Annotated in this window: 49 protein-coding genes (2 of these 49 running past the window's edge); 23 read left to right on the top strand and 26 right to left on the bottom strand. The window is 68.7% G+C overall.

The window, feature by feature from the left end; translation table 11 throughout:
• The 3 genes from KEG57_RS08520 to KEG57_RS08510 all read left to right on the top strand — a co-directional run.
• On the top strand, nt 1-244 hold the 3' portion of the coding sequence (locus KEG57_RS08520) for a sigma factor-like helix-turn-helix DNA-binding protein (protein WP_272417564.1). 617 nt of this gene lie to the left of the window's left edge; the window shows 244 of its 861 coding nt (coding positions 618-861); its start codon lies off the left edge, out of view; it ends in the stop codon at nt 242-244.
• Nucleotides 241-2,133, top strand: a complete 1,893-nt coding sequence (locus tag KEG57_RS08515; RefSeq protein ID WP_272417563.1) for a protein kinase domain-containing protein — start codon at nt 241-243, stop codon at nt 2,131-2,133. The genes KEG57_RS08520 and KEG57_RS08515 overlap by 4 nt, the downstream gene beginning before the upstream one ends.
• Before the next feature lie 572 nt (nt 2,134-2,705).
• On the top strand, nt 2,706-3,857 hold the full coding sequence (locus KEG57_RS08510) for a pectinesterase (protein ID WP_272417562.1): 1,152 nt from the start codon (nt 2,706-2,708) through the stop codon (nt 3,855-3,857).
• An 86-nt stretch (nt 3,858-3,943) separates the two neighbouring features.
• Here KEG57_RS08510 and KEG57_RS08505 read toward each other — a convergent pair whose 3' ends face one another.
• From KEG57_RS08505 to KEG57_RS08495, 3 genes are all read right to left on the bottom strand, one after another.
• Complete coding sequence (locus KEG57_RS08505) at nt 3,944-4,966, bottom strand: DUF6585 family protein (protein ID WP_272417561.1); 1,023 nt, start codon at nt 4,964-4,966, stop codon at nt 3,944-3,946.
• A 78-nt stretch (nt 4,967-5,044) separates the two neighbouring features.
• Complete coding sequence (locus KEG57_RS08500) at nt 5,045-5,599, bottom strand: hypothetical protein (RefSeq protein WP_272417560.1); 555 nt, start codon at nt 5,597-5,599, stop codon at nt 5,045-5,047.
• 305 nt (nt 5,600-5,904) lie between these two features.
• On the bottom strand, nt 5,905-6,465 hold the full coding sequence (locus KEG57_RS08495) for a hypothetical protein (protein ID WP_272417559.1): 561 nt from the start codon (nt 6,463-6,465) through the stop codon (nt 5,905-5,907).
• 22 nt (nt 6,466-6,487) lie between these two features.
• Between KEG57_RS08495 and KEG57_RS08490 the strand changes: the two genes are divergently transcribed.
• On the top strand, nt 6,488-7,096 hold the full coding sequence (locus KEG57_RS08490) for a hypothetical protein (protein WP_272417558.1): 609 nt from the start codon (nt 6,488-6,490) through the stop codon (nt 7,094-7,096).
• A 185-nt stretch (nt 7,097-7,281) separates the two neighbouring features.
• Here the strand turns inward: KEG57_RS08490 and KEG57_RS08485 are convergent, their stop codons facing one another.
• Nucleotides 7,282-7,725, bottom strand: a complete 444-nt coding sequence (locus tag KEG57_RS08485; RefSeq protein WP_272417557.1) for a hypothetical protein — start codon at nt 7,723-7,725, stop codon at nt 7,282-7,284.
• A 124-nt stretch (nt 7,726-7,849) separates the two neighbouring features.
• Between KEG57_RS08485 and KEG57_RS08480 the strand changes: the two genes are divergently transcribed.
• Both KEG57_RS08480 and KEG57_RS08475 read left to right on the top strand, forming a co-directional pair.
• Nucleotides 7,850-8,662, top strand: a complete 813-nt coding sequence (locus KEG57_RS08480) for a hypothetical protein (protein WP_272417556.1) — start codon at nt 7,850-7,852, stop codon at nt 8,660-8,662.
• 54 nt (nt 8,663-8,716) lie between these two features.
• Complete coding sequence (locus KEG57_RS08475; protein ID WP_272417555.1) at nt 8,717-8,902, top strand: hypothetical protein; 186 nt, start codon at nt 8,717-8,719, stop codon at nt 8,900-8,902.
• On the opposite strand, the gene KEG57_RS08470 is transcribed toward KEG57_RS08475, so the two are convergent.
• Nucleotides 8,899-9,924, bottom strand: coding sequence for a formylglycine-generating enzyme family protein (locus KEG57_RS08470; RefSeq protein WP_272417554.1), 1,026 nt, complete (start codon nt 9,922-9,924; stop codon nt 8,899-8,901). The genes KEG57_RS08475 and KEG57_RS08470 overlap by 4 nt on opposite strands.
• A gap of 46 nt (nt 9,925-9,970) precedes the next feature.
• Nucleotides 9,971-11,644 carry a VWA domain-containing protein gene (locus tag KEG57_RS08465; RefSeq protein ID WP_272417553.1) on the bottom strand — a complete coding sequence of 558 codons (1,674 nt, stop codon included), beginning with the start codon at nt 11,642-11,644 and terminating at the stop codon, nt 9,971-9,973.
• A 328-nt stretch (nt 11,645-11,972) separates the two neighbouring features.
• Here KEG57_RS08465 and KEG57_RS08460 point away from each other — a divergent pair, with 328 nt between their 5' ends.
• Nucleotides 11,973-12,932, top strand: coding sequence for an NYN domain-containing protein (locus KEG57_RS08460; RefSeq protein ID WP_272417552.1), 960 nt, complete (start codon nt 11,973-11,975; stop codon nt 12,930-12,932).
• A gap of 61 nt (nt 12,933-12,993) precedes the next feature.
• On the opposite strand, the gene KEG57_RS08455 is transcribed toward KEG57_RS08460, so the two are convergent.
• Nucleotides 12,994-13,875 (bottom strand): MBL fold metallo-hydrolase, encoded by an 882-nt coding sequence (locus tag KEG57_RS08455; RefSeq protein ID WP_272417551.1) that lies wholly within the window; start codon nt 13,873-13,875, stop codon nt 12,994-12,996.
• A gap of 45 nt (nt 13,876-13,920) precedes the next feature.
• On the bottom strand, nt 13,921-14,079 hold the full coding sequence (locus KEG57_RS08450; RefSeq protein ID WP_272417550.1) for a hypothetical protein: 159 nt from the start codon (nt 14,077-14,079) through the stop codon (nt 13,921-13,923).
• Between the two features lie 143 nt (nt 14,080-14,222).
• On the opposite strand from KEG57_RS08450, the gene KEG57_RS08445 reads away from it, so the two are divergent.
• From KEG57_RS08445 to KEG57_RS08425, 5 genes are all read left to right on the top strand, one after another.
• Nucleotides 14,223-15,380 carry an acyl-CoA dehydrogenase family protein gene (locus KEG57_RS08445; RefSeq protein ID WP_272417549.1) on the top strand — a complete coding sequence of 386 codons (1,158 nt, stop codon included), beginning with the start codon at nt 14,223-14,225 and terminating at the stop codon, nt 15,378-15,380.
• 317 nt (nt 15,381-15,697) lie between these two features.
• Nucleotides 15,698-17,404: a circadian clock protein KaiC gene (kaiC, locus tag KEG57_RS08440; RefSeq protein WP_272417548.1), complete on the top strand. Its 1,707-nt coding sequence runs from the start codon at nt 15,698-15,700 to the stop codon at nt 17,402-17,404.
• Nucleotides 17,401-17,715, top strand: coding sequence for a circadian clock KaiB family protein (locus tag KEG57_RS08435; RefSeq protein WP_272417547.1), 315 nt, complete (start codon nt 17,401-17,403; stop codon nt 17,713-17,715). The genes kaiC and KEG57_RS08435 overlap by 4 nt, the downstream gene beginning before the upstream one ends.
• 10 nt (nt 17,716-17,725) lie before the next feature.
• Nucleotides 17,726-18,118: a circadian clock KaiB family protein gene (locus tag KEG57_RS08430; protein ID WP_272417546.1), complete on the top strand. Its 393-nt coding sequence runs from the start codon at nt 17,726-17,728 to the stop codon at nt 18,116-18,118.
• Nucleotides 18,115-19,845: a hybrid sensor histidine kinase/response regulator gene (locus tag KEG57_RS08425; RefSeq protein ID WP_272417545.1), complete on the top strand. Its 1,731-nt coding sequence runs from the start codon at nt 18,115-18,117 to the stop codon at nt 19,843-19,845. The genes KEG57_RS08430 and KEG57_RS08425 overlap by 4 nt, the downstream gene beginning before the upstream one ends.
• A 4-nt stretch (nt 19,846-19,849) precedes the next feature.
• Here KEG57_RS08425 and KEG57_RS08420 read toward each other — a convergent pair whose 3' ends face one another.
• Nucleotides 19,850-20,581 (bottom strand): YqjF family protein, encoded by a 732-nt coding sequence (locus tag KEG57_RS08420; RefSeq protein ID WP_272417544.1) that lies wholly within the window; start codon nt 20,579-20,581, stop codon nt 19,850-19,852.
• Between the two features lie 66 nt (nt 20,582-20,647).
• Between KEG57_RS08420 and holA the strand changes: the two genes are divergently transcribed.
• The gene (gene holA, locus KEG57_RS08415) at nt 20,648-21,706 is read left to right on the top strand and encodes a DNA polymerase III subunit delta (RefSeq protein ID WP_272417543.1); all 1,059 of its coding nucleotides are present in this window, start codon (nt 20,648-20,650) and stop codon (nt 21,704-21,706) included.
• A 3-nt stretch (nt 21,707-21,709) separates the two neighbouring features.
• Here holA and KEG57_RS08410 read toward each other — a convergent pair whose 3' ends face one another.
• Together KEG57_RS08410 and KEG57_RS08405 are read right to left on the bottom strand one after the other, a co-directional pair.
• Nucleotides 21,710-22,537: a lysophospholipid acyltransferase family protein gene (locus KEG57_RS08410; protein ID WP_272417541.1), complete on the bottom strand. Its 828-nt coding sequence runs from the start codon at nt 22,535-22,537 to the stop codon at nt 21,710-21,712.
• Nucleotides 22,538-22,705: 168 nt separating this feature from the next.
• Nucleotides 22,706-24,031, bottom strand: coding sequence for a hypothetical protein (locus KEG57_RS08405; protein ID WP_272458356.1), 1,326 nt, complete (start codon nt 24,029-24,031; stop codon nt 22,706-22,708).
• A 322-nt stretch (nt 24,032-24,353) separates the two neighbouring features.
• On the opposite strand from KEG57_RS08405, the gene glmU reads away from it, so the two are divergent.
• On the top strand, nt 24,354-25,775 hold the full coding sequence (gene glmU / locus KEG57_RS08400; RefSeq protein WP_272458355.1) for a bifunctional UDP-N-acetylglucosamine diphosphorylase/glucosamine-1-phosphate N-acetyltransferase GlmU: 1,422 nt from the start codon (nt 24,354-24,356) through the stop codon (nt 25,773-25,775).
• 3 nt (nt 25,776-25,778) lie between these two features.
• Here glmU and ribA read toward each other — a convergent pair whose 3' ends face one another.
• Nucleotides 25,779-26,459, bottom strand: coding sequence for a GTP cyclohydrolase II (ribA, locus tag KEG57_RS08395; protein WP_272417538.1), 681 nt, complete (start codon nt 26,457-26,459; stop codon nt 25,779-25,781).
• 296 nt (nt 26,460-26,755) lie between these two features.
• Between ribA and KEG57_RS08390 the strand changes: the two genes are divergently transcribed.
• Nucleotides 26,756-28,009, top strand: coding sequence for an ArsB/NhaD family transporter (locus tag KEG57_RS08390; protein ID WP_272417537.1), 1,254 nt, complete (start codon nt 26,756-26,758; stop codon nt 28,007-28,009).
• Here the strand turns inward: KEG57_RS08390 and KEG57_RS08385 are convergent.
• From KEG57_RS08385 to KEG57_RS08360, 6 genes are all read right to left on the bottom strand, one after another.
• Nucleotides 28,006-30,432 (bottom strand): metallophosphoesterase family protein, encoded by a 2,427-nt coding sequence (locus KEG57_RS08385; RefSeq protein ID WP_272417536.1) that lies wholly within the window; start codon nt 30,430-30,432, stop codon nt 28,006-28,008. The genes KEG57_RS08390 and KEG57_RS08385 overlap by 4 nt on opposite strands.
• A gap of 43 nt (nt 30,433-30,475) precedes the next feature.
• On the bottom strand, nt 30,476-30,715 hold the full coding sequence (locus KEG57_RS08380) for a hypothetical protein (protein ID WP_272417535.1): 240 nt from the start codon (nt 30,713-30,715) through the stop codon (nt 30,476-30,478).
• Nucleotides 30,716-31,158: 443 nt separating this feature from the next.
• Nucleotides 31,159-34,260, bottom strand: coding sequence for an efflux RND transporter permease subunit (locus tag KEG57_RS08375; RefSeq protein WP_272417534.1), 3,102 nt, complete (start codon nt 34,258-34,260; stop codon nt 31,159-31,161).
• On the bottom strand, nt 34,257-35,492 hold the full coding sequence (locus KEG57_RS08370) for an efflux RND transporter periplasmic adaptor subunit (RefSeq protein ID WP_272458354.1): 1,236 nt from the start codon (nt 35,490-35,492) through the stop codon (nt 34,257-34,259). The genes KEG57_RS08375 and KEG57_RS08370 overlap by 4 nt, the downstream gene beginning before the upstream one ends.
• Nucleotides 35,493-35,494: 2 nt before the next feature.
• Complete coding sequence (locus KEG57_RS08365) at nt 35,495-37,198, bottom strand: alpha/beta fold hydrolase (RefSeq protein ID WP_272458353.1); 1,704 nt, start codon at nt 37,196-37,198, stop codon at nt 35,495-35,497.
• A gap of 74 nt (nt 37,199-37,272) precedes the next feature.
• A complete protein-coding gene (locus KEG57_RS08360) occupies nt 37,273-38,148 on the bottom strand; it encodes a hypothetical protein (RefSeq protein ID WP_272417531.1) in 876 nt (291 codons plus the stop codon).
• A gap of 29 nt (nt 38,149-38,177) precedes the next feature.
• On the opposite strand from KEG57_RS08360, the gene KEG57_RS08355 reads away from it, so the two are divergent.
• The 8 genes from KEG57_RS08355 (at nt 38,178) to KEG57_RS08320 (ending at nt 45,147) form a co-directional block, all read left to right on the top strand.
• Complete coding sequence (locus tag KEG57_RS08355) at nt 38,178-39,305, top strand: hypothetical protein (RefSeq protein ID WP_272417530.1); 1,128 nt, start codon at nt 38,178-38,180, stop codon at nt 39,303-39,305.
• 46 nt (nt 39,306-39,351) lie between these two features.
• The gene (locus KEG57_RS08350; RefSeq protein WP_272417529.1) at nt 39,352-39,984 is read left to right on the top strand and encodes an RNA polymerase sigma factor; all 633 of its coding nucleotides are present in this window, start codon (nt 39,352-39,354) and stop codon (nt 39,982-39,984) included.
• Nucleotides 39,981-40,799 carry a hypothetical protein gene (locus KEG57_RS08345; protein WP_272417528.1) on the top strand — a complete coding sequence of 273 codons (819 nt, stop codon included), beginning with the start codon at nt 39,981-39,983 and terminating at the stop codon, nt 40,797-40,799. Before KEG57_RS08350 ends, KEG57_RS08345 begins: the two co-directional genes overlap by 4 nt.
• A 129-nt stretch (nt 40,800-40,928) precedes the next feature.
• Nucleotides 40,929-42,410, top strand: a complete 1,482-nt coding sequence (locus tag KEG57_RS08340) for a MopE-related protein (RefSeq protein ID WP_272458352.1) — start codon at nt 40,929-40,931, stop codon at nt 42,408-42,410.
• A gap of 98 nt (nt 42,411-42,508) precedes the next feature.
• Nucleotides 42,509-42,751 (top strand): hypothetical protein, encoded by a 243-nt coding sequence (locus KEG57_RS08335; protein ID WP_272417526.1) that lies wholly within the window; start codon nt 42,509-42,511, stop codon nt 42,749-42,751.
• Nucleotides 42,752-42,996: 245 nt separating this feature from the next.
• On the top strand, nt 42,997-43,677 hold the full coding sequence (locus tag KEG57_RS08330; protein WP_272458351.1) for a hypothetical protein: 681 nt from the start codon (nt 42,997-42,999) through the stop codon (nt 43,675-43,677).
• 156 nt (nt 43,678-43,833) lie between these two features.
• Entirely contained in the window at nt 43,834-44,439 is a 606-nt protein-coding gene (locus tag KEG57_RS08325) for a hypothetical protein (RefSeq protein ID WP_272458350.1), read from the top strand.
• Between the two features lie 108 nt (nt 44,440-44,547).
• Nucleotides 44,548-45,147, top strand: coding sequence for a hypothetical protein (locus KEG57_RS08320; RefSeq protein WP_272417523.1), 600 nt, complete (start codon nt 44,548-44,550; stop codon nt 45,145-45,147).
• On the opposite strand, the gene KEG57_RS08315 is transcribed toward KEG57_RS08320, so the two are convergent.
• From KEG57_RS08315 to KEG57_RS08280, 8 genes are all read right to left on the bottom strand, one after another.
• Nucleotides 45,123-46,070, bottom strand: a complete 948-nt coding sequence (locus tag KEG57_RS08315; protein WP_272417724.1) for a serine/threonine-protein kinase — start codon at nt 46,068-46,070, stop codon at nt 45,123-45,125. The genes KEG57_RS08320 and KEG57_RS08315 overlap by 25 nt on opposite strands.
• Before the next feature lie 5 nt (nt 46,071-46,075).
• Entirely contained in the window at nt 46,076-46,705 is a 630-nt protein-coding gene (locus KEG57_RS08310) for an RNA polymerase sigma factor (protein ID WP_272417522.1), read from the bottom strand.
• Between the two features lie 104 nt (nt 46,706-46,809).
• A complete protein-coding gene (locus KEG57_RS08305) occupies nt 46,810-47,826 on the bottom strand; it encodes a formylglycine-generating enzyme family protein (RefSeq protein ID WP_272417521.1) in 1,017 nt (338 codons plus the stop codon).
• Nucleotides 47,826-50,663 carry a MopE-related protein gene (locus KEG57_RS08300; protein WP_272458349.1) on the bottom strand — a complete coding sequence of 946 codons (2,838 nt, stop codon included), beginning with the start codon at nt 50,661-50,663 and terminating at the stop codon, nt 47,826-47,828. The genes KEG57_RS08305 and KEG57_RS08300 overlap by 1 nt, the downstream gene beginning before the upstream one ends.
• A 37-nt stretch (nt 50,664-50,700) precedes the next feature.
• Nucleotides 50,701-52,149 carry a hypothetical protein gene (locus KEG57_RS08295; RefSeq protein ID WP_272458348.1) on the bottom strand — a complete coding sequence of 483 codons (1,449 nt, stop codon included), beginning with the start codon at nt 52,147-52,149 and terminating at the stop codon, nt 50,701-50,703.
• Nucleotides 52,150-52,231: 82 nt separating this feature from the next.
• Complete coding sequence (locus KEG57_RS08290; protein ID WP_272458347.1) at nt 52,232-53,134, bottom strand: hypothetical protein; 903 nt, start codon at nt 53,132-53,134, stop codon at nt 52,232-52,234.
• Nucleotides 53,135-53,176: 42 nt separating this feature from the next.
• On the bottom strand, nt 53,177-54,811 hold the full coding sequence (locus KEG57_RS08285) for a PP2C family protein-serine/threonine phosphatase (RefSeq protein WP_272458346.1): 1,635 nt from the start codon (nt 54,809-54,811) through the stop codon (nt 53,177-53,179).
• Nucleotides 54,812-54,910: 99 nt separating this feature from the next.
• A protein-coding gene (locus tag KEG57_RS08280; RefSeq protein ID WP_272417516.1) for a serine/threonine-protein kinase crosses the window boundary here: on the bottom strand, nt 54,911-56,848 show its 3' portion. It continues 786 nt past the right edge of the window; only the last 1,938 of its 2,724 coding nucleotides appear in the window; the start codon falls outside the window, past its right edge; it ends in the stop codon at nt 54,911-54,913.

The following is a 56,848-nucleotide window of genomic DNA, read 5'->3' as shown; positions in this document are numbered from 1 at the left end:
GCTCGTGCTGCGTCTGTCGGTCCTCGACGGCCTGGGCTGCGACGAGGTGGCGGCGTGCCTCGGCGTCCACCGCGCGACGGCGGCGCGGCGCACGGTGCAAGCGCGACAGCGGCTCGTGGACGCGACGCGGGTGGAGCTCGCGCGCTCGCTGCGCACCTCCGGCACCGAGCTCGACAGCATCCTGCGCCTCGTCGAGAGCAACCTCGATCTGAGCCTATCGCGCCTGCTCGCCCGGGAAGAATGAGCCCGCCGCCCGCGTCCTGCCCCGATACCGAGGCCCTCTGCGAATTCATCGAAGGGCATGCCGACGCGCCCGAGCGCGACGCGTTCGAGCGTCACCTCGACGGCTGCGCCGCCTGCCGCCGCGCCCTCGTCGCGCTGGGGCGCGTGCTCGGCGTCCGCCACGGCGGGGCGGCGAGCGAGCACCACGCGGAGGAGCCCCGCCCGTCGCACGAAGCTCGGAGCCTCGGTCGCTACGAGATCCGCGGGGTCGTCGGCGCGGGCGGCATGGGGGTCGTGTACGTGGGCTGGGATCCGGCGCTCGGGCGCCGCGTGGCGCTCAAGCTGACGCGGCCGGACCAGGCCGGCGCCGCCGAGCGGCTCGCGGCGGAGGCGCGCGCGCTCGCGAAGGTCACGCACCCCAACGTGCTCACCGTGTTCGACGTCGGCGTCGAGGGCGGCGCCGTCTTCCTCGCGGCCGAGTACGTCGAGGGGGCGACGCTCGACAAGGCCTGGCCGGAGGGCGCGGCCGGCTTCCGCAAGCGCGTCGAGGCCTACGTGCAGGCCGGCCGTGGCCTCGCCGCCATTCACGCGGCGGGCCTCACGCACCGCGACATCAAGCCCGCGAACCTCCTGCTCGGCGAGGACGGGCGCGTGCGCGTCGCCGATTTCGGGCTCGCGGTGAGCGCGGATCAACGAGCCTGCCTGGCCGGCACGCGGGCGTACATGGCGCCCGAGCAGCGCGACGGCGAGGTGGGCCCGGCGGTCGATCAGTTCGCGCTCGGGCTCTGTCTGGTCGAAGCGCTCACGGGCGAACGTCCGGAGGCGGGCACGGCGGCCGCGGAGCTCGCGCGCCTCGGCCGCGAGCGGTGGGGGAGCGCCGGCCCGGAGCCTGCGTTGTGGGAAGCCCTTGCCCGCGCGATCGCGATCGACCCTGCCGCCCGCCACCGCGACGTGGAGGCGCTGGTCGCGGCGCTCGTTGCCTCGCTCGAAGCGCGTCCCGTGGCCGATCCGGGACGGGCACGCGTGGTCTCCTTCGCGCTCGTCGGCGTCGCCCTCGCGACGCTCGCCGCGGCCGGCTCGTGGCGCGATCGCCCGATACCCACGAGCACCGCCCCTGGAAACGACGTCGATACGACCGAGCACACCGCCGCGTCCGCGCCGAGCGTGGCAGCGCCCGAAGCGTCTTCCACGCTCACGGCGGCGCCGGCCTCTTCTCCGCAGCCGCCGGTGCGCTCACCGCGCGTCCCGCCCGCGAGCGCGCGCTTTGCGGCGATGATCGCTCCGGCAGCCGGTTCCGGCGCGCCTCGCGCGTCGGGCAGCGACAGGGAGGAGGCCTTCAAGCTTTTGCAGAAGGCGACGTTGGGGTTCTACCGCGGGCTGAACGGCAAAGAGTGCCTGGAGCTCATCGAGCGGGCCGAGAAGCTCGACCCGGCGCTCGCCAGCTACACGACCCAGACGCGCGCCTTGTGCGAGATGCGCGCCGGCAAATGCGAGCAAGGCGCGCAGCGCATGCGCGCCGCCGGCAACGACGATGAAACGGTGAAGCGGTTGAGGTTGCAATACTGCCCCGCGGACGACACGAGCCGGGCCTCCGCCGAAGAGCGCGTGCTCGCCGTGTCGATGCAGGCGACTCTAGCGCCCTACACGGTCGCGCACTGCGAGCAGCTCGCCGCGCAACTCGAACAAGCCATCGGCGAGCGCGGTTCGACGGCGCCGACGCCAAGCACCGTAGCTGGCGCCCGGTCGGGCCTGATGACCTGCTTCGCTCGGGCGGGCGACTGCGCGCGTGCGCGGGTCGTCGCCAGCGCTCTCGTCGGCCCTGGGAACGACGTCGTCCCCGGGCAAGATCGTGAGACGCGCGCGGCGTGGTGGGTCGCCAGTCTGCACCCCAAATGCGCCTCCGCGCGGTGAACGCGCGATCGACCGTCGTCACTGTTCACAGACGCAGATCTCGCAGCCCCGGTCGTCGAAACGGCAGCGGATATCGTGGAAGGGGCACGAGGCCGGCGCCTCTCGCGAGGGGCATTGCGCGGTTCTGGTTCCCCCGTGGATATCGGTCACCTGCACGGCCGGCCCGGTGCTGCGCGTCTCGTCGAAGGACCCGCTGAGGGTCAAGCTGGAGCAGCCCGCGCCAAGCCCGATCGCTGGTAGCAAAGGGAGGATCGGCCCGAGGATGTTCCGCTTCATGGGGGGTACCCAGGATTGCACCTCGGGAGATCGGAAAAGGTCAAGCAGCGCTCAGGGTGAACCGCGTCACCGCCGCCGGCGCGAGCGACGAAATCCTGCTCCCGGCGCGACGGCCGCCCGGGGTCCCTGTCCGAACGGAGGTGTTGAGGACATTGCGACGGAGAATGACGGTGAAGACACGTGCGCTCGTTGTGGTTGCATTGGGGCTTTGGGCAGGCGCATGCTCGAACGATCCCGGGAAGGGGACCACCGGCGCGGGCGGCTCCGGAGGCACGGGCACGGGTGGCTCTGGAGGCATGACCCCGCCTGTCGGGAGCGGCGGCGCCGGGGGACAGGGCGGCGAGGGCGGCGGACAGGGCGGCGAGGGCGGCGGACAGGGCGGCGAGGGCGGCGGACAGGGCGGCGAGGGCGGCGGACAGGGCGGCGAGGGCGGCGGACAGGGCGGCGAGGGCGGCGGACAGGGCGGCGCGTGCCCCGACCCCACGTGCCGCGCCGATCAGGCCTGCGTCGCGGGCGAATGCGAGTTCACCTGCGACGGCGTATCCGTGCCCGGCGACTATGCGACCATCCAGTCCGCGGTGAGCGCGCTCGAGCAGCTCGGCGGGACGATCTGCGTCAAACCCGGGACGTACACCGAGGACGTCACCATCGATAACCTCCATACTTCGCTCCTCACGATCCGCGGCGCCGCCGCGGACAAGGTCACCCTCCAGGGTCACGTCAAGGTCGGCGCGGGGCTCACGCCCGACGGCGAGGGGCTCGTCTTCGAGGGGATCACGGTCACGGACGGGCTGAGGGTGACCGCGTACCCGCCGGTCGTGATCCGGGCCTGCACCCTGCAGGGGATGACCACGCCTGGCCTCGACATCGTCATCGTCCAAAGCGCTGTCCACGAGACCGTGACCGTCGATGGCTGCGACATCTCGAGCGCCCAGCAGGGGGCGCTGCGCGTGCAAAGCGACGGCACCACCGGAATGGGCGTCGTGGCGAAAGTGACCAACAGCTACCTGCACGACTCCGCGATCGGCGCCGAGATCGTGGCCACCACGTGCTGCAGCAATTCCGGCAAGGTGACCCGCGTGTCGCTCACGAACAACACGATCACGAACAACGGCACCGGGATCAATACCTACTTCTTCCTGCAGACACTCGAGCTCGGCTATTTCAACAACCTCATCCGCGGCAACGACGTGGGCGTGGACCTGTATGCCGGCACCGCCGCGACCTTCGGCAACAACGCGCTCTCCGGCAATACCACCAACTATGCCGGGAGCGCGGTCCCAGGGCCCGGTTACGTGACCGCCGATCCGCTGCTCACCGCCTCGGTCCCGCCCGCCCCCGGGGAAGGGTCGCCGCTCCTCGACAAGGCGGATCCCGCAAAGGCCCCTCCCCTGGATTTCTGGGCGAAGCCCCGGACGAACCCGGATATCGGCGCGGTGGAGCGTTGACCGCGCCCCGGCGCCGCGAGGAGCACGTTCCCTCGCTTCCCAGGCGCTCCAAGGGCGGCTGCATGGAGGGCGTTCTGCGGCTGCATTCAGCGTCGAGGCCCGGAGCGGTACGCGGCGAGGCCCTGGTAGAAGCGGACGGCGCCGAAGAGGATGGGCCCGTATGCGAGGATGTATGTGTCGCCATGCCGTGAGTAGGTGGCCCAGGTAATGGCGAGCCCGGCGAGGAAAAAGACGCCGCCGATGAGCATGTTCTGCAGGCCGAGCTCGACCCCTCCTTTCGCCGCCTCCGCTGCCTGGGCGCGTACCGCCTCGTCCCCGGAGGCGAAGGGCACGATGATCTGATCGTCGACGCGCACCCTGGGCACGCTCGCCATGAGCAGACGGACGAACACGGTGGGGTTGGGGATGCGGGCGAGGCTCAGCGTGCGCCAGGAGAAGATCGGCCACCGGCGATAGAGATAGACCTTGCCCCGCTGGACGACAGCGAGCCGGACCTCTTGCCATGCGATCCGTGCACCGGCGACGGTGATCCCCGCCCGATCGAGCTGGATGTGCCCGAACGTGAGCGTCTCCCCTTCGGCGAGCGCCTGTCGTGCCTCGGTGAGGAGCGGCCCCGAGCAGGCGCGCAGCACGCCGTCGGCGAGCGCAGCGGCGGCGCTGACCCCGAGCGGCAAGCGGTGGACCTCGCCATCGAAATCGACCAGACGAATGGCCAGGAGACTCGCTCCCGCCTGGCCCTGGAGCCGGTCGATCTCGAACCACACCTCGTTCACGTCCTCGAACGCGACGGGCCGGCGCACACCCGCCTGTGTGATCAAAAGCCCGTGGGCGTGGAGCGCCGCCGAGAAGCCGCGGGTGCGGAGCGGCGACCAGGCGAGGAGGACGAGCGTGGCCGCCCCGAAGGGCGCCACGATGGCGAGCGGCCCGCCCACCGCGGCACCCACGCCGACGACGAGGCCCGCGATCAGGATCGGGCCGAGGAGGGCGCGGTGGAGGGGCGGCGGGGCGTGGACGGAGCGTAGGCTGCCGAGGCGGGCCAGCGCCGCTGTCGGCTCCGGAGCGGGGCCGGGGTCGATCGGAGCGGGCTCGCGGTAAGGACGGCCGGGCATCTGGGGAGGGGAAATACTCTCGATTCTCTCGTCCGCGTCAAGGACGTTACACGCAGGAGCAGGACCGCGGGCGCGTGATCACGGCTTCGCCGCGGCGCTGGTCGCCGGCTCGGTCGCGGCCGGCGCCGGGAAGGTCCACGACGCGTCGCCGACGCGCAAGGATGGGGACGCCTTGGTCAGGACCCCGTTGTTCGGTGTGCAGCCCTCGTATTCGAATGCCCAGATCGCGACTTGCTTGTTGAATCCCTTGTTGAAGCACGATCCGACTTTCGACGCGCGCGTCTTGCGCGCGTCGATGTAGCCACGCTCCGCGCCGCTCGACACGCTGTAGCCCTCGCTGCTGTTGGCGGTCGGCTCGCCGGTCCATCCCGGCGGTGCGTCCTTGTGCTGGAGCGCGGTCACGCAGACCTCGCTCTCGCTCGCCTTGACCGTCATCGTGTCCTCGAACGGCCACACGTTGCAGTCCGGCTCGCTGACGACCCCGATCTTGCCCTTGCTCCGTGCTTCGAGCGGCGCACCACTGACCAGCGGGTTCTGCGCGGGCGTCCCCTCGGATACCATGCCGGGTGGCATCATCAGCAAGCAGGCGGGGGTGGTGCCAGCGAGAAGGACGACCGCGATCTTCCTGTACATGACATTCTGCTCCAAATCGGTGATGGGCGCCTGAGACAAACCAGGATTCCCGTCCCCCCCGGCGCCCGGCAGGAGGGAAGGGATAGGAAAAACGGGCCACCGATCACGCAGATCGGCGCGTGCCCGTTCCGGACAGGGCGCCCGAGCGGCCGTCGCGCCGAGAGCAGGATTTCGTCGCTCACGCCGACGCGCGAGCTCCGCTTACCGTCGACGCAGCGAAGCTCGATGGAAGGGCAGGCCATAGCCTGGGCGCGGGCAGGCCCCTCCTTCGCCTTCTTTTCCCAGGCAAAGCGCTTCGGAAAGCCTCAGCTCTTCGTCTCGCGCGGTGGGTGGGCGACGCGGGGATCGGCGGGCGGCGGATCGAGCAGGGTCTGGTAAGGTTCGCCGGTGTCGATGGCGCGTTGCATGCGATCGTAGATGTCGAGGACCAGCGCTCTCGTCCGGTATGTACCGAGCTCACGTTCGTCGCGCTCCCTCACCTTGTCGAGCGCATCCAGCACGTACTCGACGTCGCCGCGCTGCAGAGCATATGCACGGAAGCACAGTGCGTCGATCTCCGCGCGGAGGAGCGAGCGCCTCTTTTCGCGCCATTGAAAAGCGCGCTCCTCTCCGAGCATGTCTTTGGCAAAGCCACCGGGACACACCGTCACGTCAATCGCAACCACATGCCGCAAAAGCCACGCCCACGGCTTGCGGCACATCTTGCCAGCGTCGAAATCCGATTGAGCCTCCATCTGCCCGAACAGCGATAACTGTTCAATGCCTGGTGTCTTCAACGTCGCAGGAGCTAGCCGCGGTGTACATCGCTTATCGGCGTCGACCTGGACCCCGATCCTCGACATTACCTCGACGTTGCGCGCGAACATCGGGACCCGTGAACGTGACCTCATGCAGTTCCTGAACGACCTCGACATCGGTGAGATGATCGCCATCACCGAACAATGGACCGGCGCCTTGAAGCCCGTCTTCCTCGGCATCGCCGAGCTCGCGCCCCTCCTGCCTCGCGTGGAGGAGGATCACGGCGCCCTCGTGAACGCGCGCGCGGGCAGCTCCGCGGAGACGGCCTTGCGCGCCCTCTCCGACCAGGCCAAAGCGCTCGACTCCCGCCATGATCACCTCCAGCGCGCCCTGCATTTCGGGCTGCGCGCCGCGAAGGAGGCCCTTCTCGGCCAGGATCCTCCGGATGTCGCGCTCGCCGAGGCCATCGATGCCGCCCATGAAAAGCTCCTGCCCACGGGGCTCGAGGTCGTCAAGGCGTCCTACGAGAGCGAGGCAGGCAATGCCGTGCAGATGGCGCAGCTCGCCAAGAAGGAGCTCTCCGGCGTGCTCGAGCAGATCCGCGTCCTCCCAAATGTCTCGGCGCTCGATCTCGTCCTTCAAATTGGCACGGTCGGCGCGTCGCTCGGCGCGGTGGAGCAGAAGAAATCGATGACGGCCGTGGCCGCGGCGAAAGAAGAGATTCCGGCCGCCGAAGTGCGGCGACGGATGCGGACCTAGGTCCGTACCGTCGAGCTCGTCCTCGGCGCGCTGGAGCGCACCAAAGCGACGGCGGAGCACGTCGAGCAGATCCGCAAGCCGGTGAGCGACGCCGCGGAGAAGGCGAGGATGAGGCGTTTGGCGAAGCGGAATTCAGGTGGGAAGAAAAAACCCGAAGAGGAAACGAAGACGGGGTGACGACCGCGTTAGCCCGGAATCGAGGCCCTGCGCTTGCTGGCGATCGTCTCGGTCCGGGCCCGCTCGAACTTGGGGCGGTCGGCATACGCCTTGAGCCTGCCGCCAAGCGCGACGTTCGCGACCGAAACGCCCATCGCCACGATACGCGACTTCACCAGGATGTGCGCCTCTCCCTGCTTCGGGTGCTCCTGCGCCCAGCGCACGAATTCCTGCCGCACGATGCTGTCGTAGCCCGTGACGTGCTCCCAGTCGTGGAAGACCTCGATGTCGCCCAGCGTGAGCGCGGCGAGGCGGTCGAACGCGCGCATCACGTGGAGCGCGCAGTCGAGGTCCGCATGCCCGGAGACGCGGGTGAAAAACACGCCATGCGCAGGGCTCGTCATGAGGAGCTCCCAGGCGTCCGTCTTCCAGGACTCTTTCCAATGCCCACGTTCGGACAGGGCTTCGGCCATGCTTGCCCATGGTGAGCATGAATTTCGGCGGAACGGAAGGGGGATCAGGGCGTAGCGCTTCGCGAGGAGGCACGTGTAAGCTCGCCGGACGGGCCCCGTTCTCCGCCCACCGAAAGGATTTCCGATGCGTCGCCTCGCACCTCTCGCTCTCTGCGCCCTCGCGCTCACCGGCCTCGAGGGCTGCGGCGCCAGCTACGTGCCGTCCCGAAACACCAGTTTCGAGATGGATCGCGAGGTCGAGATCGACGACGAGGACATCCGCAAGGCCTTCGAAGCTCGGCCCCAGATGCCCCCCGGCGCGATCCGGCTCGCCTATTACACGCTCGACCCGGACGTCGCCGAGGACCTGGAGAAAGTGTTCGGCAAGCTGCCCGGCGTCACCAGCATCTATCGAATTCCGTCCTTGTTCGTCACCGGCCAGCGGCGGCTTTCCGAAGGGAATGGAAACGGGTATTCCTACGAACCGCCGCGCGAGATCTCCTTGAAGAAGCTCCGCTTGCTGGCGGCCCGCGCGAACACCGACGTGCTCGTCATCGTGGACCACGGCTACCGCAACCAGGGCGTCAATCCCCTCGTCGCCACGGTCTCGCTGCTCGTGCCCATCTTCTTCGTGCCGTTCGTCGATACCCAGGTGAAAGGGTACGTCGAGGCATTCGTCGTGGATGTGCGAAATGGTTACCTCTACGGCCACCTCTCCGAGGAGGATACGCGCGGAGAGCCGTACGCGACGATTTACGCGAAGGGCCCCAAGGACTACGCCGAGGAGCAATGGATCGATCTGCGCATGTCGCTGCAAAAACAGCTCGTGAAGCTGGTCGAGGACGAGCGCGCCCGCAAGCCCGCGCCGAGCGAGCCCCCTCCCCCGCCCCCGCCCGGCGCCGCACCCCCGCTCGCCGCACCGCCAGCCGCGCCGCCCGGGGCGTTTCCGGCGCCCTGAAATCGTCGATGTTGCCCGATTGACGAGGCAGGCGGGTCTCGTCACATCGGAGGTATGCGATCCGTCGTCCCGAAGACCCTGCTGCTCGCCGCCCTGACGCTCGCCGCCGCCTGTCGCGAGCCTCTGCCCAAGGACAAACCGCCCAAAACGCCCACGGGGCCGATCGCACCCGTCACGAACGAAGCGCCTGGGACGGCCACGCCGGACGGCCCGGCCGCGCCCGATACGCAGTCGAACTAGCGCTTCTTCGTACGGGGCCTCCTCTCGGCCCCGGGCGCGTCCATGCAGCAGCGGAATCCCGTCGAATAGTCGTGGTAGGCCGGCTCGTGGGCGACCGTGGTGAACGAGCAGCCCGGGCCGTGCTCCTGGGTGGTGCTGAAAAACCCGCCCATGAAGATGCCATTTCCCACTTTCCAGGGCTGCTTCTTCCGCTCGACCTCGTCCCGCGCGAGGACGTCCTCGATATCGGAGTCGACGGCGTCGCTCACCCACTCGTGCAGGTTGCCGACCATGTCGAAGACGCCTTCGTCGCTGCCGCAGGTCGCGTACGCGCCCGACTTGGCGAGGAAGCCGGGCTCGCGGTCGAGCCTCGGGTCGTTGAAGACCTCGTACGTCCAGGCGCCGCGGCTCCGGCCGTAAAATCTCTCGAGGAGGTGGAGCTTGCCGGTATTGCAAGCGCCACGCTTGCCGTTGTTGCCGTACGGATACCGGTAGCCCATGCGGCCCTTGCAGGCGCGCGTCCATTCGGCGCGGCTGCACAGGCGTTTGCCCGCGTGCGCGCAAGCCTCGGCGGCCTCGACGCGGCTGATGTAGGCCTGCGGGTAGACGTCGGGCGCGCTCATGGCGAGGTAAAACGTGCCCTTCTCGGGGCGATCGTAATGGGGCCAGGGCGTGATGGCGCCGTCCGCGGTCTTCGTGGCGAGGTGCGCCTCCCAGCGGTCGACGCAGTAACGGCCGATCTTGATCATGCCGGAAGGACAAACGGGCGGGGTTCCGCCGTCAGCCTCCGCGTCCGCGCCCGCGTCGGCAATCGCTGCCGTGGAAGCGTCCGCTTCCGCGCCCGCGTCCGTGCCCGCGTCCGCCTCCGCGACCGCCTCCGTGACCACGGGCATCGTGGACCCCACGGGAGCGGCCTCTGTCGTGCTCGGCACGGCCTGTCCGCCGGTGGGTTTGTTCTCGGAGGAGCTGCACGCGGCGAAGGATGCCGCGGTGATCAGCGTGAGAGCGGCAACGAGGAAGGCAGGGCGAGAATCGAGGCGCATGGGAAGCAAAGGACGGAAACGCGCGAGGCCCGGAGGGGCCTTTCCACTATCGTTCTTCTTCGTATTTGAGCTCGAACTCACCGACCCCGATCACGTCCCCAGGCTTGAGCGCCGCCGGCGCCGTGATCTTCTTGCCATTGACGAGCGTGCCGCTGCCGCCGCCGAGGTCGGTCAGCCAAAACCTGCCATCCTGCCCCACGATCGAGCAATGCTCGCGCGCGACGTCCTTGCCTTCGAGGCGGATCTGCGCGTGGTTTGTCTGGCCGATTGTGATCGTGGTGCCTTCGAGGCGATACCCATCGTTCGGGCCATTGCCTTGCACGACGAGCAGGCGGGCGCGGGGGAGGTTTCCCGCGATGGTGGCCATGGCGCGGCGGCTGAGAGGGCCCGCCTGGCTTGCGCCCGCGCGGCGTGAAGCCGCCGCGGCGCGGCCCGCCTGGGCCTTGCGGAAGAGGCGATACGCCGCAGGGTTCGGCTTCTTCGCGAGGACCTCCGCCTCCTCCGCGAGCTGCGCGATCGTTTCGCCGAGCGGCGTGCCGTCCTCGTCGTTCCACGCTCGGGGCTCCGGATCGCCTTCGGCGTCCTGCGCCCCGAACCCCAGCAGATCAGCCTCCGCGCGCATGCCGTCCACCGCGCGCCGGAGCAGCGCCGCCGCCAGCTCGAACGAGCTCTGATCCGCAAGCACGCGCGCCGCGGTGCGCGCCTCCTCCGCGAGCGCGACGAGCACCCGCGCCCGCGCCGAAGGGTCGCGCTCGGGCACGCCGTCCTGCACGAAGGCGCCGATCGCGCGCTCGAGGACGTGCACGTCCGAAGCGCCCGGGCGGCGATGCGCGAGGCGCGCGCGCACGACCTCGAAGGGCCCGTTCGCCGAGGCGCCGGGCTCGATCGCGACCTCGACGATCAGCGACGCGTGTTCGCCCGGCTGGAGGTCCGGCAGCTCCACGCGCGCCGCGCCCATGGTCTTGCGCACGCGCACGTCGCCCGCGATGCGGATGATGTCGACGCCGCGCGCAGGCGAAACGTCGACCGACACGCCCTCGGCGACCGCGTCGCCCGTCGCGCCCACGGCGAGCGCGAGCTCGGTCGCGCAGAGCGCCGGATCCCGCACATAATAATACTGGCCGCCGCCCGCGACCGCGATGCGCCGCAGGATGTCTTCGTTGTGCTCTTCGCCGTAGCCGAGCGTGGAGACCGTTGCATCCGAGCGGAACGTGGCTGCGATCTCGGCGAGCGCCTCGGGCCGACGATCCCCGAGCGTCGGATCGCCGTCGCTGAGCAGGAGGATGCCACGTCGCTCCGCGGGCACGCGCGGGCCGAGCGCGCTGCGGCTCGTGCGCAGGCCGCTCTCCATGTCGGTGCCGCCCTCGGGATCGATGCGCCGCAAGCTGCCCGCGAGCCTGCGCCGCGCGGGCGCGTCGAGCTGCTCGAGCTCCGCGACGATCTCCGCGCCTTCGGAGAACGAGACGATCCCCACGCGATCGGTGGGATCGAGCAGCTCCACCATCCGCTCGATGGAGCGCACGACTTGCTCCATCGGCTGACCCCACATCGACGCGGAGACATCGATGGCGAACACCAGCGCGAGGGGCGGCCGCTCGTGCCGTTCATCCTCGGGGAGCGCGGCCGAAACCTCGATGACGAGGTGCGCGCGCTGCGTGGTGCCCGGAGGGACACTCCGGACATCGAGCGCGAGCGACAGATCGAGGGCAGGACCGGGCATGCGCCCCCAAGAATACCCAGCAGAGGCAAGAGCGCGAGTCGAGATCGTTTGGGGGCTCCCAAAGACCTGCAAGCGGGACGGAGCGCCACGTCGTCGGACCAGGGTACGGCCGACCATAACACTACGATGACGGCGAAAGCGTGAGCGGGCCCGGTGGGCAGGAGCCCTGCGTCGCACAAGCCGTTTTTTTCGGCCGAGAAAGCGGGTTGACCGGACGCGGAGCCTCGGACTAAGACACCCCGCCCCCGCGATCGCGTGATGGGATCGTCAATGGCCGTGATCGGCATCTCGAAGGGGCGACGGATTCTTTGTTTCGAGCGGCGGTGTGATGCGCGTCTGTATTTTCTTCGACGGCAAGAATTTCCACTCCGGTTGGCGTGACGAGGCGGGAGGCCGAAGGCTCGCGTTTCCCAAACTCTCGCGCTGGCTCGTCGAACGCGTGGGCGGATCGCTGCTTTGGGGCGCTTATTACTATACCGGCATCGAGATCGGATCGGCCGCGGTGACCGAAGGGCAGAAGAAGCTCGCAGGCTTCCTCGACATGCTCGAAGTGCAGCCCGGCTTTTTCGTGAAGCGTTTCCCCCGCAAAACGACGATGTTCCAGTGTGCGGCTTGCGGGGCCGAGAACCGGTATACACAGGAAAAAGAGGTCGACACCTCGATGGTCGCGGACATGCTGCGCCTCGCGGCCGTCAACGCGTTCGACGTGCTCGTGCTCGTCTCGGGCGACTCCGATCACGCGCCGGCCGTCGAAGGCGTGCGGCAGCTCGGCCGCCAGGCATACGTGTCGACGTGGGGGCGCGCGGGGCTGTCGACGCGGCTGCGCAAGGCAGCGTTCGATCACATCGATCTGCTCGAAGGGATCTCGTTTTTCGAGGATACCGAGGGCTCCGGCGCGCCCGCGCCGCCCGGGCCCGAGCCGCGCTGGGCGAGCGAGGACATTCCCCCCGCCGTGCCCACGCCGCCCGCAGGAACGGTGCCGCGCGAACCGACGCACGACGAGTGCGAAGACCCGCACGACGCCGACCCGGACGCGCCCGAACCGGCGCCGCCCTCGTACGAGCCGTCCGACGACGAGTCGGTGTTCATCGAGGAGCTGCGCGCCGCCGAGCGCAGGCTGCGCAACGGCTACGTCGGGGCGAACTACTTCGTGACGCGATGGCAGTCGAACCGGCTCGATCCGTCGCCCGACGCGCGCCGCCGCATGCTCGAGCATCTCGTGACGTCGCGGCTCATCGAGGTCTATCACGCGCCCGACGGGAACGCGGCGATCCGGGCGCGCGAGTAGGCGGAAAGACCCTCACCCCCTGCCCCTCTCAGAGGGGTTGGGGAGAGGGAATCCTTTCAGGTCAAAGGAAGAGGTCGCCGAGCAGCGGGAGCGCGCCGACGCGCACGTCCCGCGACGCGCGCGTGAGCCGCTCGGCGAGCGGGGCCATGCCGACGGCTGGCAGGACGTGCACGGGCTCGTGCAGCGGCCGGAAGAAATCGTCCCAGTGCGAGAGGAGCACGGTTTCGGGCGCGACGGCGCGCATCACGCGCTCGGGCAGGTCGACGCCGCTGCGCCAGCCCGCCACGCAGAGCAGGAGCAGGTCGACGTGCCGCGGCGCGGGCTCGTCGGGCAAGAGCTCGGCGCTGCCGAGGTGCACGATCGTGCGGCCCGCGACCTCGATTTCCACGCGGAAGACGGCCCCGCAGCGGTAGCCCTCGGTGCGGACGGGGACGGCGTCGCAGTCGTCGATGTCGCCCGGGAACGGCACGCGGCCGAGAGCGAAGCGCGAGTGCGCGCTCGGGACGAAGCGCAGGCGGAACGGGCCGACTTCGCGGACGATCGGCGTTTGTCCAGGCTCGCGCTCGACCACCTCGACGCGGGCTTCGGGCACGCCCGCGGCGCGGCAGAGCGCGGCGGCGGAGCGGGAGCCGAAGACGCGCGCGCCGGTGCGCTTGGCGATGACGGGGACGTCGAGGGCGTGGTCGAAGTGCGTGTGGCCGACGATCACCGCGTCCGCGCGGCGGATGTAGCGTCCGATCGCGCCGAGGTCCGGGGCGAGCGGGGAGGTGATGCATCGGGCGAGCGAGGCGCGCGTGACGTAGGGATCGAGCAGGAGGACGTGGTCCTCGCAGGTGATCTCGAAGCCCGCCGTGCCGAGCCAGCGGACGGTCACGGAGGGGCGGTCGGCCGGGCCCTTCGGGGCGAGCTCATCCGGCCGGAAAAACAGGCTTTCGGGGCGCACGGGCGCCGGTATAGGCGTGACGCACCGCGCGGGGAACGGTTTTTCTCAGCGCCGGCCGATCGGGCGGAACAGGAGTCCCGTCACGGCGAAGGCGATGGAGATGACGAGCAGGACATGGATCCACGGGCCTGCTTCGTAGACGCCCGTCACGGCGAGCAGCCAGGCGAGGAACGCGCCCACGGTGAGTCCCCAGAAGACCAGCATCGCTCCGAGGCGTTGCGAAGGGCGTGCCCGGCCGGAGTGGGAAGGTTCGTCGCGGGGGTGGGGGCGGAGCCCGGCTTGTCCGGGCGTAGCCCCGAGCGTTGGATGGGGACGTTCTCGGAGCCTCTCGTGCTAGTGTCCCGCGCATGAGCGACGTCGTCTTCGACCTCGAGAACCCGACCGAAGAGCACCGGATGCTGCGCCAGATGGTGCGGAACTTCGTCCGCGACGTGGTGGAGCCGCAGGCGGAAGAGCATGATCGCACGGGCACGCTGAACGTTCCCTTGCTGAAGCAGGCCGGCGAGCTCGGTCTGCTCGGGCTCACGATCCCGGAGCAGGACGGGGGCGCGGGTCTGGACGCCGTGGGCGCGGTGATCGTGCACCACGAGCTCTCGAAGAGCGATCCGGGCTTCTGCCTCGCGTACCTCGCGCACGCGGTGCTGTTCGTGAACAACTTCTACTACGCCTCGAACGCAGCGCAGCGCGAGCGCTGGCTGTCCAAGGTGATCTCGGGCGAGTGGATCGGCGCGATGGGCATGACGGAGCCGTCGAGCGGCACCGACGTGCTCGGGATGCGCACCACGGCGCGGCGCGAGGGCGAGGGGTTCGTGCTCAAGGGCCACAAGGCGCTCATCACGAACGCGGTCGATGCCGACGTGTTCATCGTCTACGCGAAGGTCGATGCCGACGTGACGACGTTCGTCGTGGAGCGGAACACGCCTGGGTTCTCCGTCGGAAAGAAGACCGAGAAGATGGGCATGCGCGCGAGCACCTTGAGCGAGTTCATGCTCGACGACGTGTTCGTGCCCGCGGAGAACGTGCTCGGCACGGTGGGCGGGGGCGTGCGCAACATGATGCGCAACCTCGAGATCGAGCGGCTCACGCTGGCGGCGATGAGCCTCGGCATCGCGGATCGTTGTCTCGACATCATGGTGCGGTACGCGGCGGAGCGGACGAGCTTCGGCAAGTCGATCGCGGAGCACGGACAGATCCAGCGCTACATCGGCGAGAGTTACGCGAAGACCGAGGCCGCGCGGGCGCTCGTCTACAGCGTGGCGCGGGACGTGGGCCCGGCCAAACGCAACCGCATCGGCACGGACGCGGCGAAACTCTTCGCGGCGCCGGTGGGCAAGGAAGTCGCCGACAACGCGATGCAGGTCCTCGGCGGCTGGGGATACTGTAACGAGTACAAGGTGGAGCGGTTCCTGCGCGACGCAAAGCTCCTGGAAATCGGCGGTGGTACATTGGAGTCCCACCAGAAGAATCTGACGAAGGAGCTCCTGCGGAAGGTGAAGCAGGATTAAGCCACACAGCTGGAGCGATTTTCTTTCGACAACATTGCCTCGTCCTCCTACGATATTGTCATCGTTGGTGACGGATGGGGGATGTATGACCGTGACAACCTGTATCCTGTCTTGCACAGCGCTCATTTCTGTGCAATAAGGTCAAATCCACGAAAAGATATGCCCCAGATGGAGCCGGTGCGGGATCCATCGGCGGCCATGAGCCGTTCGGCGTGGATCGATCTGCGCCCGAACGATTGACATGATTTCGTCCGGGAGTTGGGGTTCGTATGGACACATACGAGTCGAAGACAGGTGTAGTCGAGACAAGAAAATCGTTGAACGTTCTGGCAAAGTCCCCGACCGGCATCAAGGGATTCGATGAAATCACGGTCGGGGGACTCCCGAGGGGGCGCACCACTCTGGTATGCGGCAGCGCCGGGTCGGGCAAGACGCTCTTTGCATTGGAGTACCTGGTCCGCGGCGCGACCGAGCATGGCGAGCCAGGGGTATTCGTGGCGTTCGAGGAGACCGCGGTCGAGCTCACGCAGAGCGTCGCCTCCCTCGGATTCGACCTCGACGGTCTCGTCGCCAGCAAAAAGCTGGCGATCGACTACGTGCACGTGGAGCGGAGCGAGATCCTCGAGACCGGGGACTACGACCTCAATGGCCTCTTCGTGCGGCTCGAATACGCGATCTCGTCGGTCGGGGCGAAACGCGTGGTCATCGACTCGCTGGAGACGCTGTTCTCGGCCCTCGGCAACGAAGGCATCCTGCGCTCCGAGTTCCGGAGGCTTTTCCGCTGGCTGAAAGATCGCGGCGTCACCGCAATCATCACGGGCGAGCGCGGCGACGGCACCCTCACCCGGCACGGGATCGAGGAATACGTCTCGGACTGCGTGATCCTGCTCGAACAACGCGTGCACGAGCGGGTTGCGACGCGATACCTGCGTGTCGTCAAATACCGCGGGACGATGCACGGGACGAACGAATATCCGTTCCTCATCCACGCCGGAGGCATCTCCGTCGTGCCCGTGACCTCGATCGGACTGACGCACCCCGCCTCCGAGGAGCGCATGTCGACCGGCGTGCCGCGCCTCGATGCCATGCTCGGCGGCAAGGGAATCTTCCGCGGGTCGAGCGTGCTGATCTCGGGGACGCCGGGCACGGGCAAGTCGAGCCTTGCGGCGCACGCGATCCACAGCGCCTGCCGGCGCGGCGAGCGTTGCCTCTACTTCGCCTTCGAGGAGTCGCAGGGCCAGTTCGTGCGCAACATGCGCTCGATCGGCCTCGATCTGAAGCCCTGGCTCGACCAGGGCCGGCTCCAGTTCCACGCCTCCCGCCCCACGCTCTTCGGGCTGGAGATGCACCTCGCGAACATGCACCGGCTCGTCGAGTCCTTCGATCCGAGCGTGGTCGTGATCGATCCCGTGACGAACCTCGCCATGGTGGCATCGAACTTCGAGGTTCGCGCGATGCTCATGCGGCTCGTCGACTTCCTGAAGAGCCGCGGGATCTCCGCGATCTTCACGAGCCTGACGGCCGGCAGCGGCGCGCTCGAAGAGACGGACGTGGGGATCTCGTCGCTCATGGATACGTGGCTGCTCGTGCAGTTCCTCGAGGGCAGCGGCGAACGGAACCGCGGGCTTTACGTGCTCAAATCGAGGGGCATGTCGCACTCGAACCAGGTGCGCGAGTTCCACATGGGCGCGCACGGGATCGACCTGCTCGACGTCTACGTGGGGCCCGCGGGAGTGCTCACGGGGTCGGCGCGGCAGGCGCAAGAAGCGAGAGAGCGCGCCGAGGCGATCACGCGGCAGCAAGAGATGGACCGCAAGCAGCGTGATCTCGCGCGGAAGCGCGCGCAGGTCGAGGCGCAGATCCTCGCACTGCGGGCCGAGTACGAGGCAGAGGAGCAGGAGGTCCTGGCCATCCTGGATCAGGACAAACGTCGCGAGGTGAGCCTCGGCCGCGACCGTGAACAGATGGCCCGTCTTCGGCAGGCGGACCCGAACAGGCAGCAGAATGGAGGTGGTGCCGGATGACGAGCCCCGTGGACGGGATCCACCACGACGTGACCCCCGAGTTCTGGGAATTACGTCTCTACGTCGCAGGTCAGACGAGGAAGTCGCTCCTCGCGCTGGGCAACTTGAGGCGGCTCTGCGAGGAGCACCTCGCCGGGAAATACCGCATCGACATCATCGATCTGCTCCAGCACCCGCAGCTCGCGGAGGGGGATCAGATCCTGGCGATCCCCACGCTCGTGCGGCGGCTGCCCGAGCCGATCCGCAAGATCATCGGGGACCTGTCCAACACCGAGCGCGTGCTCGTGGGTCTCGACATCCGGCCTCGCTGAGAGGGCGATCATGGGGGGAAGCGATCACGACGACGGGCGCAACGGAAAAACCCCCTCGGCGATCGCCGGGGACAAGGACGACTTCTGGGCGCAGGCGCTCGTCGACGCGCCCCGAGAGACGTACGTCCTAAGGCTCTACGTCGTCGGCAATTCGCCGAGATCGCGCTTTGCGATCCGCAACGTGCGGAAGCTCTGCGACCAGCACCTCGCGGGCCACTTCGACCTCGAGGTGCACGACCTGAACCAGGAACCGTGGCTCGCGCGCGACGCGCAGATCGTCGCTGCGCCGACGCTGGTGCGGGAGCGGCCGCTGCCCGTGCAGCGCATCATCGGCTCGCTGTCCGACATCGAGCGTGTCCTCGTGGGTCTTGGCGTTTCTCCGACCCCGACGGGGGAACCATGACGAAGAAGGACGACGAGCTGACCTCGAAGCCGGACGCCCCGATCGTCGCGCACGACCTGCTCCTGCGCGTCGAGGAGGCCGAAGCGACGCTGGCCGCGATCCGCGCCGGCGAGGTGGACGCGCTCGTGGTCTCCGCCGACGGCGCGCCGCGGGTGTTCGTGCTGAAAGGCGCCGATCACGCGCACCGGACGCTGCTGGAGACGCTGAACGAAGGCGCGATGACGGTCAGCGGAGACGGGACGATCCTGTTCGCCAATCGCAAGGTCGCCGAGATGCTCGGTCGCCCGCTCAGCAAGGTGCTGGGCGCCTCGCTGCGCGGGTGCGTCGGGGCCGCGGAGGCGGGGACGTTCGACGCGCTGCTCGCGGCGGCCCAGGGCGGGAGCGCAAAAGGCGAGATCACGCTTGCGCAAGCGAGTGGGGCGCCGCTGCCGGTGATGCTGTCGATCCGGGACGCGGGCGAGGAGGATCCGACGTTCACCGTGGTCGCGACGGATCTGACGCCGCTCAAGGCCGCGGAGGCGGCGCTCCGGCAGGCAAACGACGAGCTCGAAGCGCGGGTCGCCGCGAGGACGGCCGAGCTCGTGAAGGCGAACGAGGCGCTCCGCGAGGCCGATCGGCGCAAGGACGAGTTCCTCTCGATGCTGGGGCACGAGCTACGGAACCCGCTCGCGCCGATCCTGACGGCGGCGGAGATGATCCGCGTGGCGACGCACGGCGACGCGCGGGTCGAGCGTTTCCGCAGCGTGATCGAGCGGCAAGCGCGCAACCTCTCGCGGCTCGTCGACGACCTGCTCGACGTCTCGCGCATCACGCGCGGGACGATCACGCTGCAGACGAAGCTCGTGGATCTCGGGACGATCGTGCGAAGCGCGGTGGACGCCGCACGGCCGCTCGTGGACGCGTCGGGCCACACGCTCCGGGTCGCGCTCCCGGCGGCGCCGGTGCTCGTGCAGGGCGATCCGACGCGGCTCGAGCAGGTGATCGTGAACCTCTTGAACAACGCGGCGAAGTACACGGAGCGCGGCGGCGAGATCGCGCTCTCGGTCGTGCAGGACAAGGCGGCCGTGACCGCGACCGTGAAGGACAACGGGATCGGGATGCCGGCGGAGCTCCTGCCGCGGGTGTTCGATCTGTTCGTGCAAGGTGAACGCGCGCTCGATCGATCGCAGGGCGGGCTCGGGATCGGGCTGACGCTGGTGAAGAGCCTGATCACGATGCACGGGGGCACGGTCGAGGCGCGAAGCGAGGGCGTGGGCAAGGGCTCGGAGATCGTGGTGCGGCTGCCGCACGTGCGAAGAGATGGGCCGAGCGAGAAGGCGCATCCGGTGGAGGAGGATCCGGGGAACGTGCAGCGGGCGCTCGTCGTGGAGGACAACGCGGACGCGGCGGACATGCTCTCCGAGCTGCTCGGGCTCTGGGGCTACGACGTGCGGGCGACGAAGAGCGGCGAGGAGGGCGTGTCGGTCGCGGCGACGTTCTGTCCGCACGTGGTGCTGCTCGACATCGGTTTGCCGGGCATGGACGGGTTCGAGGTGGCGCGGCTGCTGCGGGCGACGCGGCCGACGTCGCAGGCGCTCCTGATCGGCGTGAGCGGGTACGGGCAGGAGGCGGATCGACGCAAAGCCGAGGAGGCGGGGATCGATCATCAGCTCATGAAGCCGCTCGATCCGCAGGTGCTCAAGGGGCTGCTCGAGCGCGCGAAGGGGCGGCGCGCGCGTAGTTCGTAGGGGCTCAAACGACCGGCACCAGCTTGTAGACATCGACGTCGACGCCGGGGCTGTAGAGCGCGAGCGGCTCGCCGGAGGGCTCGGGCAGGCCCGCGGCCGCGACCATTCCATCACGCCACGATTCGACCTTCACCTCGTGGAGCGGATACGGCACGTGATGCACGCGTCCGAGCGACAAACCCGAGCGGGTGCGGGCATAAAGAATGTACCGCTCGGCGAAGAAATGCGTCAGCGTCCCGGGTTTGGCGGAGCCGATCGATTCCCCGATATGGTAACGCGCCTCGAACTCGGCCGGCTTCGGGCCGGGGAAGAGGCGCTTGCTCCGGTAGTCGACGGTACTCCCGGAGATGTCGAGCTTCATCGAGGCGCGGTGGTACGGCAAGTGCCAGCCGGCGCGCGCGACCGCCACGGCAATCGTCGCGGCCGCGTCGAGGCTGAAGAACCAGACGCCCGGATCCTTGCCGCGGAGATGGACGTACGTGCGGACGTTGAGCTCGTGGAAATGCGAGATCCCCGGGACGGACGGGGACCAGCGGGGCGCGACGTCGCGCATCGTGAAGGGCACGACCCCGACCCACGCTTTTCCCTCGAACGTGTCGACCGAGAGCTCGGCAGGCAAGAGCCTCGCGATCGCCTCCGCGGGCACCTCCCAGTGCAGAAACAAGAGGGTTCGCCATCGCTGGAAGCCGGCGGGCCGATCCGGCGGACGTAGGGCCGGAGAGATGCGGTCGATCATGGCGGGGAACATGGTACCTCTTCCCGCGCTTGACGCGCCCCTCCGAAGGGACGAACGGAGAGACCCGTGACGCCCGAGCAAGCCATCCAGGAAGCCACGAAAGGGAACTTGCGGCCCGTCTACCTCGTGCTCGGCGAGGAGCGGTACCTCGCCGACAAGGTCGTGCACGCCATCAAGGAAGCAACGATGAAGGGCGGCATCGCGGGCTTCAACGAGGACAAATTCACGGCCGGCGAGTCGAACGTGGACGCGGTCCTCTCGGCCTCGAAGATGGTGCCGATGATGGCCAAGCGCCGGTTCGTCCTGGCGCGTGGCCTCGAGCGCTGGGAGAAGAAGGGCGACAGCGACGACGACGACGGCGGCAAGGGCCCAGCGGAGGGCAAGCGCGGGGTGAAGGACGGAAGTCCGCTCGACGCGCTCGCCGAGTACGCGAAGGCGCCGGCCTCGAGCACGGTGCTCGTGCTGTCGGCGACGAAGCTCCACGCGCAACGCAAGATCGTGACGGCGGCGAAGAAGGAGGACTTCCTCGTCAACTGCGAGCCCGTGAGCCGCAAGGCGCTGCCGACCGTGGTGCGGCAGATGGCCAAGGAGCGCGGGCACGACATCGCGCCGGACGTGGCCGATCACCTGGCGGAGATCGCCGGGCCGGAGCTCGGCTACGTGGCGGACGCGATCGAGCGGCTGAGCTTGTTCGTCGGGGAGGGCAAACCGTTCACGGAGGACGCGGTCGTGACGATGGTCATGAAGGTCCGGCCGGGCTCGGTGTGGGACCTCGTCGATGCGCTGACGCGGCGGCGGCTCGACAAGGCGCTCGCGGTGCTGGCGGAGGTCGTGGATTCGAAGGACGGGGGGCTGCCGCTGCTCGGGCTCGTGGCGTCGAACGTGCGTAAGATGGTGAAGATGGATTCGGCGCTGCGGGCGGGGGCAAACGTGAACGAGGCGGCCGCGCGCGCGGGCATTCCGCCGTTCAAGGCGCAGGAGACGGCGCAGACGTTGAAATCGCTGCCGCGGGGGACGCTCCCCGCGTGGGTGCGCCTGCTCGCGGAGGCGGATCGAGCGCTCAAGGGCTCGAAACGCTCGCCGCAGGCGGTGCTCGAAACGATGTTGATTTCGATGTGTCGGTGAGGCTCAGGCGGGGGGCGAGGCTTCGATCGCGGCCGCGGCCGTGGCTTTTGGCGCCTCGTTTTCGCCGCTCTCCTCCTCGGAGGGCAGCGTGGGCATCCACTTGCCGAGGCGCTCGAAGGCCGCCGAGATATCGCCGCGCACGCGCTCGCGCAGGGTTTCGAGGTCGTCCATCGTCATGCCTTTCACGTCGATGGGCGGCAGGACCTCGATGCGGGCCTGGCATTTCACGCCGAAGACCCACGAGTTCTTGGGAATCGCGTGGCGGGTGCCGGCGACCGCGACGGGCAGGATGGGGATGCCCGTCTCGAGGGCGAGGCGGAAGGCACCGTCCTTGAAGGGCTTGATCTCGCCGTCGGAGGAGCGCGTGCCTTCGGGGAAGATCATCACGCTCATGCCGCGGTCGAGGTACCATTTGCAGCGCTCCATCGCCGATTTCGCGCTCTCGCGCTCGCCGCGGCGGAGCGGGATGTCGCCGGCCATGCTCATCATCCAGCCGAGGCCCGGGACCTTGAAATTGCTCTCCTTCGAGAGCCATTTCATTTCCCAGGGCAAATAGCTGATCGCCGGAATGTCGGCGATCGACTGGTGATTCGCGACGACGATGAAAGGCCCGCTGTTCGCGGGGCGCTTCCATCCGGAGACCTTCACGCTCCAGAGCGGATTCAAGCGGACGAGCATCGTGCCGCAAATGCGGAAGAATCTGCCCGTGATTTTGCGGACGCGATCGAATGGTGCGGTCGTGACAAACACCGCCGCGACCGCGCCGGTCGACAGGGCCACGACGCCGATGATCTCGAACCAGTTCCAGAGCGAAACAAGCTTGGCCTTCATGAGGGAAGGCCCATCTTTACCCGACCCCAGAATAGCGGGCAAGAGGAGGGAAGGCCGTTTTGGGCATGACGCAATGCGCGTCTCGCACTGCGTCGTTGGATTTCGTGCAATCGTGACGAGAACCTGACAGAACGAGGGCGAAAACCCTACATTCGTCTCGCGAGGCGGTTATTTTTTGCCGCCCTTGCCACCGCCGCCGCCGCCGCCCTTCGCGTCACCGCCGCCGCCCTTCGAGCCGCCGCCGCTGCTCTTCGCGCTGCCGCCGCCCTTCGAGCCACCGCCGCCGCTGCTCCTCGCGCTGCCGCCGTGATCGTCGTGGCCGCCGCCCTTCGAGCTGCCCCCGCTGATCTTCACGCTGCTGCCGTGATCGTGGCCGCCCTTCGCGCTCGGGCCGCGATCGTCGTCGCCGCCGCCCTTCGCCTTGCTGCTGCCGGGGTGCACGGCGTCATCCTGCTTGAAGCCGCCGCTGTCACGCGCGAAGGTCCCATCCTGGCCGAAATGCCGGCCGTTGTTGCCCTTCCTGTGATGGTCGTGGTCGTCGTCGTCGCCGTGGAACCTCGTCTTCACGTGGGCGCGGCCATAAACGTCCACGCCGCTGTCGAAGCCGCCCTGCAGGCTGAATCGAATGCGCGGCGCGCTGGCGATGCGCACCGTGGCCGTGGGGGCATAAATGCGGATGCCCGGTCGATAGCCCCAGATCGCCGCGTGCGTGACCGTGCCGATGCTGAGCGACGCCGTCACGCGCAGCGGATTGAGCAGCGACGCCGAGGCGCCGAGCCGCGCCGAGAAAAAGAAGCCCGACGGCTCGGGATCGAAGTTCACGAACGTGGTCTTCTCGGCGACGAAGCCCATCCGCAGCTTGCGCGACTCGATCCGCACGGGCTTGAGGTTCACGTCGAGCACGTACACGCGCGTCTCGCCCGAGCTCGCGTCCGCGACCATCTCCAGTCGATCGTCACCCACGATCTGGATCGTGCCGCCGTGCGGGCCCACGGTCTCGTCGGGCAGCTTCGCCTCGGCCGTCACCTTGGCGCCCGCCACGAGCTCTGCCGTGCCGCCCACGGGCACGTGCATGACGCCGGTCCAGGGTTTGCCCGAGACCGTCACCGTGTAGTTGACCTCGGTGAGATCCGCCTCGAGCTTCGGCCCGGCCGCGACGAGCAGGCCCGTCTTCGCGTCGAGCACGAGCGGCACCGTCTTCGGCTCGCTGCCCTCGACCTTGTAGATGAGCGAGCCGCTGACGTCCTCCTTGACGCGCCCGGTCGCCGTGGCGCTGACCGCGGCCTTCACCTGGCCGTCCGTGTCGATGCGCCAGGCGACTGTCCCCTCGTCGTGCTCCTCGACCAGCGCCTCCGCCCCGAGATCCGCGTTGACGGCCGCCTCGGCCTCGACGTTGACCGCTGCCGGCGCAGGGGCCTCGCTGCTGCTGCTGCTGCAAGCCGACGCGAACACGAGAACGAGAGACGCAAGCGATATGTGAGCGAAACGGGTCATGAGGTTCCCTCCGTCCTTCTCTCCGTGCATACACTGCGCCTGACGGAGAGATCATCAAAAAGGTCCAAATCCCCTCGAAAAGACCTCGCATCGGCACGGTTTCGACGCTATCCGGTCACTACAGATACCACCCGACAAGACCAACCGCGCATTCATTGTTGCAGATGGGACGGCCTTTTCCCATTTCAACGGTCCGCAATGGCCGCGACAATGTTATGGCGCACCCGCGTCCCCGGCGGCGGCCTCGTCCGTCCGCGGGCGTCCGGGAGGCGTTTCGCCGTTCGCTGGGGGGTCTCGGGCGCCCGTGCTAGGTTCGGCGCCGATGACGACCCAAGCTGGATCCTCCCTCACCGCCATCGTCCTCGCCGCCGGGCAAGGCACGCGCATGAAGAGCACGAAGCCCAAGGTGCTCCACCCGCTTTGCGGCCGGCCGATGGTCGACTACGCCATCGAAGCCGCGCTCGCCGCCGGGTGCGGGGACGTCGTGGTCGTCGTGGGGTATGGCCGGGACGAGCTCGCCGCGCATCTCACGAAAGCGTTCGGCGATCGCGTGCGAACGGCGGTGCAGGAAACCCAGCGCGGGACCGGGGACGCGGTGCGATCGGCCCTGCCAGCGCTGGATCCCTCGGCCGAGCGGGTGCTCGTGCTCTGCGGGGATACGCCGCTGCTCGATCCGGCCGAGCTCGTGCGGCTGGCGGGCTCGATCGAGGGCGGCGCGCCGCTCGCGATGCTGACGGCGATGACCGAGGATCCGACGGGGTACGGGCGCGTGCTGCGGGACGCCGAGGGAAAGATCTTCGCCGTGCGGGAGCAGCGGGACGCGACGGAAGAGGAGCGGCGCGTGCGCGAGGTGAACACGGGCGTGTACGTGGCGCGGGCGGGCTTTTTGCGAGAATCGGTGGCGGGGCTTTTGCCGAACAATGCGCAGGGCGAGCTTTATTTGACGGACATCGTGGCCGTCGCGGCGAAGGCAGGCGGAGTCGCCTCCGTGCGGGCCGAGAGCGCGGCGGCGCTCGTGGGGGTGAACGATCGGGCGCAGCTCGCCGCGGCCGAGGACATTCTTTACGGGCGCATCGCGGACCGGATCCGGCGCGCGGGCGCGACGGTGCGGGCGACGGCGCGGATCGACGCGACCGTGGTCGTCGAGCCGGACGCGGTGATCGAGCATTACGTGGTTCTGCGCGGAAAAACGCGCATCGGCGCGAATGCGAAGATCGACGTGGGCTCGGTGCTGACGGACGTGGAGGTCGCGCCGTCGGCCCTGGTAAAACCTTATTCGATCGCGAGTGATTCGACGATCGGCGAAAATGCGCAGATCGGACCCTTTTCGCACCTGCGCCCGGAGAGCCGCATCGAGGCCGAGGCGCACATCGGCAATTTCGTGGAGACGAAAAAGACCGTGGTCCGCCGCGGGGCCAAGGCCAATCACCTCGCGTATCTCGGCGACGGCGACATCGGCGAAGGCGCGAACATCGGCGCGGGGACCATTTTCTGCAATTACGACGGGTTCAAGAAGCACCGCACCGAGATCGGCGCGGGCGCGTTCATCGGCAGCGATTCGCAGATCATCGCGCCGGTGCGGATCGGCGTGGGCGCCTACGTGGCCACGGGCACGACGATCACGCGCGACGTGCCCGACGATGCGCTGGCCATCGCCCGGGTGAAGCAGGAGAACAAAGAGGGCTACGCTTCGAGGCTCAAAGCGCGGCTCAAGGCGGGCTCGACCAAGAAGTCGGGCGGCTGAGCGTCACTCGGCGTCGATGTTGTCGGCGGGGGCGAGGAGCGCCGCATCCAGCGGCGGCAGCGAGTGCCCCATTCGCACCCGCTTCGCCTCCAGATACCCCTGGCTGAACGGGTTCGTCTCTACAATCGAGGGCTCGCGCGCCTCGACCCGCGTCCCGAGCTGCCGGAGCGCCTGCACCTTGAGCGGGTTGTTCGTCATGAGCTGGATCGAGGCCACGCCGAGGTGCTCCAGCATCGCCGCGGCCGGCGCGTAATCACGCGCGTCGTCCGGAAGCCCGAGCAGCCGATTCGCGTCCACGGTGTCGTGCCCCCGCGCTTGCAGGTCGTACGCGCGGATCTTGTTCGAGAGGCCGATGCCCCGGCCTTCCTGGCGCAGGTACACGACGACGCCCTGCCCCCGCCGCGCGATCTCGGCCTGCGCCGCCTCGAGCTGACCACGGCAATCGCATTTCAGCGAGCCGAAGACCTCGCTCGTCAGGCACTCCGAGTGCACCCGGACGAGGACGGACGACCGTCCACGCACATCGCCCATCACCAGCGCCACATGGTCCGGAGAGAGCCCGCTCTCGGCGGTCTGCTCACCGTACCGGAACACGATCATCTCGAACAAGCCCGTCTGCGTCGGCACCGGGGCCTTCGCTAGAATCTCGAGTCGAGGCCGTATCACCATGTCGGGGACGTACATCTCGCTCTCCTCTGCGTTTACGTGGACGTGTATAGCATCTCCTGGGCGCTCCCAGGACCTCGGGATCTCCGGGGACGTCTTACGTAGCGTAAGGCCCGGGGTGTGACAAGGTCGGGGGCGCCCGCACGCCCCTCGCAAAGATTCCAGAAAGACAAACCCGAAACCGCTGCTCGACCGCTTTTTTCCGCTGCCGAGCCGTCACGCTCTGCTTCGGAGCACACTCTCGACGCCGACACCGACCCCGTGACGGCCGCGCCCCCTCTCCCGTCAGGAAGAAGCCCCGAAGAAGCCCCCGCATGAGCCACCTGCCGACGCTCGTCGTGTTCATTGCGACCTACGTGCTGATCGCCTTTCGGCGCCTGTCGCTCCTGCCGATCGGAAGGCCCGCCGGCGCGCTCGCAGGCGCGTGCATGATGGTCGTGCTCGCCTCGATCGAGCCGCGCTGGGGCATCGACGCCAAGACCGCATTTGCCGCGGTCGAGCCGAACACGATCGGGCTTTTGCTCGGGATGATGCTGCTCTCGGCCGCGCTCGCAGAGGCCGGGTTCTTCGAGAGGGCCGCGTCGTTCCTGCTCGAGCGGAAACCCTCGCCGGTGGGCCTTCTCTACGGCACGACGATCGCCTCGGGCCTGCTCTCGGCCGTGCTGGTGAACGATCCGGTCTGCGTGCTCTTCGCGCCCGTGGTGGACGCGACGGCGCGGAAGGCAGGCCTGCCACGCGTGCCGTATCTGCTCGCGCTGGCGATGGGAGCGAACGCCGGCAGCGCGATGACGCTCGCGGGAAACCCGCAGAACATGCTCGTCGCGCACCTGTCGGGTCTGTCGTACCGGAGCTATTTGCTTCGTGGAGGGCCGGCCGGGTTTCTCGCGCTCTTGGTGACGGCGGCGACGCTGCACTTGCTCTTCCGCAAGCGCCTGCGGCCCACGAGCGCCGCGCAGATTGACGCGGACGTAACCGTCGCCCCGCGATCCCGCAGCGAGCTCATGATGGCGCTCGTCGTGATCCTCGGCGTCTCGATCGCCTTCCTCGCCGGCGCGAACCTCGCGTTCGCCGCGCTCACGGGCGCGGCGGCGCTCCTCGTCCTTCGAAGGCGTGATCCCGCGTCGCTCTTCTCGGGCGTGACGTGGACCGTGCTCGTCTTCTTCGGCGCGCTCTTCATCGTGGCCGCCGCGTTCCAGCGCACGGGCCTCGTCGACGAGACGCTCGCCGCGGCGCGCCCGTTCATCCCGGAAGGTCGTGGCGCCGCCATGGCCGCGCTCTCCGCGATGTTCACGCTCGGCTGTCAGGTCGTGAGCAACGTGCCCTTCATCCTGCTCGCCGAGCCGATGATCCGCACGCTGCCCGATCCGACGCTCGCCTGGACCGTGACGGCGATGGCCACGACGCTCGCCGGAAACCTCACGCTGCTCGGCTCCGTCGCGAACATCATCGTCGTCGAGGCCGCGCACGCGGAGGACGAGATCGGATTCGTCACGTACCTCCGCGCAGGTTTGCCCGTCACGATCGTCTCGATGGTCGTGGCGATCGGGTACCTGCTGCTCGTGGGTTAGTCGGTCGCGGACGAGAGAAGCGCGTTGAGCACGTGGCGCGCGTAGCGCCCCTCGCTCTCGCTGAGTCCGTGGTTCGGATCGGTCACGCACGTCCAGAACACGGCGTTGATGACGGTCTGGAGCATCAGGCGGAGCTTCGTGGCCTCGGGATCCATCGTCTCGGTGCAGATCGCGCGGGCGAGGTGGCCGAGCGCGCGCTCGACCTGGGTGTTCTCCTCCTCGCTCGCGAGACAAACGACGCCGAGCGACGACTCCTCTTCCGGCGCGAGCCGCAGCGGGAAGCACAGGATCCAGCGGTAGTGCCGCGCGAAGAGGCGGTGATGGTCCGGGCTCGGCTGGTAGATGATGCTCGTCGTCGCGTGCGCGTCGCGATGCCAGGCCGCGGCGATGTTGAAGCGGAAAGCGTGGCCCGCGACGCCGCTGCCGCAGGTGAAGCGCGCCGCCCAGGACTGCGGCCAGAACTGGCCGAACGCCGGGCAAAGGACGCGCAGGTTCGCGTCCCAGATCATGCCCATCCACGATCCGCGCTCCGAGAGCAGCCCGCTCCGCACGATCGGCGCGGTCTGCACGCCCCACGGCGAGGCCGTGGCGATCTTGTAGATGGAGTTGCCGACGGCCTCCGTGAGCTTCGCCGAGAGCGAGTGGTTCGACATCGGCTTGCCGCAGCAGCGCTCGAGCAGTGCGCGCGCGGTCCACTTCGCGGCCTCGGGGTACTCCTTACCGGCGCCGCCCGGGCGATACGCGAGCGAGTACCGGTAGCCCACGATCGGCCCCGGGATCTTGAGCTCCACGTGCGTCTTGCCCACGATGAAGTGCGAGCGGCACCGCTCCTGCTCGAACTCGACGGGCTCCCAGCGCGGTTCGCCGAACTGCTCGTAGCAGCGCTCGACCATGGGATACGCGTCCTCGATCGTCGCGCCCGAGCTCTCCGCGAACACGAGCGCCAGCGTGAGGTGGTCGGACTCGAAGCGGACGACGTGCGAGCGGACGTCGTAGCCGTCGATCAAGTTGGGGTACCAACGATCACGTTTTTCCAGCAGGTTCAGCTCGGCCTGCGTGAGCGCGACCGCGTTCGAGAGATGGTAGCTCCACGTGAGGTACCGCTCGGTCTTGTCCGCGCCCTGCAGCATGAAGCGCACGCGCCCGCCGCCGAGCGGCTCTTCCTTCACCTCGCGGCGGCCGCGCCACGTGGTCGCGCGTGGCTCGGCCTGGACGTTGTTGTAGGGCGGTTCGAGCACGGCGATCGGCGTCTCGACGGGCGCCACGAAGTCGCGCAGCTCCACCTCGACGAGCGCGATGCCATCGTCCCCGACGCTCCAGATCCGCGTGTGCTCGCGGGCCTTCACGAAGCGCTCGGCCTGCGCGACGGGCTCCCAGTTCACCTCGAAGTACTTGCGCTTCGGCTCGAGCGCGTACTCGCCGGCCTCGCCGTCGCGCTCGTACACTTCGACACTGACCGTGCTCGGGCTGAGCCGCACGACCGAGAACTGGTTGCCCACGGCGCCGGGCCGCTCGTGCGCGGCCGAGCCGAGCGATCCCGTGGAGATGATGACGAAGCGGCTCTTGAAGAGCTCGACGAGCTTCGAGCTCTCCTGGTGCGTGTGGCCGTGAAAGCCGATGCGGAAGCCCGCGGCGTAGAGGGTGCCGACGTCCTGCAGCGTAAGGTAATCGGGACGCCCGCGTTCACTGGTGAAGCCATGGTGCCAGACGGCGACGCGCAGCGTGTCCCGATCGAGGCCGTTCGCGAAGTCGCGCGCGGCGGAGACGGCGCGCGTGGAGATGCAGGCACCGGTCCAGTACTTGTCGTTCCGGTGGCAGGAGTTGAAGCCGAAGAACGCGACCTTCTCCTGGGGGAAGACGTGCGCCGACCAGTGCTCGCGTTCGTTGGGGTCGAGGAGATCGAAGGCGCGGCCGCGTCCATCCAAGGACTCGCCGTAGAAGCGGTCGAAGAATCGCTGGACGTTCGCGAAGCGCTTGTTGTACTCCGCGCCCGCCCGCAGCTTGACGAGGTCGAGGTGTCCGTAGCGGCCCACGTCGATGCGCAGATCCGAGAGATCCGGCGAGCGCTTGAGCCGCTGCATCTCCTGCTCGAGGAGGTCGAAGTCGTGCGCGGTACGCAGCGAGGTGACGCGCACGGGCTCGCCGATGTCGGCGCCCCAGTCGACGTCGTGGTTGCCCGGAACGAACACGACACGCGCGCGCTCGCGGTTCACGACGAGCGGCAGGACGCGGTGCTCCGCGAACTCGAGCAGCTCGTCGTACTCCGCGGCGCTCCCGCGTTGCGTGAGATCGCCGCTGACGACGACGAAGTCGAAGGGGGCCGGGTGCAGCGTGCCCAGCGCTTGCGCCGGGTGCATCCACACGTCGTCGAGCGTTTGCCCGGGCTCCGTGACGTGAAGATCCGACAGGTGGAGGATGTACATTCGGTCCCAGCGCTACGTCGACGCGCGGACCGCTTTGGAAGTTCTAGCGGCCGCTCGCAGTCCGTCGCCTCGAGGTCGACGGGTTGGAGGATGGCACGGACTCACGTTGTGCGTTCGGCGCGAAAGAGCCGGACAGGAGCTCCTTCGTGTAGCGGATGGCCTGCATGGCCACCGTCCGGTCGATGACGAAGGGTTCACGAACGAGGACCACTGCATCCTGAAACGCCGCTTCGCGAGGAGCAACAGCGACGGCCGGGGCGTGAGGTCGGTTCTTGGCGCTCATCGTTCATCTCCCGAAAGCCGATTTTTCAGATTTTCCAGGGAACCCTGCCCTGGGAGCAAGAGAAGATTGTTGCCGGTGGGTCGTGAAGAGGGGGAAGGCGCGAAGGGAGCGCCGTGTTTGCCCCGGCACCGAGTGTGCGCGGCGCGATCGTCTTTTGGATCGCGGCAGCGTGACACCCTCGGCCCCCAGCAGTCGGCATGCGCCAATCCTACACGATGTGCAGAAGAAGCAACCCTTCTGCGTAACGGTTTGTGCACGTTCGTGTCGCCCGAGGCGAACCCCCCACCGTCCAGGCTGCGGAATACTCTTTGCAGCATGAAGTCCTCGCGGCGCACCTAAAGCCGAGCCTCCCAAACGGCAACAGCTTCGATCGATTTTTCTGCCGGGACGGGAGGGCGCAAGCACGAGTTGGTCGGTGGAGTTTCCACCCGAGACCCGTCGCGTCAAGCGTGAGGCGGAGGCGGGACCGGTTCGGCGAGCGGTGGCGAAGACGTGCGACGGACGCGCGCGAGGCGCGCCGCGATGCGATCGGCGACGACGTAAAACGCCGGCACCACGAGGAGGCTCAGGCCCGTGGAGATCACGAGGCCGCCGATGACCGCGATCGCCATGGGCGCGCGCACCTCGCTGCCTTCGCCGAGCGCGAGCGCCGAAGGCACGGCCGCCATCAGGGTCGCGATGGATGTCATCAGGATGGGCCGGAGACGAACCGGGCCCGCTTCGAGCATCGCGTCGAGCGCGTTCTTGCCGTGGTTTCGGAGCTCCGTCGCGTAATCGACCAGGATGATCGAGTTCTTCTTCACGATCCCCATCAAGAGGACGATCCCGATCATGCTGAAGATGTTGAGCGTCTGCTTCATGAGGAGCAGCGCAAACGCAGCGCCCGCGACGGACAGCGGGAGGATCGTCAACACGGTCACCGGGTGCAGGAACGAGTTGAACTGCGACGCGAGGACCATGTACGCGACGATGATCCCGAGGATCAACGCGAAGACGAGGCCACCCATGGACTCGCGGAAGGCGACCGACGCGCCGCCGAGCACCACGTGGTAGCCAGTCGGTACGTCCTTGCCGAGCTTCTCCACGAGCGCGAGGGCCTCGCTCTGCGACTTGCCCGGCGCGACGTTGCCGAAGAGGGTGATCGCGCGTTCGCGATCCCGACGCGTGATCGCCTGGAGCGCAGGCTGCTCCTCGTACTTCACGAGCGTGGAGAGCGGCACGAGCTCTCCGCTTTTCGCGCGGACCTTGAGGCGCGAGAGATCCTCGGGCCGCGAGCGCTGATCGGCGAGCAGGCGCATGCGCACGTCGACACGTCGCCCGCCCGCGCTGTACTTGCCCACGCGCGTGCCGCCGACGAGCGCGTTCAGGGTCGTCGCGATCTCCTCGACCGAGATGCCGAGATCCGCGGCGCGCGCGCGGTCGGGCACGATCCGTAGCTCGGGCATGCCGAGCTGGTAGTCGGAGTCGAGGTCGACGACGAGGCCTGCCGCCTGGAGCTCGGCCTTGATGCGCTCGCTGTGCGAAACGAGCTCACCCCACTCGGGACCGCGGATCGAGAACTCCACGGGGAAGCCACGCGACGCGGTGAAGCCCGACTGCGAGAGGTCCTGCACGATGGCGCGTACGCCCGGGATTCCGTTGAGCTCCTTGCGCAGGACGGCGGCGAACTCGTTCTGCGTGGCCTTGCGCTCGTTCCGAGGCTTGAGCGTCACGAAGATCATGCCGCTGTTCACGGCGCCCGTGCCGAAGCCGCCGACGACCACGAGCGTGCGCTGCACCTCGGGCGCGTTGTTCACGATGGCCTCGGCCTTCGTCACGATCTTGTCCGTCTCGCGGATGTCGGAGCCGACCGCGGTCGTGAGCCGGACCATGAGGCGGCTCTGATCCTGCGAGGGGACGAACTCGCCGGGGAGCGCCTGGAACGCGAAGACCGCGCCCACGAAGAGGCCGATGGAGGCGACGAGCACGAGCGAGGGGACCTTGAGGCCCCGCGCGAGGAGCCAGCCGTAGCCGGCGGAGAGTTTGTCGAAGGCGTGATCGACGAAGATGCCGATCTTGCTGCGGCCCTCGCGCGAGGTCGTGAGGAGCTGCGCGCAGCGCGCGGGCGCGAGCGTGATGGCCTCGACGTACGAGAGGGCCACGGCGATGCAGAGCGTCACGCCGAACTGGAGGAAGAAGCGCCCCATCACGCCTTCCATGAAGATGACGGGGATGAAGATCGCGATGACGGCGACCGTGGCGGCGAGCGCGGCGAACGTGATCTCGGCCGTGCCCTCGCGCGCGGCACGCACGCGATCCTTGCCCTGCTCGGCGTGCCGGAAGATGTTCTCGAGCACCATGATCGCGTCGTCGACGACGATGCCAACGGCGAGCGAGAGGCCGAGCAACGTAAAAGTGTTCAGCGTGAAGCCGAGGAAGTAGATCGCCGCGATCGTCCCGAGCAGGCTCATCGGGATCGCCAGGATCACGTTGAGCGTGCTGGAGAGCGAGCCGAGGAAGAGCCAGCAGACGAGGGCCGTGAGCGCGACCGCGAGGATGAGCTCGAGCTCGATCTCGTGGACGGACTGCTCGATGAAGCGCGTCGAGTCGAAGTTGATCTGGAGCTCCATGCCCTCGGGCAAGGTCTTCCGGATCTCGTCGAGCATGCCCTTCACGCCGTTCGCGACGGCGACGGCGTTCGAGCCGCGCTGCTTCTTGATGCCCATGCCCTGCGCGGGCTGGCCGTTCACACGCGACATGCGCCGCATGTCCTCGAAGCCGTCCTCGATGATCGCGACGTCCTCGATGTACGTCGGGACGCCCGCCTGCTCGCGCACGACGATGCGGCGGAGCGTGTCGAGGTCGAGCGCCTCGCCGAGCACGCGCACGTTGACCTCGCGGCCCGTGGTCTCCAGGCGCCCCGCCGGCAGCTCCACGTGCTCGCGTCGCAGCGCCGCGATCACGTCCGTGACGGTGAGCGATTTGGCCGCGAGTTTGTCGGCGTCGAACCAGACGCGGACGTTGCGCTCGAGGTAGCCGCCCAGCATGACCTCGCCGATCCCCGGCACGGTCTGGAGCTTCTCCTTGACGCGGTAACGCGCGTAGTCAGAGAGGGTCTGGGGCGAGTACGGACCCGACAGACCAATCCACATGATGGGCTGGTCCTCGGGGTTCGACTTGGAGATGACGGGCGGGTCGATGTCACGCGGCAGGCGCGACTGGGCCTGCGAGACCTTGGCCTGCACGTCCTGGAGCGCGGAGTCGACGTCGCGCGAGAGGTCGAGCTCGACCGTGATCGAGGCGCCGCCCTGGCGGGACGAGGAGGTGAGGGATTTGACGCCCTCGACCTGGACGACGGCTTCCTCGATCTGCTCGACGATGTCGTGCTCGACGGCCTCGGGCGCGGCGCCTTCCCAGGAGACGTTGACGTTGATGGTCGGGAAGTCGACGTCGGGGAACTGGCTGATGCCGATGCGCGTCGCGGCGACGATGCCGAAGACAATCGTCGCGAGCATCATCATCCACGCAAGGACGGGCTTGCGCAGGCACGCTTCGGTCAGGCTCATGGCGCGCTCCCTCCCTTCGAAGGCGCGCCGATGCCTTCGGAAGGCGCGCTCGTGGTGGCCGGCGGAGCGGCCGCGCTGGACGCCCCGGGCGGTCCTTTCCCAGGCCCTTGCCCCAGCGGCGCGACGCGCACCGTGGTGCCGTCACGCAGAGGTTCGGCCCCACGCACGACGAGCATCTCGCCGGGCTTCAACCCTTTGCGGACCTCGACACGCCCGTCGGCCGTGCGCATGCCGAGCGTGAGCACACGCTCCTGCGAAACGTTGTTCTCCACAACGAACGCCAGAAATCCCTTCTCGCTCGGACGAATCGCGGTCTGCGGGATGACGGGCGAGTTCTCCGTCGCGCCGACGCGCACCGTGACGTCGGCGAACGCGCCGGGCCGGAGCGTGTCCTTTTTCTCGTCGGCGACCTCGGCGACGATCGGAACCATACGCGTCGCGGGATCCGCGGCGTCCGCGACGAGCGTGATCTTCGCGGTGAAGTCGTGCTCGATGCCCGTGACCTTGAAGGAGACGTTCATGCCGGTCGAGAGGCGCGGCGCGTCGGCCTCGGGGACCGGGAAACGAAGCAGCAAGGGATCGCGGCGAAGAACCGTGCCGAGCACCGTGCCGGGCTGGACGAACTGGCCGGTCTGGACCGTACGCGTCTGCATCTTGCCCTCGATGGGCGCTCGCACGTACGCGTCACGCAGGTTCAGGTTCGCCTCGTCGAGCGCGGCGCGGGCCTCGGCGACCTGCGCCGCGCCCGTGCGCGCGCGCGTCCGCCAGCCATCGACGTCTTCCTTCGAGAAGACGCCCGCGCCGTCGGCGCCCGCTTTTTCGCGGCGTTCGAGGTTCTGCTGGGCCTCGGCCGCGGATGCCTGCGCGCGCTCGAGCGTGGCCTTGGCGCTGCGGACGGCAAGGTTGAAGCGCGCCGGGTCGATCTCGACAAGGACCTGGCCCTTCTTGACGACGTCGCCCTCGGCGAACCGCACGTGCTCGATCACGCCGGACACGCGCGCCGTGACCTGCACACGCTCGTACGCGTCGACGGTGCCGACCGCGGTGACGGTGTACTCGACGCGCTCGCCGGAGACGGGCGCGAGCTCGACGGGGAACGCCATCTTCCCCTTGCCGCCCGCGGGAGGGCCGCCCTCCTCCTTCTTCGAACAGCCGAAGAGCAAGAGCACGAGAAGCGTGGCGGCGAGGGAAAACCAGACCGAAAGCCTTCGGGGTGTTGCGAAAAAAGGCATGATCACGGGGCCGATGGAGCGAGGACCACGCCGCCTGCGGGGCTGTTCGTGGTCATCCACGTGGTGAGCGAGTCGTACCATTTGGTGACGTCGCCCTGACCGTCGTCGGTTCCAGCCAGGGGATCGATGTGCGTGAGGTCGACGATGTCGAGCACGACGAACGCGTCGGATTCCGTGCGGGGTTTGCCCGCGAGGGGCCGGCCCGGTCCGATGGGAACGTTCTGAACGAGAGCGCGCAGCGGGTCGAGGGCGGCGGTGTCGCCGACGAGGCCCGCGACGGCGGCGAAGATCGGGAGGTCCATGGAAGCGCCGTGAATCGCGCGTAGTCCGTGGTTTGCACGGGGCCAGTCGGTGTCTTTCAGGACGAGCGTGGCCGCGGCCTGGGCGTCGAGCGAGAGGCGCGCCGGGAAGTACCACTCGCCGAAGTCGAGCGAGGGGCCCTCGAACCAGGAGCGCGAAATGTCTTCCAGCGAGGTGTGCTCGCGGGGGTTCGTGGCGTCGTACTCCACCCAATCGTACGTGGCCGTAGGATCGGAGGGCTGGACGAGCTTGGTGCCGAAGAGGCTGTCGTACTCGGCGAGCGCGCCGCCCTTGCTCGCGCCGCAGGAGACGGCCGCGAAGGAGACGCCGTTCGAGGCATCGTCCATCGCAAACCCCATGGCCGCGCGATTCGTCATGCGCGGAACGTCGGTGAGCGAGAGGAGCGTGAGGAAGGCGCTATCGCGGTAGGGATCCTCGGTGATCGCGGTCGGCGACCAGAGCGCGCGCATGCCGGCGATCGCGGCGACGGGGTAGACCTTGAGGCCGAGCAAAGGGAGCGCGATGTAGCGCGTGGTCTTGCGGATCGTTTCGAGGCCCGGAGTGAGGTAGGCGTCGACGTTCTGGGACGAACCTTTCAGGTAGTCTTCCTCGGTGATCGTCGGAGCCGCGGCGCCCTCTTGCCGCGCGACGCCGTCGACGAGGACGAGGCCCGCGAGCTCGCCGTAGCCGGGTTTGCCGTCGAAATCCCAGGCCGCGTACTCCTCGGCGATCGTGGCGCCGAGCGAGTGGCCGACGAGGAAGACGCGCGCCTTGCGCTCCTCGGGCGCGACGATGTCGACGACGCGGCGGAGGTCGCCGATCGTGGTGTCGAGGCCCCACTCGGAGGCGTAATCGACCGCGGTTTGATCGAGGAAGCCCGGGAACGTCTTGCCCTCGGCAGGCTCCTCCTCGAAGTAGTAACGCTTCGCGATCTCGGGGTCCTTGCGGAACTCGGCGACGTCGAGGCCGTGGTGATCCTCGAGCAGGTTCGAGCGTCGATCGATGGCCCAGGCCTCGAAGGCCTCGCCCTCCTTGGATCGGCGAACGATGGCGCGCGCCATCGGATCGTAGCTATTCGCGCCGCCAAGGAAGCCAGGCATGAGGACGGCGACCGCGCGGGCAGGAGCCGGCGGATCGGCGTCGACGCGGTACCGAACGACGCGGACGGCGTTGTATTCGGCGGGCGTCGCGCTGCCGGTGACGGGGTTCGGCGGCGGCGTGACGCCGGGGACGAGGAAGACGTCGCGGCGAATGCGCACGGATCCCTCCTCGACGACGGCCGAGCTCGGAGGCGGCGCATAAGGCGCGGGCGGGACCGGGAGCTCGGCAGGATCGGAGCAAGCAACGAGGAGGGCGGCGGCGCTCGCGAGGGCAAGCACCGAAGGACGCATGCGGCGCAGGGGCATGCGGGGCATCATGAAGGAAGGCGGGGGCCCTCGGGAGGGGTTCGCCCGGTTTCCGACGCCGATGGATCGCGGGATCAGGGCCGCGTCGTCCGGGCCTCGGCGAACGCGAGGACCTCGGCGCTCGAAGCCTCGTCGCCCTTGGCCTCGAGCGCCGCTTGCAGCGTGGCCTTGGTGTCGGGCGCGGCCGTGAGGTCGACGGCGATGCGCAAGCGGCGCAAGTTCTCGTCGTCCTGCGAGGATGCGAGCGCGACGAACGCGGCGGCGCGATCGACGGTCGGCGCGCTCGGGCTCTCGGCGATGCGGAGCAGCTCGTCGGCGGGGATGGGCGAGGTGCGCATGCCTTCGTGGGCGCCGGAGCCGATCGCCCGAAGCGCGCGCGCCCAGGCGTCGTAGGGCCTGCCGCCGCGGCCGAGGGCCTCGGGCGCGCGGGCGGGGCGGCGCGCGCTCGCGGCCTCGATGGTGACGCGGATCAAGCTGAGGAGCGCGTCACGCTCGGCCCAGCGATCCTTGAAGACGCTGGTCGCGAAATCGACGGCGTGGCCCGAGCGAAGGGCGATGTTGATGCCGGGGTTGCGAAAGTAGAACCCGTCGGAGGTCTCGACGTAGGCGATGTCCCGATAGGGGATGAAGCGCGCGCCGACCCAGACGAGCAGGAGCCCATCCTCGCCGACGATGAGCTTGCGCGGAAAGAGCACGATGACGAGGATCGCGAGGACGAGGGCAGCCCAGAGCGTGACGCCCCAAGGTCCCTCGCGCGTGAGCCCGGGCGCGAGGAGCGCGACGGCGACGCCGAGAAGGAGGGCGAGCCAGGGGAGGAGGGGCGAAGGCAAGGAAAAGACGGGGCGCTCGTCGGGCGCGCGGCCGAGATCCCGGAGCAGGACTTCGCGGGAGGGCAGGCCCGTGGGGGAAGGGCGTGCAGCGCGCGTGCTGCTCGTTTTCGGCCGGCTCATCCGCGGGGCATGATGACATAAGTGACCCCATGCTTCGGGCCCGGGCCCCCTCCTTGATCGTCGCCCTCCTCGCGTCGCTCGGCCTCGCCGCCGATGCGCACGCGTCGAGCGGGGTGCGTCTGCGATGGTCCGCCCCGGAGGGGTGTCCCACGGCCGAGGCGATCTCGGCCGAGGTCGATCGGCTTCTCGGGGGGCGAGGCGCGCAGACGGAGCCGCTCGACGTGACGGCCGAGGTGAAGCGCGACGCGGGGCGGTATCGGGTTCGTCTGGAGACACGGGGCGAAGAGGGACCACGCACGCGTGAGGTCGAGGCCACCACGTGCGCCGCCCTCGGTGAGGCCGCGGCCCTGATCATCGCCATGATGATCGATCCCGACGTGATCGCCGAACCGCCGCCGGAGGTCCCCCCCACGACGCGAACCGAAGCGCACATCACCCCGAGCCCTCCCGCCACGACCCCAACCGATACGCGTATCGGTCCGAGCCCTCCCGCCACGACCCCAACCGATACGCGTATCGGTCCGAGCCCTCCCCCCCACGACCCAAACCGAAGCGCGTATCGGTTCCAGCCCTCCCCCCCACGACCCGAACCGATACGCGTATCGCCTTCGAAGGTCCCTCTGTCGGTATCCCCACAACCGCCACCGCCGCCGATGGCCCTCTCCGTGCGCGCCCTCGCCGACGTCGGCGCCTTCCCCGCGCCCACCGTCGGCTTCGGCGCCGCCCTCTCCCTCTTCGTCGGCCGTTACCGCCTCGAAGCCGGCATCTCCTTCCTCCCGACACGCACCTTTCCCTTCCCCAACCTCGACACCGCCACCGGCGACATCGACCTCACCCTCGCCCATGTCGGCGCCTGCGCCGCCTTCCTCCGGCGTCCCCCCTTCGAGCTCGGCCCCTGCGTCTCCTTCGAAGCCGGCCGCATCCAGAGCACGAGCGCCGGCATCTCTTCCCCGGGCCAGGGCGCCGCCGCCTGGCTCGCCGTCTCCGCGGGAGGACGTTTCACCTGGACGTTCGCGCGCCCCGTCGCCCTCGTCGCGGGCCTTGGCGCCGGCGTCCCCGTCGTCCACCCGGAGCTCGCCGTCTCGGGCCTCGGCGCCGTGCACCGCGCCTCGCCTGTCCTCGGGCGGGCCGAGCTCGGCATCGAGGTCCGGTTCTGAGATTTTTGATCACGGAACCCGAAGGCGCTGGCCACCAAGGACAAGCTTGCCTCCTTCCGCTTCCTTCCAGGCCACCCTCCCCTCGCCGCTCGCCCCCGAGCCCACGGCCGCGGCGCGCTCGGGTGGCGGCGAGGCGGTGTCCGTGCCGCCTTTCGAGTCCGTCTACGAAGAGCATTTCGACCTCGTCTTCCGCAACGTCCGCCGCCTCGGCGTTCCCGACGCGCTCGTCGACGACGCCGTCCAGGAGGTCTTCCTCGTCGTCTATCGCCGCCTCGGCCAGTTCGAGGGGCGCTCCTCGCTGAAGACGTGGATCTGCTCCATCGTCACCCGCGTCGCGCGTGATCACCGGCGCACGCTCCGGCGAAAGAGCCCGCACGCCTGCGGGAAGGCCGAGGCCGTCGACGTCGATTCGGTGCCGGACGAGCGCGCCGAGGGCCCGCACGAGCATACGGTGCGGCTCGAAGGCGCGCGCCTTTTGCACAAGCTGCTCGACGAGCTCGAATTCGACAAGCGCACCGTGCTCGTGCTGGCCGAGCTCGAGCAGATGACCGCGCCCGAGATCGCGGACGCGCTCGGGGAAAACGTGAACACCATTTATGCGCGGCTGCGGGCGGCGCGGCGTGATTTCGAGCAAGCGGTCGCCCGGGAGCGGGCGCGCGATACGTGGAGGCTCCGATGAGCGAGCTCGGCCCCGAAGCGCGGGCCATCCTTCTTGCAGGGCGTGACGGAGACGATCCCTCGCCCGAAGACCGCGCCCGCGTGCGCCGCGCGCTCGCGGCCGCCATTGCCGCAGGTGGAGCGGCTTCGGTCGGGGGAGAGCGTGTCGCCGACGCCGCGACGGCAAAGCTCGGCGAGGCCGCCTCCGCGACGAAGATCGCGTCCGCAGCCAAGGCCGGCGCGGTGTTTTCCCTCGGCGGCCTGGCGTGGAAAGGAATGCTCGCCGTCCTCGTGGGTGGCGCCGCCTCCGCCGTGGCGATCCTCGGGCCGACGGCGACGCACATGGAGACGCCTCCGGCAGCGACGCATCTCGAAGCACCTGCGGAGCGGGGACAACCCCCGCCCGCGCAGATGCCGGTGGAAGCGCCGCCGCCGGTGGTTGCCCCGACGAACGACCCGCCGGCTCCCCCGGCGCCCGTGCTTCAGAATACGCCGTCGGTGAATGCTCCGGCCAAGCGTCCGGCGCCGACCGTCGCCACGAGCGAGCCTCCCCCCGCGCCCACGGACCCGCTGCTCGCGGAAACGCGCCGCCTTCGCGCCGTGCACGGCGCCATGCAGGGCGGCGATCCGGAGCAAGCTTTGCGTTTGCTCGACGAGAATTCGGCGAGCGCGGAAGGGCAATCGCTCCGCGCCGAGCGCACCGCGGCGCGCGTGCTCGCGCTCTGCAAACTCGGCCGGGTCTCCGAAGCCCGCGCCGAGGCCGCCCGATTCCTTTCGGAAAGCCCTGGCTCGCCCCTCGCCGATCGCGTCCGGAAAGCCTGCCCCACGAGCCCTTAACATTTCCTCACGGATCGGCTGACCGCCGGCCACGAAGGCAGACGAAGACACGGACAGCCGCGCCGAGCGTCCTTTGCGGGGACGAACGGCCGCGCGCGCCCCTCCATCCACGAGAGAGACGATCACGCCATGAAAAACTTTCGCGCTTCCTTCCTCAAGGCCCTCCTCCCCCTCGGCGCCCTCTTCGCGATCGCGCCGTTCGCCGGGTGTATCGATCACGTCCTCATCGGCGGCAATGAGCAATGTAACGTCGCCTCCGACTGCGCCGCCGGCCAGTTCTGCGTGAACGGCGTTTGCGTCTTGCAGAACGACGGCCCCCAGCCCGAGGTCTGCAATGGTGTCGACGACGATCTCGACGGCCAGATCGACGCGACCCCGAACGGGCCCGTCATCTGCGCCGACGGGAGCATCTGTCAGAACGGCATGTGCGGCGGCGGGGCGCAATGCGACCAGGACCACGCGTGCCCGCCGAACTCGTATTGTGACCCGAACGGCGTGTGCCAGCTCGTGTGCGACTGTCCCCCCAACCATTTCTGCGACATGTTCGGGATGTGTGTCCCGGACCCGGTGTGCAGCGCGCTCCCCGAGCAATGCGACGGCATCGACAACGATTGCGACGGCTCCGTCGACAACCCCACGCCCGGCGCGATCCTCTGCCCGAACGGCGGCGCCTGCGTGGCCGGCGCCTGCGTGGTCGTGCAATGCATGACCGACGCCGAGTGCCCCGCCGGCCAGCTCTGCAACCCGATGGTCGGCGTCTGCTATCCGGGCGGCTGCGTCCCGGCGCCCGAGGCCTGCAACGGCCTCGACGACGATTGCAATGGCATCCCCGACAACAACGCGTTCTGCGCCGACGGCAGCGCCTGCGTCAACGGCCAGTGCGGCGGCGTGTGCACGCCCGGGCTCGAGCTCTGCGACGGCTACGACAACGATTGCGACGGCCTGATCGACGAGAACACGCCCGGCGCGACCCTCTGCCCGATGGGCGGCACCTGCGTCAACGGCATGTGCGCGTTCCAGGGCTGCATGGCCGACGCCGATTGCCCCGCCGGGCACGTCTGTGATCCGGCGACCGCGACGTGCGTCAACCCGAACGGCTGCATCCCGCAGCCCGAGGCCTGCAACGGCGTCGACGACAATTGCAACGGCTCGATCGACGAGAACACGCTCTGCGCCGACGGCACCCTCTGCGTCAATGGCCAGTGCGGCGGCATGTGCGCGCCCAAGGCCGAGTACTGCAATGGGCTCGACGACGATTGCGACGGCCAGGTCGACGAGGTCACGCCCGGTGGGCTGCTCCTCTGCCCGAACGGCGGCACCTGCATCATGGGCTCGTGCGTCGCGGAGTCCTGCCAGATCAACGCCGATTGCCCGCTCGGCCAGATCTGCACGCCGAACGGTGTCTGCACGCCCAGCGGCTGCACGCCGAGCAACGAGACGTGCGACGGGATCGACAACGACTGCGACGGCGTGGTCGACGACGCCACCCCGGGCTCCTTGATCTGCCCCGCGCCCCAGTTCTGCCTGAACGGCAACTGCACGATCATGCAATGCGCGAGCGACGCCGATTGCCCGGCCGCCACGACCTGCCAGAACGGCCTCTGCAAGTGACGCCCCGCCGCGCCCGCCGGGCCTGACGAGCCCGGCCGGACGCTCGGCCCGTGGCACGTGCGCTGCTTCGCCCGACCTCGACCGCGAAAGGAGTGCGCATGGCCACACAGACGCAGCAAAAGCAGACGGGTGCTTCGAACCTCGAATACGACATCGTCGCGGAGATGCACGAGCTGCTTCAGGGGAACTCGGCGCTGGAGCAATACATCCAGGACGCACGCCAGGCCGGGGATCAAGACGCCGAGCGTTGCTTCCAGCAGATCCACGACCAGAACAAGCAAAACGTCACGACGCTCCGCACGCTGCTCGCGAAGCACATCCAGGCCACCAAGGCCTCGTGACCCGGGCCGCCTGACCCGGAGACGGCGCCGGTCGTCCGTCCCTTTGCAATTCTCGCACGGCACCGTGAAGAACACGCGAGGGGACGCGGCGACCGGGGCGCCTGCACCCGGAAGTCCGGCCGTACGTTCCGGCCGGTGAACATTTTTCGTCACATCGGTTCGCAGCGGGAACTCTCTCGGAGATGGCTGGGGGGCCGTCCGTCCGGCCCGGGACCTTTTGTTCGTTCTTCCGAGGAGAGTTCGCCATGATCAGTGGGCACATCGGCGCAGGTCAGTACATCCTTTTCCAGCGCGATCCGCGCGTTCCGAGCGCGCCGCTGCTCGAGGTCGGTCGCCTCGTGGTCACGGAGCTCGACCGGGACACCCGCTACGAGCACTGGTTTTTGTACACGAGCGCGCCCGTCGGTTCTGGCTACGCCGCTTACATTCGCCCGAGCAGCGCGTTCCTGGGCACGCCCGTGGGTCTGTCGCTCCGGGGCACGGGCGCGCCGCCGCCCGAGTTCAACGTGAACGATTGCCTCGCCTGGCTTTCGCTCTCGACGGGCTGCGGCGTCGCGTACATCGAGGCCCGTTGCGCCCGGCTCGCCTCGAACGACGCCGGCAGCATCTCCGCCGCAATACCGAGAAAGCCGCAGCAGGTCGACCTCGGCATCTACGACATCACCCAGGGAAGCCGGCGCGTCGGCGTGCTCGTCGTGACGCGCATCGCGGGCGGCACCCTGGAGACGTGGCACCTTTTCGACCGCGTCCCGACGTCCACGCCAAACCCGCTGAGCGCGCACACGCAGAACGAAGGCCCGTACAGCGTCCCCGACGCGAACATCGGCGGAACGTACGCGCTGACCTACCTCGGCGCCGTCAGCGCCCCCGATCTCTCGGGCCACGCCGTGGTGACGGTGAACGCACTCTGCGCTGTCGCTGCGTGAAATGTTTCCACGCTCGTAGGAGACCGTCGCGCCTACACCTACATGGACACACGATTGTAGTGCGTACACGAGTGCGCGGTTACGCTCACACTTGACGAGCCTCCGTGATTTCGACCACGATGTACGTGCGAACATCGTCTTTGCTCGGAGGTTTTCTTGAAACACCAAATCAGCTTGCTCGGCACGATCGTGTTCATGATGGGCGTCGCGACCGGCTGCGGCGCGAACGACGCCGCATTCGAGGACGAGGAGGTCAGGGAAGCGGAGCTCGCTCAGGTCGACCTCGGCCTCGACTGGCGCTCCTATACCGTCACCTACGAGAACTCCTTGCCGTTCGGCACGATCCTCGTGACCGGCTCCAACGTGAGCGGCAATTTCAGGCCGAACAGGGAGTACTGGTACGTCAACGCCAGCAATCTGCAATATCTCGGCACCGAGGACCTGAATTTCTCGTACACGGACGGGACCGGCACGCCGCCCTCGTACAGCGGCACGCAGGAGTTCAATCTCCCCGCCCTCGCGACCTGGACTGCGATCTCGAGTGATACGACCTCGGGTTATCGTTATACGTCCGGGAACCTGAACCTGCGCCTCTTCACGAATTCGAGCGGCATCTCGCAGGTCGTCTGGTATCAAACGATCTGGCCCACCTCGACGCCGGCCAACGTGACGCCGAGCGGGACCTTCACGACCAACACGGGCGCCGTGGGCACCAGCTTCAGCACCGGCATTACCACGTACAAGGTGGATCAGACCCTCTGATTCGATGACGACGTCAGCCGCCCCTCGATTCGCTCGGATCGGCGACCTCGCCGCCCGTGTCGAGGGGCGGCGCCTGCCCACGAACATCGTTTTTGCTCGGAGGTTTCCTTGAAGCATCAAGTCACGTTGCTCGGCTCCATGGTCATGATGAGCTTCGCGATCGGCTGCGGCGCGATCGATGCCGCTCAAGGCGAAGAGGATGTCGCCTCAGCGGAGCTCGCCCAGCTCGACCCCGGTGACGGGATCTGGCGGATCTACACCATCAACTACGACAACAGTGCGGAGTTCGGTACCATCCTCGTGTTCGGCAGCTCGGCCCCCACGGGTTTCAGGGCCAATTACGAGTACTGGTACGTCAACGCAAGCAACCTGCAATACCTCGGTACCGAGGATCTGAACATCTCGTACACGGACGGGACCGGCACCCCGCCCTCGTACAGCAACTCGCAGCAGTTCACGCTCCCCGCCGTGGTGACCTGGGCCGAGCTCGCGGAAGATTCGAGCTCGGGATACCTCTACGACAACGGGAACGTGCACCTGCGCATCTTCAAGAACAGCAGCGGCATCACGGGGGTCAAATGGCTTCAATCGATCCCAACCGGCTCGACGCCGGCCAACCTCTCGCCGAGCGGTACGTTCACGGTCGGCTCCGGCACGGTGACCCCCGGTAGCGGCCAGGTCACTTACTTCGTGTCGCAGGCCCTCTGATTCAATCGCTGGATGACCTCCGCGGCCGAACGCGGCCGATCCGCGGGGTTCGTCGCGACGAGCTGATCGAGCACGAGCGCCACGTCGACGGGCAAACCCGGGACGAGCGTGCGCAAGCTCGTCGCTGGCTCGTTCAATCGTGAGAGGATGAACGCGCATTTGTCGCGTTTCTCGTGGGGAACACGCCCCGTGAGCGCGAGATAAACCATGATTCCCACGGCATAGAGATCGGTGCGCGCCGTGGCGCGTTGCTCGCGGAACTGCTCGGGCGCGATGTACGAGAGGGTGCCGACGATCTGCCCCGCGTCCGTGATCGGTTCCCACGACGTGGCGGACGGCGACGAGAGGCCAAAATCGAGGACCACAGGCCGCTTGTCCGGCCCGACGAGCACGTTGTCCGGCTTGAGATCACGATGGACGATGCCCGTGGCATGGATGCACGCGAGCGTCTCGAGGAGGCCAACGAGCACGGGCTCGAGCTCGTCCCAGGAGCAAGGGACGCCCACGCCGGGGAAAGGCCGGCCCAGGATGCGCTCGGTCACGAGGAAGGGGCGGTCGCCTTGCAGACCCTCGCCGACGAGACGCACCACGCCGGGCAGACGCAAGAGCCGCAGCGCCGCGATCTCCCGCTGCGCGCGCGCCGCGCACGTCGCCGACATCGAGCGCAGCACCTTCACCGCGACCCGCTCGCCCGTGCGCGTGTCCTCCGCCTCCCACACCGCCCCTTGCCCGCCACTGCCGAGCAGCGCGACGAGCACGTACCGATCCGCGAGCAGTTTGCCCGCGCGCTCCTCGCGCTTGCGGGGCACGGGCACGTCGTCGATGCGCGCGACCTCGCGCAAGAACGAGTCGTCCGACGCATCCTCCGACGAGGCTGTCGACGCGAGCGTGGGGTCGAGCCTGGCGGAGCTCTGGGACGACATCGTGCTCACCCGTCCTCGTCGAGCAGACCCTCGCGACGAGCCATCTCGCGCAGGCGCTGCTTCAGGATCTGGAACTTCTTGCGCAGCCTCGCCCCCTCGCGGCGTTTGTCCTCCGCCGAGAGGGGCGCCTCGTCCTCGCCGCGCAGCACCACGGCGAGCTCCTCCCAGGGCAGCTTGCGGTCCACGCGCAGCATGAGCAGCACCTGGTCCTCCTCGGGCAACGAGGCGCGGAGCGTGGCGAGGCGGCTCCGCGTCGTCGTCCGCAGGTACGCGGCCGTGCGCTCGCGAACCTCGGCCATGACGCCCGAGATCTCGGCGCTGTCGAGCTCCTCCTCGCGCTTGCGACGACGCGCCGCGTCTCTCCGGAAGCGGACCGAGGTTCGTCGCGCGACGGCGTACGCGAAGGTGCGGAAGGAGCCCTTGCCCTCGAAGCGCTGCAGGCCCTGCCAGAGCGCCTCGCCGAAGCGGGAGAAGACCTCCTCGGCGTCGCTCTCGTCGCGGTGCAGGGCCGCGAGGAACGCGTAGATCTCGGGCCCGTACGCCGCGAGCACTTCCGTCGCGGCGCCCTTTCGGTCTCCTGTGGCAAGGCGGGTCAAGAGCTCGCGCTCGAGATCGCCCCGATCCTCCGCGGTCATGGTGACGTGGTCCCGGAACCCGAACGCCGAGCGACGTCGGGCCCCGGTCCATCCTACACCATGGGACGGGCTTCCGATCGCGGATGTCCCGGGCCGTCCGCGCCCTACCCCTTGGCATCCCGTGCGCACCGGAATCCACTCATCACCATCCGGTAGCGCGGCGGATGATGGACGCGATTCGTCGAGCGCAGGCCCGTCGCGTGATAATTGAATCCGCCGCCGCGCAGGACCCGCTCGCATTCGGTGGGGATCTCGTTCGACCCCGTAAAACCCTGCTTTCGTTTGCGCCGGAGCTCCGCGTAGGCTTCGAGGGTCTCCTCGCACGTGCCGCCGCGGCCCTCGGCGGCGCCGGGGCGCCGGTAGGCGAACGGGTCGTAGACGTCCTCGGCCCACTCCCAGACGTTGCCGGCGAGGTCGTGATGCCCGTAAGGACCACGCCCCGCGGGGTGTGTCCCGACATCCGCCGTCACGCTGACCGCGAAGACCGCGCGCTCGGGCCCGGGCGGCGAGTGTCCCCAAGGATAGAGCCGGCCGCTCTCGCCGCGCGCCGCTTTTTCGAGCTCGGCCTCGCGCGGGAGGCGCTTGCCCACGAACGTGCAATAGGCGCGCGCGCTCTCCCAGGAGATGCTGCTCACGGGCTGCTTCGGGCCCCGGAAAAGTTTGTCCGGGCCCACGCCATTGCGATCCGCGTTGCTCGGCTCGGGCGGTGGGCAGATCTTGGCTTCGATGCAGCGCGTGTAGTCACCGTTCGTCACCTCGAATTCGTCGAGGTAATACGCCGGCAGCGTCACCGTGTGCGCCGGCCATTCGTCGGGCTCGCCGCCGCTGTCGGCGCCCATCGTGAAAGGACCCGCGGGCACGAGGACCATGCCGTCCACGCGTGTCGGCAGCGCGCTCGTCTCCGGGGGCGCGGGCGGCGGCGCAGGCTCCACCGGCGCGGGCGGCGGGGGCTTTTTGGGTTCGAGCGGCGGCGGGGCGATCGACGGCGGATTCGGGACGACCGGCAGCGGCGCGGGCGGCGGCGCGGAGGGCCCGACTTCGGGCGCGGGCCCCCGGCTCGTGCATGCGGTCGCGAGGAAAAGGGCCCCGAGGAGGAGGGGCTCGCGGAGGGATCGAATCATCACTGGCAGCGGCGAACGACGACGTCGTCGAGGTTCCAGGAAGACATCGTGTACAGGTCCACGGTGTCGCCGATCGCGAACCCGAAGCGCACGCGCAGGTTCGCATTCTTGTGCGTGGTGATGTCGTGCACGATGTTCTTCCAGGAGCCATCCTCGATGGACGTCGAGGAGCTCTGCCAGACGACAATCCAGCTCGACCCGTTGTAGACCTCGATGGCGTTCGTCATGTAAGGCGAGTAGTCGCTGTTGAGCCACCGCCAGAAATCGAGGACGATCGAGCCGGCGCCGGCGGTGTTGATGATGGGGCTCGTCAGGTAATACATCGCGTGCGTGGAGGCGGTGCTGGCGTTGCCGCCGATGACCACGCCGGCGAGCTTGTTGTCGGCCGTCGTCGTGTGATCCGTCGACGGGTCGCCATACCCGTCGTCGTGCCCCGTGGAGGCCGTGGCCGTGCCGATCTGCCATTCGGTGCCGAGCGTCCAGCCGTTCCAGCTATTCGCCGCCGTCGCGGTCGCGAACGTCTCCTCGAAGACGTTCGCGACGCCGCAGACGAGCACGCCGTTCTGGCAGATCGTCTTGTTGTTCGTGCAGGGCGCGGCATACGCTGTCCCGCAGGCCACACCGCCGCCCGGGTTGTCCTCGTCGACCGTGCCGTCGCAATCGTTGTCGAGCCCGTCGCAGATCTCGGCCGACGGCGTCTTCGTGGCCACGCACGAGAGCGAGCCGCCCTGACAAACGTACGTGCCGGTGCCGCAGACGCCCTGCTGGCCCGTCGTGCACGCGGCGCCGCCGCCCGGGTTGTTCTCGTCGACCGAGCCGTCGCAGTCGTTGTCCTTGTTGTCGCAGGTCTCGGTCGTGGGCATGGTCGTCGCGACACACGAAATCGTGCCGTTCTGACAAACCTGCGTGCCCGCGCTGCAGAGGCCCGGCTGGCCCGTCGCGCAGGCCGAGCCCCCGCCCGGGTTGCCCTCATCGACCACGCCGTCGCAGTCGTTGTCCTTGTTGTCGCAGGTCTCGGCCGAGGGCAGGGTCGTCGGGGTGCAAACGATGCCCCCGTTCGTGCACGTCGACGTGCCAGCGCTGCAGACGCCCTGCTGGCCCGTCGCGCAGGCCATGCCGCCGCCCGGGTTGTTCTCGTCGACGGCCCCGTCGCAATCGTTGTCCTTGTTGTCGCAGGTCTCGGCCGAGGCCATCGTCGTGGACACGCAGACGAGCGCGCCGCCCTGGCACTGGTAGGTGCCCGCGGCGCAGACGCCCTGCTTGCCCGTCGGGCACACGCCGCCGCTGCCCGGGTTGCCCTCGTCGACCGTGCCGTTGCAGTTGTTGTCGAGCCCGTCGCAGATCTCCAGGCTCGGCTGGTTTGTCTGGACGCACGTGGTCTGGCCGTTCTGGCAGGACGTCGTACCGGTCGCGCAAACGCCCGATTTGCCGGTCTGGCAGGACACACCCCCGCCGGGGTTCTGCTCGTCGACCGCGCCGTTGCAGTTGTTGTCGAACCCGTCGCAGGTCTCGACGGTGGGCTGAGCGTTCGGATTGCAGACGGGAGCGCCGTTCTGGCAAGCCGTCGTGCCGGCCGCGCAGACGCCGAGCTGCCCCGTGTTGCAGGCGCTCCCGCCGCCGGGGTTCTGCTCGTCGGTTTGTCCGTCGCAATCATCGTCCTTGCCATTGCAGGACTCGGCCACGGGCTGGACCGTGGGCATGCACTGGATCGTGCCGCCGGTGCAGACCTGCGTCCCTTGCGCGCAGGCGCCCGAGAGCCCCGTCGTGCAGCCCGCGCCGCCGCCGGGGTTGCCCTCGTCCGTGTTGCCGTCGCAATCGTTGTCGATGTTGTCGCAGACCTCGGCCGACCCGAGGCCCGGCATGCACGTCTGCGCCTGCCCGCCGATGCACGCTTGCACTGTGGTGTGGCAAGCGCCGAGACCGCAGGAGAGGGTGCCGAGGCCGTCGTCGATGAGCAGGTTGCAATCGTCGTCGACGCCGTTGCACGTCTCGGCCTTGGGATTGCCTGGCGAGCACGTCTGCGGCACGCCGCCCGCGCAGGCCTCGATGCTGACGAAGCAGGCGCCGGCGCCGCAGGTGAGCTGCCCGAGATCCTCGTCGGTTTTCCCGTCGCAATCGTCGTCGGCCCCGTTGCAGGTCTCGACGCCGGGCACGGTCTCGCCCTCGCAAGCGCCCCACGCGCCGCCCACGCACGTCTGCGTGCCGGACTTGCAAATGCCGACGCCTTGCGTGCCCGCGCCGCCCGAATAACAGGACTGCGTGTCGCCGTCTTCGCAGGAGCAGCCCTCGTCGATCATGCCGTCGCAATCGTCGTCGACGCCGTCGCAGGCCTCGGTGGTCGCGGGCGGGAGCGGCGTGCATTCGGGGACCGTTTGGTCCACGCAGCCCGGAACCTTCACCTGGCACTGGCCGAGCCCGCAGGTCACGTCCGCGATGTTGTCGTCGACCTGGCCATTACAATCCTCGTCCTTACCGTCGCACGCTTCGGAGGCAGGCAAGACCTGGCCCGTGCACGCGCCCCAGACCGAGCCTGTGCACGTTTGCGTGCCCTGCTTGCATTCGCCCTTGTCGGCGGTGGCCGGATCGGCGTCATAACAGGCGCGCGTCTCGCCGTCGGTGCAAGCGGCGCCGCCTTGTCCACCTTGTCCACCTTGTCCACCTTGTCCGCCGCCCTGCCCGCCGGTGCCGCCTTGCCCCCCGGTGCCACCTTGCCCCCCGGTTCCTCCTCCGGCCGCGCCCGCGCCGCTGTTCGCGCCATCACCCGCACAACCGGAAGCCCCCACGAACGAAATCGCGAGGCCGAGAGACAACAAGGAAGCACGCGTGAATCGCCTCATGTGAGTATTGGAGAGCAACGCTCGCAAAGTGTCAACTTCAATAGGTCCCGGGGAGCGGGAACCGCTCGATGGTGGCGCCGGAGGCGGGCGTGGCGTTCACGTGGTAAAGATAGTTGTCGCGCGCGAGCGCGATCCGGCCGCTCTTCGCGCCCTTCGCGAACAGGCCGAGGTCCTTGCCGGATCCATCGAGGTCGTGGATCTCGCCACCAAAAAGCGAGACGTAGACGTGGCCGGTGAACGGGTCGCGCGCGAGGCTCGTGATGTTCGCGGAGAGGGCCGCGAAGGGCGTCGTCGTACCGGTGTTCACGTCGAGCAGCACGATCTCCTTTGTGGCGAGCGCAACGAGCAGGCGGCTACCGTCGTACGGCGAAGCGGCGTAGACGCGGGCCGGCAGGGTGGCGACGAGGCCCTTCGTGCCACTGTCGAGGTCGACCGTGTGGAAATCGCCGTCCGTATCGACGTTGCCCACGTAAAGCTTCTTGGTGAGGCCCCAGGTGAGGCCCTGCGGGCCGGTGTCGAGGTAGCCGCTCTGGAAGGGGCCGCTGCCGGTCGTGATCTTCGCGCTCGGAATGACGAGCGGCAAGGCATTCGTCGCCTGGTCGTAGAAAGCCACGCCCTGGGGTGTGCCCTGACAACCACAGTTTGCACAGCAATTGTACGTGAGCCCGACCTCGGTGACGCTGCCGCCGAACGTGCCGTTCTGGCCCTGAATCGCGGCGACCTCGCCCATGTTGAGGTTCGTGACGCCCTGGACCGTGGAAACCTGCCCCGCGGTGTTCACCTTGCGCAGGTAATCGGGTCCGCTGAGAACGGTGACGCCCCAGGCATTGCAGGCGAGGTCGAAGTCGATGTCGACGAGGCCATTCACGAAGGCCGGGACATTGAGCTCTGCCAGCGGGGCGCCGGTGCAGGTGGGCGGGGGGCGCTCGCAGGGGCAAGCGACGCCGTGACAAACCGTGCCGATGCACGCGATGCCGGCGCAAGGCAGGGACGCGACGCAGGTGTTCGTGGTCGGATCGCAGGTGGTACCGGGGCCGCAGGTCGAGGCGCCACAAGGGACGAGCGGGCCGGTGACGACACAGCCGGAATCGGGCGCGACGCAAGCGCCGGGGTTCTTGTCGCTCACGTTGCAGACGGTGCCCTCCGCGCAAGGGTTTGCCCCGGGAGGAACACAATCAGCCTTGCAAGCGCCCGCGGCGCAGATTTCGCCGGGCCCGGAACACAACGAGGCGTCTTCGTCGATGGCGCCGTCGCAATCGTCGTCGATGCCGTTGCAGACCTCGTCCGTGCAAGCGACGCCGCCCGCGCCGCCGGTCGACGAGGACGAGCCGCCCCCCACGCCGCCGCTGCCGCCCGCGCCGCCGGTCGAGGAGGAAGAAGCCGAGGAGGCGCCGGACCCCGAGGACGAGGCGGCGTCCCCGCTACAGCCGGACGCGGCGAGGCAGGCGGCGAATGTGAACGGCGCGGCGAAATGGAGAAAGCGCATGGGCGTGGGTGCTCCCTTGGGAAAACGCCCACGATCGTACCGCGCGGAGCCGCGGCGCCACAAGGCGCATGCGGCGCGGCGCTCAGCGCAAAAGCTCTTCCGGCACGAACCCGTATTCGGGCTTCTTCTCGCTCGTGCTCGGCTTCCACTTGAAGACGGAGTCGTTGCGGAGAAGCATCACGCAGCAGATGCCGAGCGCCGCCACGAGCGGGACGAACCCGAGCACGCTGCTCACCCACGAGCGCTGCACGATCTCGGCGTCCCGCACGACCTCGAGGACGTCCGGGTGCTCCGCGAGCAGCTTGTTCCAGAGCGCCCCGTGCACACGCTCCGCGTCGGCCCGCATCGGGCCCACGGAGAGCGAGGCGTCGATGCAGGCGAGCGTGAACGCCGCTTCGAGATACTCGCGATCCCGCATCGACGGCTCGAGCGCGAGCACGCGATAGCCGGCCTTCACGGGGCCGCCTTTGCGGTAGTTCACGCCCGTCATCGCGGCCGCCGCGCGCTCCTCCAGGAAATCACGCAGCTTCTGGGCGATTGCCCCGCGCATGTCCTCGTCGAGCACCGAAGGATGCACGGGGTGCCCGAGGAAACGCGCATAGACGAGCCGCTGCGCCTTCTCCTCGCGGCTCAGGCGGCCGATCATCGAGAACGCCGCCGTGGTCAGGCCCGCGCAGACGACCACGAGGCCCGCGCCGACATACGCCGTCGGCACCTTCGAGGTGCCCGCCATGGCGAGGCCCGGGATGAGCGCGATCAGGCTCGCGGCGATGCCGTACGCGCGGAGATACCCCGTCGCCACGCTCTTCCAGTGCGTCTTGATGTGCACGACCTTGTGCGTGTCGGCCGAGCCCTCGGCGACGACGATGTGCGACTGCACGGGGAAGAGCGGAAAGAACTGGAGGAAGGCGAACGTCGTCGCGATGTAGGTGCTGCCTACCTGCTCGACCTTGCCGTAGAGGCGTCTCCCACCAACGACGAACACGCCCGAAGGCTACCTGTGTCGCCCGCGTTTTTCAACGCTGGATCAGCGCCGGTTGCGCTTTCCCGTGGCCTGCGCAATCGGTTCGATCACGCGGTACTGGCCCGTCGGGAACTCGCGGCGCGGGGGATTGCGGCGGAGCGCGAGCAGGGTGATGTCGTCGAACTGCGCGGCGCTGCCGATGTGGTTCCGGAGCGCGGCCACGACGTCGCCGAGCATGGCCGTGACGGAGGGCGCGCCGCCGCGCAGGATCGAGAGGAACGCCTCCTCGCTGAACGGGCACTCGGACGGATCGAGCGCGTCGCTCACGCCATCCGTGAAGGCAACGAGAGAATCGCCCGGGAGAAGGACCACGCGGCCGGTCTCGAATTCGACGTCGCGAATGGCGCCGAGCGCAGGGCCCGTGGATTCGAGGCGCGTCTCCTCGCCTGTCGCGCTGAGGATGATCGGCGCGTCGTGCCCACAATTGATATAGGAGAGCTCGCCGCTCTCCGGATCGAGGAGCCCGAAGAAGAGGGTCGTGAACATGGCCGTGCGGCCATGGTTCTCGGCGAGGTAATCGTTCGTCTGGGTGATCGCCGTGAGGGCCTCGGTCGGATCGGCGGCGTGGAGCGCGAAGGCGCGGAGGAGGCCGCGGACGAGGGACATGAAGAGCGCGGCGCCGACGCCCTTGTCGCAGACGTCGGCGATCGCGACGGCGACCTCGCCGGAGGCGAGCTGAAAGACGTCGTAGAAATCGCCCGAGAGCTTTCGTGCCGGCAAAAAGCGCGAGGCGATCTGCCAGCCGGGCAACGAGGGCAGCTCGCGCGGGAGGAACTCGGATTGGAGGACGCGGCCGATCTGCATCTCGCGCTCGACGGCCGCGAGGCCATTCTCCGCGCGCTCGCGGGCCACGGCGAGCTCCTTGTAGAGGCCTTCGAGCTCGAGGAGGCGTTGCTTGAGCGCCTCGTCCGTTTGCCCGAAGAGCTTGGCATTGTGGATCGCGATCGCGGCCTGCCCCGCGAACGCCTCCAGCAAATCGAGCTTCGACTGGGAAAACTGCCCGCTGAAGGCGCGGTTGTCCACGTAAAGGACGCCGATCACCTTGCCCCGGATGCGGAGCGGCGCGGCCATGATGCTGGTCAGCCGGAACATCGCCACGCTGCGCTGGAGCGCGAATCGCTCGTCCGTCTGCGCATTGCTCGTGAGGACGCTGCGGTCGCTGCGCAGGACCTCCTCGACGACGGAGCTCGAATACGCAAACTCCATGCTGCGAATCGTGTCCTGATCGAGGTTCCGCGCGACCTGGACGTCGAGGTTGCCCTGCTGGTCGGCGAGGACGAGGTACCCACGCTCGGCCTTCGTCAATTCGATCACGGAGTCCATGCACTGGTTCAGCACGGTCTTCAGATCGAGCGAGGAGGTGATCGCCTTGCCAACCTCGAAGAGCGCGGCCTGCGCCTCGCGCGACATCGCGCCCTCCTGTTCGCGCCGATCCGTGTCGAGGCTCGCGCGGAACTTGGAGAGTTGTGCGACCACGGCGTCGATGTCGTTCGGCAGGTCCCGCGCGTGCTCGCCGCCGCGCTCGCGCAGGAGGCTCGAGACCCTGGCAAGCTCGATCTGGAGCCGCGTGGCGTCGCGAAGGATGCGCTCGGGGTCCAAGGCGGTAGGCTCGTCGGGGGCTCTTCGGGTGGCGGTCATGAGCGGTCTCTAGGGGCGGCGGCACGAGATCGAAGGGACGGCGCATCTTACGTGGCAAGCCGGCGCGCGCCCACCGTCCCGCGCAGCGCGGCGCAAACGTCAGCCAGCGTTCGGATTCGATGTCCGCGGCGAACGAGGCCCCGCGAGCCCCCCCTCCGCGAGGAAACCACAGCCGAGGCCCTTGGCTCGCTTCTCGACGTCGCGCGCCGTGGCCGATTCCTTCGGATTGCTCCAGCGGGAAAGGACGCCGCGATACGCGCTGCAAGCGCCGGGTTTGTCGCCCTTGGCCTCGCGGGCGAAGCCGAGGCGCGCCTGCTGCTCGACGTACCGCAGCGCGTTCCCCGGCGTGGGGCAGATCCGCGTGGCCTTCTCCAGATAGGGAAGCGCTTCGACTTCCCTGCCGGCGAGGAGGCGCACGTGACCGAGCGCCCCGGACCCGCTGGCTTCTCCGGTGTCGAGCTCGCCGGAGGGGAGCCGCACGAGCTCCTCCTCCTTGGCGAGGGCCTCCCGCGCGAGCTCGGGCGAATACGCGGGCAAGGCATACGCCGCCTCCCAGGCCCGTTTCCGCCGCAAGGCGCTTCCGAGGTCTTGCTTCGCGAGCCACGAAGACCGCGCCGCCTCGTATTCGGCGCGCGACGCCTTGCCGGCGCGGAGCCGGAGCGAATGCATGTACACGGTGGGATCGACGACGCCGTCGGGCTCGGAGTACGACGCCCGGAGAGCGCTCTTCGCCAGGTACTCGTCCGCGACCGCGGCCGCTCCCTCGATGTCGCCGAGCTCGACCCGCGCAAACGTCCGCAAACCATACAGGATGAGCTCCTCGTGCGGCAGCGGCGGGGTCATGGAAGCCATCGAATCGGCGACGCGGGCCGCGGTCGCGAACTCGCCGAACGCAGCCGCGCGGCGGGCCACGAGATCCTCCGCTTGCCAGAGGAGGCCCGCCGCCCGGAATCGCCGCTCGGCCTGGTCGAGCGCGGCGCGGACGGCCGCCTCGGGCTCTCCCGCGCCGTAGAGCGCGCCGCCGAGCATCAGGTGCGGCTTCGGCGAGGAGGGCTCCTTGGCCATCCACCGCCGCGCCGTCTCCGCCGCGAGATCACACTGGCCGAGCGACGATACGATCTTGATCTTGTCGTTCAAGCAATCGACCGCGCCGGCCGAGACCTCGATGCATTTTTCGAGCGCGATGAGCGCCTCCTCGTTCCGGCCGAGGGGCTTCAGGGCAAACTGCTTCGTCTGCCAGCAGTCGGCATATTGAGGGTCGAGCTCGACGCAACGGTTCGCGAGCGCGAGGACCCCCTCGGGATCGCCGCTCTTCGTGGCGTTGAGCTGCTGGCGCGCCTGCCAGAAGACGAGCTCCGCGTCGCCCGGCCATTTCGTCACGAGGGCCTCGAACCGCCGGGCCGACGTGGCGCAATCGCTGGGATCGTTCTGGATCATCGGCTCGAGCGCCTCGAGGAACGCCTGGTCGCGCTCGGCGAGCGCGGCGCGGAGGCCGATCGCCTTGCGAAACGCCTCGCGGGACGCGTTGATGTCGAACGAGGTCTGGAGCGCCGCATACCGAAGGTGCGCCGCGGCCATGCCCGGATCGGCCTTGCGCGCCCGATCGAACGCGGCAATCGCCGTGTCCCACGTAGCGTCTCGGATCGCCTGGAGCCCTTCGCGAAATGCGAGCCGCGCCGCCGCGCTGTCCGTGGGCGGAATGGGCAAATCGGTGACGGCCGTGGGCGCGGGCTGCGGAGGCGCGGCCGCCGAGGAAGGCGGAGGCGTCTGCACGTCGGTCGGAGACTTGCGGAGGGCAAACGTGGCGCCGCCGGCCGCGAGCAGGGCGACGAGGGACGCCGCGATCACCCAGGGCCTGCGCGCGGGCCTCGCGGGCGGGATCGAGGCGGCGACGGGCGCGCGGGTGTCGCCGGTCGAGACGAGGACGACGTTGCGGCGGCTCGTGATGGTCCGCGTGTCCTCCGCAGTGACGAATACGTGGAGGTTCTGGGCGACCTCGTCCATCGAGGCGAACCTGTCCTCGGGCTCCTTGGCGAG

The organism is Polyangium jinanense (assembly GCF_028435365.1).
This window is presented reverse-complemented; position numbering and strand designations above follow the sequence as displayed.

Excerpts from the sequence above, each read along its gene's own strand:
- KEG57_RS08515 (WP_272417563.1), top strand. The coding sequence starts at position 241 with ATGAGCCCGCCGCCCGCGTCCTGCCCCGATACCGAGGCCCTCTGCGAA.
- KEG57_RS08510 (WP_272417562.1), top strand. The coding sequence starts at position 2,706 with ATGACCCCGCCTGTCGGGAGCGGCGGCGCCGGGGGACAGGGCGGCGAG.
- KEG57_RS08505 (WP_272417561.1), bottom strand. The coding sequence starts at position 4,966 with ATGCCCGGCCGTCCTTACCGCGAGCCCGCTCCGATCGACCCCGGCCCC.
- KEG57_RS08500 (WP_272417560.1), bottom strand. The coding sequence starts at position 5,599 with ATGTACAGGAAGATCGCGGTCGTCCTTCTCGCTGGCACCACCCCCGCC.
- KEG57_RS08495 (WP_272417559.1), bottom strand. The coding sequence starts at position 6,465 with ATGTTCGCGCGCAACGTCGAGGTAATGTCGAGGATCGGGGTCCAGGTC.
- KEG57_RS08490 (WP_272417558.1), top strand. The coding sequence starts at position 6,488 with ATGCAGTTCCTGAACGACCTCGACATCGGTGAGATGATCGCCATCACC.
- KEG57_RS08485 (WP_272417557.1), bottom strand. The coding sequence starts at position 7,725 with ATGGCCGAAGCCCTGTCCGAACGTGGGCATTGGAAAGAGTCCTGGAAG.
- KEG57_RS08480 (WP_272417556.1), top strand. The coding sequence starts at position 7,850 with ATGCGTCGCCTCGCACCTCTCGCTCTCTGCGCCCTCGCGCTCACCGGC.
- KEG57_RS08475 (WP_272417555.1), top strand. The coding sequence starts at position 8,717 with ATGCGATCCGTCGTCCCGAAGACCCTGCTGCTCGCCGCCCTGACGCTC.
- KEG57_RS08470 (WP_272417554.1), bottom strand. The coding sequence starts at position 9,924 with ATGCGCCTCGATTCTCGCCCTGCCTTCCTCGTTGCCGCTCTCACGCTG.
- KEG57_RS08465 (WP_272417553.1), bottom strand. The coding sequence starts at position 11,644 with ATGCCCGGTCCTGCCCTCGATCTGTCGCTCGCGCTCGATGTCCGGAGT.
- KEG57_RS08460 (WP_272417552.1), top strand. The coding sequence starts at position 11,973 with ATGCGCGTCTGTATTTTCTTCGACGGCAAGAATTTCCACTCCGGTTGG.
- KEG57_RS08450 (WP_272417550.1), bottom strand. The coding sequence starts at position 14,079 with ATGCTGGTCTTCTGGGGACTCACCGTGGGCGCGTTCCTCGCCTGGCTG.
- KEG57_RS08445 (WP_272417549.1), top strand. The coding sequence starts at position 14,223 with ATGAGCGACGTCGTCTTCGACCTCGAGAACCCGACCGAAGAGCACCGG.
- KEG57_RS08435 (WP_272417547.1), top strand. The coding sequence starts at position 17,401 with ATGACGAGCCCCGTGGACGGGATCCACCACGACGTGACCCCCGAGTTC.
- KEG57_RS08430 (WP_272417546.1), top strand. The coding sequence starts at position 17,726 with ATGGGGGGAAGCGATCACGACGACGGGCGCAACGGAAAAACCCCCTCG.
- KEG57_RS08425 (WP_272417545.1), top strand. The coding sequence starts at position 18,115 with ATGACGAAGAAGGACGACGAGCTGACCTCGAAGCCGGACGCCCCGATC.
- KEG57_RS08420 (WP_272417544.1), bottom strand. The coding sequence starts at position 20,581 with ATGATCGACCGCATCTCTCCGGCCCTACGTCCGCCGGATCGGCCCGCC.
- KEG57_RS08410 (WP_272417541.1), bottom strand. The coding sequence starts at position 22,537 with ATGAAGGCCAAGCTTGTTTCGCTCTGGAACTGGTTCGAGATCATCGGC.
- KEG57_RS08405 (WP_272458356.1), bottom strand. The coding sequence starts at position 24,031 with ATGACCCGTTTCGCTCACATATCGCTTGCGTCTCTCGTTCTCGTGTTC.
- glmU (WP_272458355.1), top strand. The coding sequence starts at position 24,354 with ATGACGACCCAAGCTGGATCCTCCCTCACCGCCATCGTCCTCGCCGCC.
- ribA (WP_272417538.1), bottom strand. The coding sequence starts at position 26,459 with ATGTACGTCCCCGACATGGTGATACGGCCTCGACTCGAGATTCTAGCG.
- KEG57_RS08390 (WP_272417537.1), top strand. The coding sequence starts at position 26,756 with ATGAGCCACCTGCCGACGCTCGTCGTGTTCATTGCGACCTACGTGCTG.
- KEG57_RS08385 (WP_272417536.1), bottom strand. The coding sequence starts at position 30,432 with ATGTACATCCTCCACCTGTCGGATCTTCACGTCACGGAGCCCGGGCAA.
- KEG57_RS08380 (WP_272417535.1), bottom strand. The coding sequence starts at position 30,715 with ATGAGCGCCAAGAACCGACCTCACGCCCCGGCCGTCGCTGTTGCTCCT.
- KEG57_RS08375 (WP_272417534.1), bottom strand. The coding sequence starts at position 34,260 with ATGAGCCTGACCGAAGCGTGCCTGCGCAAGCCCGTCCTTGCGTGGATG.
- KEG57_RS08370 (WP_272458354.1), bottom strand. The coding sequence starts at position 35,492 with ATGCCTTTTTTCGCAACACCCCGAAGGCTTTCGGTCTGGTTTTCCCTC.
- KEG57_RS08365 (WP_272458353.1), bottom strand. The coding sequence starts at position 37,198 with ATGCCCCTGCGCCGCATGCGTCCTTCGGTGCTTGCCCTCGCGAGCGCC.
- KEG57_RS08360 (WP_272417531.1), bottom strand. The coding sequence starts at position 38,148 with ATGAGCCGGCCGAAAACGAGCAGCACGCGCGCTGCACGCCCTTCCCCC.
- KEG57_RS08355 (WP_272417530.1), top strand. The coding sequence starts at position 38,178 with ATGCTTCGGGCCCGGGCCCCCTCCTTGATCGTCGCCCTCCTCGCGTCG.
- KEG57_RS08345 (WP_272417528.1), top strand. The coding sequence starts at position 39,981 with ATGAGCGAGCTCGGCCCCGAAGCGCGGGCCATCCTTCTTGCAGGGCGT.
- KEG57_RS08340 (WP_272458352.1), top strand. The coding sequence starts at position 40,929 with ATGAAAAACTTTCGCGCTTCCTTCCTCAAGGCCCTCCTCCCCCTCGGC.
- KEG57_RS08335 (WP_272417526.1), top strand. The coding sequence starts at position 42,509 with ATGGCCACACAGACGCAGCAAAAGCAGACGGGTGCTTCGAACCTCGAA.
- KEG57_RS08330 (WP_272458351.1), top strand. The coding sequence starts at position 42,997 with ATGATCAGTGGGCACATCGGCGCAGGTCAGTACATCCTTTTCCAGCGC.
- KEG57_RS08315 (WP_272417724.1), bottom strand. The coding sequence starts at position 46,070 with ATGTCGTCCCAGAGCTCCGCCAGGCTCGACCCCACGCTCGCGTCGACA.
- KEG57_RS08310 (WP_272417522.1), bottom strand. The coding sequence starts at position 46,705 with ATGACCGCGGAGGATCGGGGCGATCTCGAGCGCGAGCTCTTGACCCGC.
- KEG57_RS08305 (WP_272417521.1), bottom strand. The coding sequence starts at position 47,826 with ATGATTCGATCCCTCCGCGAGCCCCTCCTCCTCGGGGCCCTTTTCCTC.
- KEG57_RS08300 (WP_272458349.1), bottom strand. The coding sequence starts at position 50,663 with ATGAGGCGATTCACGCGTGCTTCCTTGTTGTCTCTCGGCCTCGCGATT.
- KEG57_RS08295 (WP_272458348.1), bottom strand. The coding sequence starts at position 52,149 with ATGCGCTTTCTCCATTTCGCCGCGCCGTTCACATTCGCCGCCTGCCTC.
- KEG57_RS08285 (WP_272458346.1), bottom strand. The coding sequence starts at position 54,811 with ATGACCGCCACCCGAAGAGCCCCCGACGAGCCTACCGCCTTGGACCCC.